The sequence below is a fragment of the Paenibacillus suaedae genome, from assembly GCF_032337355.1.
In the GTDB taxonomy this organism is placed as follows: domain Bacteria; phylum Bacillota; class Bacilli; order Paenibacillales; family Paenibacillaceae; genus Paenibacillus_B; species Paenibacillus_B suaedae.
This window is the reverse complement of sequence record NZ_JAVYAA010000007.1, coordinates 1-57,671: the sequence shown is the minus strand read 5'-3', so window position 1 is coordinate 57,671 and position 57,671 is coordinate 1. Positions and strand designations below refer to the sequence as shown.

Here is a 57,671-nt window from a genome sequence, read left to right as displayed (position 1 = left end):
CAACAGAAGATTATAGAATTGCTTACCATTAAAAAGGTGCTTAAACTGCCAGAGCTGGCAACCGAATTAGCGATCTCCGTGGATACACTACGACGAGATCTGAATCTATTGACCAAGCAAGGGAAGATCGAAAAGATATATGGCGGTATTAAAATCGTGGAGTCGAAGTATGGAGAATCCTCCATGGATGAGCGAATGGTTACCTTATTTGAGGCAAAAGAAAACATCGGTAAAATATGCAGCGAGATGATCGACGATGGGGATTGCATCTATATTGACAGTGGCTCCACCACCTATCACATAGCCAAGTTTATCAAAGGCAAGAACAATCTCACGGTGGTCACCAACTCCATTCCCGTGATCAGTGAGCTCATGAATACCGATGTTGAACTGATTATTATCGGAGGAAAAATCCGCAAAGAGGAACATTCCGTAGTCGCGTACGATTATATTTTCAATTTTCATGAATTAAATATTCGAAAAGCGTTTATCTGCTGCAGCGGCATTACGATGGACCGAGGGATCTCAGATTACAATATGGAGGAAGCAATTACACGCAAGAAGATGATCGAATTGTCCAAAGAAGTGTATGTCGTGGCAGACAGCACCAAATTCGGAAAAGACGTTAAGATTGCCATTACACCACTAGATAACGTAAACGCCATTATTACCGATGCGAATATCGATCCCAATTACCCGCCGCAATTTAAGTCGATACGAACGAAGCTTATCATTGCAGAGTAAAGTGAACCAACTGGCTTATTTACCATCAGGAGAAGGATGGGTCATGGAAACTGCATGCTTATGTATGGAATCAGGTAATCATGAAAAAGAGGGGCCATCGCCCCTCCTACGGTTTATAAAACTCCCTACAGATAATCCAAACTATAAAAAATCATAATCGCCCCCACGATACACATGACCCACGAAACAGCCGATCCCGAATGCTTCGAAAGCTTGATTTGAAGCCTTTCTAATGGTCTTTTCATCACTCGCCCTAATAATAAATGCAATGTAAATAGGATTAATGGCGGGAGAACCATTATAAAATTATAACCTACCATAATTGGGAGCCACTGAAAAACAGTTAAATTTGAGGTATTCATAAGACCAATCGCAGCAAAATACGGAAATGCTGCACCTACCTCAATCAATGATGTCGTGAAACCGAGTGCAATCATGGATGTCTTACTTTTTGACTTCGGCCTTGGCAATTCTGACTTTTTACTCTTTGGGTAGTAAAAGCTGGCTATAAACAGAATTCCCCCAATGATCAGCATAGCCCAACTTACAATCCGATTTTGAAAAATGGAAGAGAAACTAGCCAGAAACACATCCAGACCTAACATGAAAGCAACGCCTACTGAAAAATAAATGACTGCGACCGTCAATAAATAAATCATTAAGCGTGAACCTAATCGCTCTTTTTCAGTCAACAGCAAATATACGGTTACTCCCAATGTTGCAGGGCTAAGCGTGTCTAATAAGGCTAATCCCCCTACCATAGAAAGAAGTTCAAGAGTCACGATTCTCCTCCTTGCTCTATGGAAGAGTTCTGTATGGAAGAAATATGAATGTCATAGGCTCGCTCCATAAAATCAAGAACTTCCTTATCTATAGGATATAGGCCAAGACTCTCAGATTGCTTTGGAGATTTCCTCAGCTCCCATAATTTATTCACAAATTCGTCTTCTCCTTTGAAATCTTCCAATTGTTTTTCTATCATGCGCCGTATTATGTTTTGCACTCGTGATGAAGCAGGATCATCTTTCGTATATCGTTTTATCTGACCTAGCAATGCAATCCACTCCATAGAATCAGGGTCTTCCCCACTCATTTTTGGGAGTTTTGTCCAAAGCTCTATTTCCTTATCGTTAAACATGCTTTCCTTGATGGTCGGCAATCTTTTTTTATGTTGATTCGATAACTGAATAAGTTTCTGTATCGCAAGCCGCTCATCCCCGTCTTCTACCGCAATCCCGGTTATCAATTCCCGCAGTGACGACTCTATACTCCTTAATCTTTCTTGCTCTTCAAGGATATAGGCTAACTGGTTTTTCAAACTGTTCGTCCAATTCCATTTAGAGTCGTATAACATACTTTTAATCTCTTGCAACTTGTAACCAATTCCCTTCAGAAATTGGATGTATTGAAGCTTCTTCAGTTCCTCTTCTGAATACAGACGATGGCCCCCTTCTGTTTTGGACGGTGCCGTCAATAATCCGATCTGATCATAGTACCGAAGTGTTCTGACCGTGATATTCGTTTTTTTTGCAACTTCTTTAATATGTATCAATTACAGACACCTCCGACAATTCAGATAAGATCAATTTTCTTGATCTTTATATAGACCATGTTTGATTAAATATCCTAATCCTAGACCGACTAATACGCCTGGAAATGCTTGATCAATCATAAGTCCAATTCCTGCTCCTATAATTACACATGCATAAATAATGATGTCTCCTTGTTTCATATCTACTCTCCCCTTTTATAATAAATCTCCTCTTCCCCTTAGCCGACTTAACAGACATAAGTGATGAAGAGCTTACCCATTGGCTTGATTATACAAAATGACGCAACGTCACTTTCAAGTGTTTTCATTAGAAAATTCTTTGATTGCACAAGTTAACTTGATGTTGACGCAACGTAATCTTATATAATCAGTTCACAATCATGAAGAATAGTGATGAGGTGAGTAAATGAAAAAATATTGCATTGGTTTACTTTTGATGGTGATACTTTTCCTTAGTGCATGTAGTTCTTACCAAGAAAATGCTGCACACGCTGTGTCATTAAAGGGGATAGAAAACATCCATATTGACCACGGCAGCACAACATTAATAGTAGAATCAGCAGATATAGAGTCACTTGAAGCAATTAGTAATGGATCTGAAATTGTTATAGATAAGGAAAAAGACAACATCAAAATTCGGCTTAAGAGTGATATTAGAAACATCGTAAATATCGGAAAAATGCCTCAGCTATCCGTTCGTATTCCAAACAATTATGAGAGAAAAGTAACGTTAGACGGTTCTTCCGGTAATGTAAAGATAATCAATCTGAGCACACAGAAACTCGATATCCAAGGAAGTAGTGGAAATGTATCGCTTGACTATGTAAAAATAAATAGTGACATCAATATCTCTGTCAAAAGCGGCAGCATCCTTTTAAATCTGGAAGACAAGGACTCCAACATAAACTGGCTTTTGCAATCTGGTAGTGGCAGACGAGCTATGGGTATTCCTTTGAATAATTCTCAACAAAATAACAGAAAGACACAGGGACAGACGGGGAATGGCTCATTTAATGTGAGTCTCCAAACAACTTCTGGAAATATAACGGTCAAATAAATAACAGGGATCAATAAATAGAAGCCTATTTCCAATCATTCTAATGGAGACAGGCTTCTGATATTTCTTATTGTCAGAAGAAAATAAAGTGTTTTCTTAGTGCTTTGATTAAGATAGGGTGCCTTTTTAAGCATTACATGCTACCTGTATACGCTCTTTAATTATATATTTGGAAATGGAATGTAAGGAGGAGAACATAGCCCACGCAAAGGTGTGGGATCGTCCTTTTATTAAAAGGATAGTTTAGTGAATTATATCCAACACCTATAGCTGAGTCTCGCAAACTCATTCATCCCTCGATGCACTTCATTTGCAGACAATTCCTATTTCCTGCGGATGAAGCGCCGATCGATGAAAAAAGCGATGAGCAAGGACAAGATACCGAGTAAAACCGGTACGCCAAACGATTCAAAAGAGAAGGAGCTGCCTTCCAGCTTCAGGTGGTCGGTGGTGCGATATTCGAGCCGTTTGGCGGCAAATTTCGCCGTCTGGATATCCTCTTGCTCGGCCAAATCCTCGAATGCGGGATCCATTGCAAACCGATCCGCCGCTTTGCGGTGCAGGAACAGCAGTTTCGCGCTGTGGCCGCTGTTCTTCCATTGGTTGATGTCTTCGGCGGCTGCAGATTCGGCATCGGCACCAACGACAATCATTTTCTCTAGTTTCGGCACGTTTTTTATCTGATAACGTGCGACTAGGTTTAGGCCGTGTTTCGTTACGATTGGTTTGCTCGAGCTGGAAACGGTCAACGTCGTCGTCGTACCGGAAGCGGCGTACGTATCGAATACGGCGGACAAATCCAGTTCATCGGCGCCGTTATATACCAGCACGCCCGCCTTTACTTTGTTCCATTGATAAGCGTTGTTCAGTACGTATGTTATATCGCTCAATCCGGCAACGAACGGTTTCATTTGCGGGTTTGTCACATACTCGTAAGAGGGATAGTTCATCTCTTTCGCCACTTTCTTCGCCGCCGCCTCGCCCAGTTGCTTGGAGATGACATATAGCGTAGCGTCGATCCCGGATGTCAGACCGGCAGAGGATACGATATTGCCTTGTGGGACGTAGCGCCGATCATTCACCCACTGGATTTCCGGATATTTTTTGATGAGTCTGTTCATGTCTCCCCAGTGCGTCGCGGCCGATTTGCCGTTCAACAAGCCAGTATCCGCCAGGTTTTCAGCCCCGTTGCAAATGGAGATCAATGTCGTCTTGGCACCCGAGTGCTTCCGAATCCATTCACGGACAGGCGCATATTTATTCTCATCCAAAATCGGCATAAACGGAATGACGATAATGTCCGGGCTTTTGCCGAGCATTGCATCCATTTCGTCAAACGAATAGTGTGGGACGACATCGAGTCCACCAGTTAGTGATTTAATTTCGCGATCGGGGGAAACGCCGTATACATTGTAAGATTCAGTCATCGCAAACATCTCGTACGGGACGAGAAAATCGAACACTTCCGTCACTTCGTTCGCCAGAAGTACGGCCACCGTCGGTTTGTTAGAGTCAAATATCGGCACCTGCAAATCCATTAATGCAGGGGGGGCTTTATCGTAAACCGACATTCCGGCATTCATCGTATTGACGAACCCGACCGCGCCTATCCCCCCTACGACGACGAAAAAAACGATGAGATAGATAATAATGCGTAATACAATTTTCAATTGCTTCGCTCCTTCAGATTAGATTTACCCATAAAATTTAACAAATCAAGATAAACAAGGCATCTGTCTGTGGTTCAGTCGAGAGGCCCGCCTAACGTTGGAGCTGCCACTGGGCCCTAGTCTGTATTCTTTTTTTAGCATGACTCAATAGGGCTATAATTTTAACAAAACGGTGACAACGCGCTGTTCGGTAATGGGCCGCTTCCCATTCTAGCGGAACCTTTAAAACTCAAAAAGGCACCTACCATTGAAATTTCGAGCAGATGTCTTCATTTTATCCCTTTGGCACGGGCTGAAGAACTCTCATCTAGTTTTAGTTGTTAAGCTCCCTATAAATGATTCAGTTTCCTCTCTCAAACTCATGAATTCGCAAGATTTCAACAAAAGATAAATGTAGAGAGAAGAAAGAAGACAGTGGTTCCGGAAGTAGGGGTCTGAGTTTGGTTCTTCTAAAAGAGATGCAGTGTACTGCGGTAATACTTGTCGCCAACAGGCTAGTCGTGACCATAGAAAGGGAATAGCTAGTTATGACCTTCCTCATTGGATGAGATTCCGTGTAGGTCATTACAAAGCCGCCTTTAGTTTATCTTCACCCCCTCAATAAAAAAACGCCTCAGATGTGATCTCTGAAGCGTGATTATTTGCAAAACATATTTATGTCATCTAAAGCTGAATGAGCAAGCCCTCTAACAAACTTACTCTCATCATTCCATGCATCATTAATAAATAAAATAAATCAGTTCCTTATGAAGGGTTTTGTGTATTAATGCATGGATTTCCCAATAATTAAATAATTGTGTGTAAATTTCCTTTTAACTTTTACTATCTATGCAACATAGGCACCATCGCCGATGGGTAACTGCTGTTTACGACTGCTCCGCGCCTTGACTGCCGGCATAATAAGGTTCTCCCGGATCTATATCGATAACAACCCGGTGCGGTGCGGCCAGCCCGTATTGGTGCTCGCAGCGCCAGCGCATCTCTTCGGTGAAACCAACCGTTTCCCCGTCGACGATAACGTCCCCGCGGTCGAATAAATAATAGGCGATATTAAGCAAATTTCCGGCTACTTCATCAGGCTCCAGATCGTAATAATGACACTGAACATCCGGAATGCCAAGCGCTGCGAGTCCCAATGAATCCATCAGACCTTCAGGGCGGCCGCTACCTGTGCCTTCAACATTATAAAAACGAATGTTCAGCGCACCATATAGCAGTTCTCCTGCTTCAATCGCCGCCAGATAAGCGCTAGGTTCGACGAGCTTGTCGCTTTCCCGGAAATAGATGGCGTCGCAAGGCGCCGTTTCCAGCACCGCCCGCAGCGAGCCGGTGAACAGCTGCAGCCGCGATTTGGGATCGAGTCCCGATGCCATCATGTCGATCAACAGCAGCGAGTGCTCGCAATCACTCACGACTTGAGCGGCTTCCCGCCAATGCCAGGACTGCTGTATGGCCGACTCGTAGTCCGTAACCGGGCGGCTTTCTGTATCCATTAGGCTGGTTTGTGCCGGCATTTCGCCTTCAGTATATTCAACCATATAATTCAAATGGAAAAAATGCAGTAAATTCTGATCTTCCTGACTATTCGCTTCCCACACAGCAAGTCCCGCAGCATCCGGATGATGTTCTCCGCGATCAACCTTCCCCGTGTAAAGTTCCATCTTCTCGTACAGCATGTTTCGATCCAGCTTCGGCGGCTGCTTGTATTTTAACTCCACAGCGTACACATGGGCAAAACCAAAGTCCTTGTCCTTTTCCTGTTCAAGCCTCTCATTCGCCTCAATATCATTCTTCACCGAATCAATTGCGTTTGGCTGCACTGTCTCAGATTTCTCTTGATGGTCTGTTAGGCCAACCTCGCGACGACTCCATGTCAATAACGTCGAAGTATCTTCATCTTCGGGATCAAGTTTATTCGCAATTTCGAATGCCGCTACTGCGTCCTCATATTGCGATAGGTAGTAGTAGGCATACCCTACACGAAAATGCCAAAGAAAGTCATTCTCGCCTTGCGTTTTGATCGTCGAAAGTTGCTGTAATGCTTCATCGTAACGTTTTAGATTGTTTAATGCTCTCGCCAAATAGCCAACTATATCATAGTCTCTGTCCTGTTCGGGAATTTCCGCAATCTTGTCTACTATTTTTTCAAATTCATCCTCTTCATGCCAGAGGTTTAGCTGTTCCAACAATTCATTTTCCATCACATTACCTCCTTAGTTTCTAAAAGCCACTTAGATGTTTTTCTAGTTTTATTTCGGAAAACCTCCTTACTTCGCTAATAGGAAACCAACAATCGCCGATAATTAACTTCCAAGACCGTTTTCCGAAACAATTCCCCCTCTATAGCTGAGTGAAGCGCATAGCGCAACGATAATAGGGAGATCAATTTCGGTTCTCTTCATTTCCGTGAACGCCAAAAATTAAAAAGGTACTATTTTTAAATAGCACCTTTTTAAATCAATATTTTATTTGCGTTCCCACACTAGTACTTGGAATTAAGGATTTCCAGCCTTATTGTCTTTGTAGCAAAGAGCAAAGCAACCGACTCCACATGTGTGGAGTAGACAGTAACAGAAACGGCTGAAACCCTTTTTAACAAGGGCATCAGCCGTTTCTCTTTTTGGTTATATGTCATTCAAATGAACAGCCTTTACTGGATCGCATCACAATTGTAAGACTCCATGCTGTCTTCGTAGATAGTATGTCATTAACAATCACTATTTAATAACTTCAACCTTTTTTTCCCCTGCTGTCTTCGCCGGCTGAGTACCTTGGGCATCGACTGTGCTGGCTGTAAACAACATAGTCACGACTAAAGTTGTGCTGAGGGCTGCAGAAATCATTTTTCTTTTGCGATTGACCATGACCATACCTCCAATATCTATCTTTTGATAAGCCGATCATGCTGTCTGATAATTGTATTATAACGTACTGGTAGCGGTTGTAAAAGGAGTTTTCCCTTGATGAGCACAGCAACGACTAATCGACTTACCAATTCAATCAAATCAGGAATTTTCTCATCTGTATTACTCTCCAAAACCGTTCCACTACTGCATTCTCAGCTATCTGTGCCATTCCTCACCAGCAAAGCCACTCATCTAAATACGGGTATCGGATTAACGAACATGATTTACTACAATTTTTTAATTATGAGAGGGTTGAGGACTTTAAAAAGTTAAATACCATTAGTTTAAGCCGCCGAGAAGTCGGCGGTTATACATATTCAGAAAACATAATCGGCTTTGACCGTGGCTACAGGAGAACATGTTAAAAACTGGATCGGCTTTCACCAGTCAATGTAGCCCCGCGAGCACAACGGAGCGGAGTGAACCCTCTGAGCGAAGCGAAGCCTTGACCAAGCGAAGCACAGGGCAAGAAATAAATAACCACCCCACGGGCGGGAAAGGCAACAGAAAGTAAAGCTCTATATTCCACAATGGTATAAATAAAATTTACCTTCGGACAATCTATCAGAAAATGAAATTATCTTTTCGAATTGCTTAATGATTTCAAGTCGATTATAAACTAACTTTTCATAATGACCCGATTGTACTCCACCCTCAACCATAACAAATTCTCCTGTAAGCTCTAGTACTGTCGGTGAGTTCAGAAATAAGTCTCTCCAAGAGGAAAATACACTTTTTAAGTTCCTAGCAGAAACCTCATCAAAAAGAGTCACGCCGTGATAGTTAATCCCTGCACTAGCTGGTGTCCCATGTAAAGCTGGATTTCTACTCGGAATCCATTTTAATGTATCACTAACGTACAGAACAATGTCATCATGTATCACTACACTATCTATAACTTTAGGATTGTTTTCTCTATTCATCCAAAATTGTTCTATATCTATTGTAATAGGAATGAGATGAAACTCATGTTCTAATGCCATCTAAATCCTCCCAATACTTTATAACTTCACCTTCCCCCCACCTGTTGTTTTCAGATGTAAGGTTCATAATCCTTTTCATATGACACTTTCGTTTCTTCATGCGTCGGTATATCTATCAGTTGCACTTTTTTAATATCCATGTGTAAGAAATCGTTTGCTAGTATTTTTACTATTCTATCAATACTCATCATATCCCAATCTTCTGAAAGCTTTGACCATACATAAATATAGGTAGGCTTGTGGCCTTTATCATTCATCGGTGCAAAGTGGTCAACTTGACATAAGGTATCTTCTTCATCCCTCGGATATATATAACTATAATCGATGTCCTTATTACCTTTTATGAACTCCTCAATCTCGTCATAAAATTCTTTGTCTTCTGTTTTATCAAGTTCGTTATTCAATAAATTTATGAGACAGGGCTGAGTCAATAAATCGAAATATCCTAGAAAGTTATTTTTGTCCTTGTCAGAAAACAATGTAATTTCATCATTAGAACTTTTGTCGCAGAATCCATATACTCCATACCAAAATAGCCAATGCCGAACATGTACATATATAGTGTCTGTAATATTCAATCCCCTCGATACTTAAATATTATTATCTGAAACTGACTTATGCTTATTTTAATTCCAGTATCCCACAAGACATTTCTTCAACACAACTTCTTATCAAAATTGGTTCGATCCTTTCTTCCTACATAGATCAACCACTAATAGTAGGAGGGGATGACATCATGAAAATCAAACGAACCTGTACAGGAATGGCAAGTCTCGAGGACATCTTACTATTCATTTTGGCTAGTCAAATTGACAAAATTATCGGTGCTTCTTACCATGAAGAAAGAGCAAATACTGTCCCTTCTGATTCAGATATGGAAGGGACGATAAGGTAATATGAGAATTGCTATATATGCCCGTGTGAGTACAAAATGAGATGCTCAGAAAAATAGTCTTGAGAACCAGATTTCATTTGCGACCGCTGTAGCCTCCCAAAATGGTTGGACTATTGTTCGGCAATATATGGACAACGGAATCAGTGGGGCTACTAGAGAAAAGCGAGCAGAATTACTTCAGTTGCTTCAAAACGCAAAAAAGAAGAAGTTTGATGCTGTAATTGCAAAATCGGCTTCTAGGTTGGGAAGATATACCATTAAAAATCTCCTGACTGCCATCTACGGGGCGGCAAACAGCAAAGCAACCGAACAGCAATCTAGATACATGAAAGAGTTAGCAAGCGTAACCATACGCTTGAACAAACTAAACAAAGAGTTTCAGACTTTATTACAACTTTATACGGAAAAGCATATCGACCTTGAGCGACTCAAGGCTCAGAACGAGTATATCCAAGTAATGCTGAACTTGCTTTAGAAACTAAAAAAGACACGGATGAACAACTCCATGCCTTTCGGAAACAAATCTCCCGCTTCGCTGAATTAAATATTGATGATTAGCAAGTGTTGAAGCAAGTTCTTCAACGTCTTATCAAAAAATTCGAAATCAATGAAGAGGGAGCAATCAAAGAAATTCACTACAATATTGCACGCCCCACTTTATATGGGGCGTTGGATAAAAGAGGGACTTAACCATTTGCCCCTCTTAATTTAAGTAACACTGTACACTCCACATGTGAGGAATACTTTTCACAGACACAATGCATTAGGCGACTATAACTACTTAAAGGATTGGGGCGGTAAATAAAACCGCTCTTTTTTAATGTTACCACCGTTTTAAGGAATAAGCCTCTTTATTATAGACCCCTATTGCGTGTGCGTAATAGTTGAGGGTCATTGTAATGTTGGAGTGTCCCATGATGTATTGCAATGCTTTTGGATTCATGCCTTCATTGGCTTTATCGGTGCAGAATGTATGTCTTAGGGTATGTGGTGTCACTACCTTTGGCAATGCTACTTCATTATCATTATCCTTGTTGTACTTCTTTACAAGTCCTCGGAACACACTATTGTAATTTATACCGATTTTCGGATTGCCGTTTCGAGTAACGAATATGAAGTTGCTGTAGCCATCTATGGTGACAGTCTTTGTAAATCTGCGCCTATCCATTATACGTCTAAAGGCTTGATAGACTTCCTCTGTCATCTTAATTCGTCGGAAACCACTCTTTGTTTTTGGTTCATCAATGTAGTATCCAGTTCCTGTGCAGTATAACAACTGATGGTTTACATCAATAATTCTGTTTTCTAAATCTATATCTGCATCTGTCAATCCGCACAACTCGGAAATACGAAGTCCTGTACCAAGCAGTATGATTATATCATCATAATATGGAAATATCCGGGTTTTTATACTATACTGGTGTCGTTAAGGCACGGAGGACGGGGAACGGCGTTACGGGCAGATGCAGCAAATTTATATTTTCGGAAGTAGGGAAGAAAAATGATTGAATTAAGAAAAATTACCCACGATAATTTTGAGGCAGTGTTGAAGTTAAGCATAACAGACGAGCAGAAAGGAAATGTGGATTCCAGCATATATTGTTTGGCTAAAGCCTATGTAAAGATACTCAACGACGAAAAACCTCCTATGATCTTCGCTATATGCAACAATGATGAAGTCATAGGATATGTCGATATTGGATTTTTCGAACTGGCGGAAAGTGCATTTTTATGTGAAAAATATGGAGATAAATCTACTTATGGACTTAATCGCTTTATGATTGATAAAAAGCATCAAGGCAAAGGATTTGGCAAACAAGCAATGATGAAAGTTATTGATTACATAAAGTCGTTTCCACAAGGAAAAGCCGATGCAGTTGCTACATCATATTGGATGGTAAACGAAGCCGTCCGGAAGTTGTTTGCGTCTGTCGGTTTCGTTGAAACAGGAGCGATATGGGACGGACAAACAGGGGGTAATTGGAATGCAGAAAGAAAAGATATAGAGTATGCAGAAGTAGGTGCCAGACTCGGATTATAAAGCTAACAATTTGAATAGTGCATCGTACAGTATAAGACCAACTATGCGAAGTCAATAGCAAAAATGCAAAAAGAAAGCACAACATTAGCCGTGCAAAAAAGTGCACGCTTCCGCGAACCTGTGGGAAACAGGCTTGAAAAAAGGGATAATAGTAGTAAATTGGAGTTGAAATCCTGTGAATGTGCTTGTAAATCAAGGGCTGTGGGGTTTAACTAACAAATTTGAAAAAGATAGCCGAAACAAAAGGTATCCGAATAATTACTTTAGATGGGCTTATAGATACCCAGGATGCATCAAAACAGGCTATGTTTGGACTTTATGCTTGGATGTATGAAAACGAAAGCCAACGCACAAGCGAACGTATCAAGTCTGTTTTTCGAATGAAGTATAAGTATGGGAAATTTTTAGGTGCTCATGCTCCATACGGATATACAGTGCATGATGGCAAGTTAATCATGCGAGATGATTATACTGTAAAAATAACAAAACAGCTACAAGCCATTGATAAACAAATACAAAAGCAAATGGATATAAAGAAAAATGCTTTATAGAAGTTTGTCAGTGATGCTATTACCAAGGACGACTATGACTGTTTGGTTACAGATATTGAAGACAAGTTGCTGCATTTAGAAGTCGAAAAAAGCCAACTTCAAAAAAAGATGGAGGAAAGCTACTCAGCGAGTAAACTTTTCTCCATCAAAGAACAATTTAAAAAAGCAGTTGCTTTCGATACTTTGACTACAGAGACTCTTTTACGCTTCGTTGAAAAGATTGAAGTCAAAGAAGATAAAAGCATCAAGATTTATTATAAGTTTGCCATGGTTGAGGGGTTATAATCCACTCAACCTTCTTCTAAAACTAGCAGTGAAACACACTCCACATGCGTAGTCTGCGGGAACATGTCCACCGGCTGTACCTCAACGACGCGGTAGCCTCCACCCGCCAGCACTTGCAAATCGCGAGCCAGCGTCGACGGATTGCAGGACACGTATACGATGCGCTCTGGTTGCATGGCGAGCATCGTGTCGAGCAATGCTGGATCGCAACCCTTGCGCGGCGGATCGACGACGATGACATCAGGCGTCACACCCTGCTCCTTCCAGCGAGGAATAACGTCTTCTGCTGCGCCAACGGCGAATTCTGCGTTTGTCACGCCATTCAGTTCTGCATTGCGGCGCGCATCGGCGATCGCTTCCTCAACGATCTCGACGCCGAGTACCCGCTTCGCGCGCCGTGCAAGGAACAGCGAGATCGTCCCGATGCCGCAATACGCATCAATGACCGTCTCTTCCCCTGTCAGGCCAGCATATTCTACAGCCTTTTCATACAGTACTTCCGTCTGCACCGGATTTACTTGGTAGAAGGAACGCGCGGAGATTTTGAACGCGATATCTCCGATATAATCCGTAATATATTCTGAACCCCACAATACGCGGGTCTCATCTCCCATAATAACGTTCGTGCGCTTCGTATTCATGCTCTGGCAGACGCTCTTCAACTGCGGCAAAGCCTCAGCGAGCTCCGCTACGATCTTCTCCTGATGCGGCAGCTTGTCCCCGTTCGTCACGAACGTGATCATCAGCTCGTTCGTGCGGAAGCCAACACGCATCATCACATGACGAAGTAGGCCTGTATGCTGCTCCTCATTATACGGCTCAATGCCGTATTTCCGTACAACTTGCTTCACCACACGCATCGCGTCGTCGTTCATTTCATGCTGGATCAGGCTCGTATCCGTATCGATAATCCGATGGCTCGCCTTCGCAAAGTAACCGCCGATTAACTCGCCTGTGCGCTCATTTTTGCCGATCGGCATTTGGCTCTTGTTCCGATAACGCCAAGGCTGCTCCATTCCGATCGTTGGCCATACCTTGATTGGTTGCTCCTGCACAGCATTTTCAGTTGCAGCTGCTTCGCCTTCCGCTTGCTCCACTCGGAACTTCCCGATGCGCTCAAGTACGTCAACGACATGCTGCCGCTTCCATACCAGCTGCTCACTGTACGCCATATGCTGCAACTGACAGCCGCCATATGCATTCGCTGGATGCTCCAACTCCACGCGATGGGGGCTGTCTACAAGGCGCTCTAACACCTTCGCATATCCGTACTGTTTCTTCACCTTCAGCACAAGCGCACGAACCTGCTCACCCGGCAATGCCCCTTGTACAAACAGCGTGAAGCCGTCTGCACGACCTACTCCTTCTCCATCATGCGTCAAGCCGATAATATCCAGTACAACCTCATCGTTCTTCTGAACCGGGGCATTATGCACGCGTGCATGTGCCGCGCGTCCACCTACCGCTTCTTGTGAACGCGTCGCAGATGCAGACTGTCCTCCATTTCGACGCCCCGGCCGCTTGCTTTGCTTGTTCCCTTTCACCCTGATGCCCTCCTATTTATGTGTTAACGAATCCATCTATTTTGAATGCTCTCGCATTGCTTGTCTAGCTCATGTTCATACTCACTCTTCTGCCGGAAACCCAAAGATACAGTACACGATATCTTTCTCAAAAATCGATAATAGCCCGAAAATATACAAATAACTACGCTCGACTCTGCATCCATACGTAGCCTCGAAAACGTCATCCTCATGGTATCCAGCTGTTCCGCATGTTGAGCATGGCATCATCATACCATAATCCACCCGCCAACAAGAAGACCCGGCGCCTTCACGCCTGCACAAGCTCTAATTACCTTTTTCCTAACGACAAAGAATCCCATTATCCGATCAAACAGCATTTTAGCATTATACATTTATCTTATCTGCATTTCAGTTTAGCCTTCTGCCTTCTGCCTTCTGCCTTCTGCCTTCTGCCTTCTGCCTTCTGCCTTCTGCCTTCTGCCCCTAATTATCGCTGTTCCCCTCACCACGTCAACAACAATAAAACGGCTTGACCCGTGCCCTCTACAGCAGCTAGTCAAGCCGAACGTCCACCATCCGATCGTGGAACGATATCATTCTATTCTCCATCGCCATAACAGCTCGGTACATATGCACATCTACCCAGCTTACAAAGCCTCTGGATCATCCGCGAAAATACGCAAATGAGAAGGCAGCACCCTGAACGTCGCTGGCAATAGACCGCCGAATTCTCCGTCTAGATTAAGCTGAACTGCATCCGGCGATGTAACCGTAACTCGATTCGTCTGCTTGTGAATGACGAGCGGATCATTAATATGCTCTCCCCGAAGAGCCATACTAGCTACCCGAACGAACTCCACAAGATTGCAGCGTTTCAGCATAATGACATCGAATAAGCCGTCATCAATTCGCGCCTCAGGCGCCAGCTTCTCGAAGCCGCCAACCGAGTTCGTATTCGTAATCAAGAACAGCATGAATTCCTCATGATAGACGCCGTGGCCTTCCAGCTCAATACGCAGCTCCGTCGGACGCAGGCGAGTCATCTTCTCAAGGCCCTTCATATAATAAGCGAGCTGCCCGATAATCGTCTTCAGCTTGCTTGGCACCTCATACGTCAATTCCGTCAAAGAACCGCCGCCTGCAATATTAATGAAGTACTTCTCATTCGACTGCCCAAGGTCAATAACCCGAGTTGTCTGACGCGTAATAATTGAGCAAGCATCCTCCCAATTGCGAGGAATACCCAACGCCCGTGCGAAGTCATTCGTCGTCCCAAGTGGAATAATGCCAAGCGGAGGCCGTTCCGGCTTGTCCGCCATCCCATTAATAACCTCGTTGAGTGTACCATCGCCACCAGCTGCGATAATCATATCATAGCCGTTATCAATTGCTTCTGCCGCACTAGCCGTTGCATCTCCTTCGCCTTCCGTCGCATGCGTCGTCGTCTCGATGCCAGCAGCATCCAGCATATGCAATATATCCGCCAGCCGCTTCCTGCCTTCCTCCCGGCCAGATGTCGGATTATAAATAAGCCTAGCTCTCTTTACCATGAATGTTTCACCCATTTACAATCTATTCACGTTCAACCGATTTCACAACCTTCTTCGCGAAGGCTTAGCCGCCAGCAACATTTCGCCATATCGTCCAGTTCTAGTCACTTTGCCTCGAACAGCAAAACAACCTGTGTTATGAACCATACTACCATAGTAAGCTTCTTCATATCCACATCATGCCTTGTTGGAGACATCCTAACTTCACAGCAGCCCTGCGGACAGTTATAAAAACTCCGAACCACCAACATATATTCTTATGTATCAAGATGCATCGTGGCATTCTTTCTGCATTCTCACGCAATTCCATCTGCATCGTCACATCATTCAATCTATTCTTCTCATGATAACACAATCGTTCCTCAAAATGTTCGAAACTGACGGGATAATCGCCCTAGCAACTTCCGTCGGCAGACTTTCAGACGATCCCAATCCCGGCACCAACTATTGAGATACATTCCCCTTCATCATAGCCAGTAAACGAACCGCTTCCTGCTGCAGCCATCTATTCAAGGCGGAGTGCGGCAGCAGAGCTTCGCCATCATACATGGCAGACACATCACCAAGCCGCTGCGGAATCACATGAGAAGTGAAATAACCTCGACTGAGGAACACAGGAACGACGGCAACACGACGTTCAACAATCTGTTCTCCGCACGAGCGGCCTCCACCATCATGACCATCGAAGACATCCATACCGCCGAACGAGTCTAGGGGAACAGTCAATTGTTCCGCCCTGCCGCTCCAGACGATTTCATCTTGACCGAGCGTCAATACGCTCTGTAAACGGCTCACCGCTTCCGCAATATCTTCACAGCAGAGCAAGGCATGTGAGGCTCCTGTACACGCGCCACGCAGCACAAGCTTCCGCTCCAGTCGCCGTAAGCTCTCATTCCAACGCGAAGCAAAAGGCTCATATCGACTGCCGTGCGCAACGAGCAGCACTGCATCCGAGTCTGGTCGTACCCCGAGTCCACGCAGCCGCTCCTCCACCATCTGAAGGAGAACATCCACCTGACTGTCCACATCCGCAATCGAACAGCTTCGATCAGACTGTGCCGACAATCCTAAGTAAGAGCTACTTTCACTCCCATCTCCACTTTGCTCAACATGAGCAGAGAAGGAAGATTCGACAGCTCGCCCGTTCTCTTCCATTCCTTCGCTCGACATAGCTGACGGACACACATGCAATGGAACAACATCCCCTCCATCGAGCGGTCGGCCGTAATAGACGCGGGCACGCACTCGGAATGGCTCCAAGTCCGTCTTACAGAGCGGAGCAGGCTTAGCGCCAAGCGCATATGCTATCTCATCGGCATGCGTACTACCCGCAGACACGAACAAGGGGATGACCCCAATATGGTTCACCCCTTGCGCTTCCAATGTATTAATGCCGTATTGTATATCTTGTTCTGGTAGACATTCCAAGTAAGAGGAGACGACAGCAACCCCATCAGGCCAATCCGTCTGTGCGATGGCTTCCTCTACCAGTGTAACCCAGGATTCATCTCTTGAACCGTGGCTGATGATAAGCAGTCCCGGCTTCATCTGATTATTTACCTAAACGTTCTAATGCCATTTTATAACCATCATTGCCGTAGTTCAAACAACGCTTCACGCGGGAAATCGTGGCTGTACTTGCTCCGGTCTCCGCTTCAATCTGATTGTACGTACAGCCCTTGCCCAACATGCGAGCAACCTCCAACCGCTGGGATAAGGATTGAATCTCATTTACCGTGCACAGATCATCAAAGAAAATATAACACTCTTCCACTGATTTCAGCGTCATAACCGCCTCAAACAGCTGGTCGACTGACTTATCGTTCAATTTTTTCAATTGCAACCTTATCCACCCCTACATCAATGCTTGTTACCCTCATTGTACTTCCTTTGACATACCTTTTCAAGCATTACAGTTGTCATGCGTTAGTGAATTACTGTAAAAATAGAGCGCTTCCATAAAAGATTGGGCGTCCGTCTACGGGCGATCGTCCACTCGAGTTGTTCGCCTATCACATACAGTATATTATCCCATACCAATGCAGAAAGCACTAGAGAATGTTGATTGGAGTACGTTTAGACTATGCAAACCTGCCATACTTATACAAAAAGGTCGTGATGAGATGAACAACCCTCGCCAATATGAGAGGGCTCCTTTACCGTCGCAGCTGATGACCGTCCCCAGTCTTCCCAAGCAAAAGGAAAACAAGGCGCATATCCGCAGCTTCAGCCCTGAACCTGCGCCCTTCTTGCCATCATTCACTCCCCCGCCACCGCTAGAAACTACAGCCATCGTTCCATTTACCCAAGCAGCCGAATCGCCAATTGCTACGGTTGTTGAGGAGACCACTGCCAAGAAAAGCGGCTTCTCGATCGGTGACATCAAGCAAGTCATTGATCGCATGGGCGGAATTGAAGGCATCGTCGAGACGATGGGCAAGGTGCAGAAAGTGATGAACAGCGTATCCCAGATTGCTCCCGTCGCCAAGCTGCTCATGGGCACACTCCTTCCAGGCAAAAAGAAAGACGGAGAAGACGGTGACGAAGATGATCATTGGACGAAAAATCCGCGGAGGCGCCGCCGCAAGCGTACAACAGGAAAAGGGAAATCGCCGATTCCAAGTAAGCAGCGCCGTCGCACCTCCAAGACGCGTCGCCGGTAATTACACACAGCAAAAGAGCCGACTCCTCCATAGAGAGAGCCGGCTCTGTGTGCTTCTATTTAAAAGAATAGATCGATGAACTTGAAAATAATCATCGCAAGTACCGCGCAAATCGGAATCGTAATGAACCAAGTCACTACAATACGACCTGCTACGCCCCACTTCACCGCCGAGAAACGCTTGGCGGAGCCTACCCCCAAGATCGCGGAGGTAATAGCATGCGTAGTGCTAATAGGCAAATGCGTCAGCGTTGCCGACATAATAACCGAGGCTGCAGACAAGTCTGCGGCAAAGCCGTTAATCGGTTCAATTTTGAAAATTTTCGTTCCCATCGTTTTAATGATCTTCCAGCCGCCAATCGAAGTACCGAGTGCCATCGCTGTTGCAGCAGCAATCTTAACCCACAGCTGTACCTCCATTTCGGTCTGCAGTTGTGCAGTGACGAGTGCGAATGTAATAATCCCCATTGCCTTCTGCGCGTCATTCGTACCATGTGTGAATGATTGCAGAGCAGCCGTAATAATTTGACAGGTTCGGAACCCTTTATTAACGGTATGTGGACTATGATTCCCAAATATCCATTTCAAGATTGTCATCACAACGTAACCGACAGCGAAAGCAATAATTGGCGAAATAATAAGACCGAGAACGATGTTTTTAAATCCGCCCATGTTCAAATAATCTGATCCGGCGCCGATGAATACTGCCCCTGCCAACGCGCCAATAAGCGCATGCGAGGAAGATGACGGAATCCCGAACCACCAAGTAACCAAGTTCCAGATTATGGCCGCGATCAGCGTCGCCATGACGATTTCAAGACCATTCTCCAGCTTCGCTGGATCAGCAATACTGCCTCCTATCGTCTTGGCAACCCCTGTAAAGGTCAGCGCCCCGGCAAAGTTCATCACAGCGGCCATCAAAATGGCAACACGCGGCGGAAGCGCCCTCGTTGACACCGACGTGGCGATCGCATTCGCCGTATCGTGGAAGCCGTTAATAAAGTCAAAGGCAAGCGCCAAGAAAATAACGACGCCCACGATAATCATCGTAATATCCATGTTCATTATCTATGTGATTGCACAGCACTAATTATCATCCGTCCGCGCAATCCCTACCTCCTTCGTACACTAGGGCTGGCTTATCTTATGTGTTACGACAGATATTAGGAATTTCGCATGACGATCGTTTCAAGCTGCTTCGCCACATCCTCACAGCTGTCGGTCGTCTGTTCAAGACGCTCGTATACGTCTTTGCGTTTGATCAATTCGATTGGATCCTTTACTTCTGCGAACAAGGCACGAACCCCACGGCGGTAAATGTCGTCTGCGGAATTTTCCAGCTCATTGACACGTATGTTATGCTCGCGGATAGCAAGCAGTTTTTTCTGTGACAACAGTTTGATTGCCTTCTGTATTTCATATGCACTGCGCTTGATAACATCGGCGAACAATACGACGATTTCATCACGTTCAATCATTTGGTACATGTCGAAACGCGAAGCGCTGGCCTCCATCCCATCAAGAACATCGTCGAGTGCAGTCGTAAGCGCCATAATATCCTCGCGCTCAATCGGCGTAATGAATGTTTTATTAAGCTCTGTCAAGATCGTATGTACATAGACGTCACATTTGCTTTCCAGATCCTTCATTTCCTTCGTAAACGCCAAGACATCCGTCAAATCTTCTACGCCTTGTGCGAACGTTTCTGCCGCTAGAACGAGCGTATCCGCCATGTTTTGCAGCGTTTCGAAAAACACGTCCCTTTTCTTGAACATTCCCGAGATCTCCTTTGCAACAAAAATTGCATGTGATGTAATCTTCTAAACCTTACATATCTTATCATAGGATACGGTGGTTTTGTAAAGAAATCGTAAATCAAACGTGAGCAAATGTCGAAACTTTAGCCCTATTCACCACCGGAAATTCTCCCTTATTCGACAATTTTCGCCGTTTTTCATAAAAAGTACAGCAAAATACCGTTCTCACGCTGTTTTTCGCTTGCCATCCAATGTTTCCCACGTTGAAATGTTGGATATGCCATAGACATGAGCTAGCAATCATGCTGTGCCCACCATACGGTATAGTTTCCTCCTTTTTCTGCAAAGACATACATGAGATCGGCATATGCTCGTATTCACCCCAAATCAAAAAAGACGAAGCTGCTATGCCTTCCGGCTGCCACTTCGTCTCACATTCATAATTGGATTATCTCACTCCCACACCATCATCAAGCTATATACTCCAGTTCGCCCATTCTTCCTGCCGCTTCTCCCACCGCTTTAACCATTGAAGCGTGCAGGTAAACAGCTTCTCCCGATGCGTGCCATCCGAATACGTATGATCGGCTTGGAACACAATTTCCTTATCACATTGACCGTCGCTGCGCAGCCAGAACACCTTCTGGAACAGGAAGCTGTAATCCGCCGGTATGACATCATCACTTGTGCCGTGTACGAGCAGTACATCGCCATTGAACTTGCGTGCCTCTTGCAGCGGCTGATGAACACCCAACGCATTGAAGTAAGCAGGCGTGAAGGAATATCCCAGGTAATCGGCAGATCCTCTTGTCATTGCCGTATCGTACTGCTCTCGCCCGACTATCCGCACAATATCATTGAATGGGTAGGCTACAGGCGACCAGAGGACAAGCCGCTTAATGCGCTGATCGCGCACAGCGGTCAATATTGCAATCGCTCCACCCAAGCTGTGGCCGATCAGCGTTACCCGCTGCGGGTCGACATCACCGCAGCCGAGTGCATAGTCGAGTACTGACTGCGTCTGACTTATCATGTCATCTAGACCAGTATGCCCGTAGTCGCCCGTGCTCTCGCCGCATCCGGCGAAGTCGAAGCGCACAACGATGTGCCCTTCCCCTGCCAGTCTGCGCGCTGCATTCACGAATAAGCGGTCAACACCAATTCGGCTGCCGACGAAGCCATGGCAAATAATCGTTACAGGGGCGCGCCGCTTCACACCACGTTCAAATGGAGCTCGCTCCTCTGGATAATGAATCGTCGCCGCCAACCGTTCTTCTTGCCATCGAATATCAATATGTCGCTCCATCTTACACTCCCCTGCCTTCTACATCACTCAGGTGCGTGCAGTGCACCCTGCATCGTCTATATCATATAATTCCGATTAATATACTATGTTTTAAGTTGAGTGTACTCCTCTATCCGATTGCTGTCAAGAGTTCAGACAAGAAAAAAACCGCAACACCGCGCAGCGGTATTACGGTTTTGATTAGTAATACAGTCCGTACGAACGCTGCAGCATCTGATGCGTCTCCAGCGTCCCATCCGTCATCCCCGCCTGTAAATGCGAGGCAGCCTGATCATAATCGTCTGTGTCCGCAGAGTCATCCGTCAAGGATGACTTGCTAGCTAAATGGGACTCTTCAACCGTGGACGCTTCGCTTGGCCCCCTCGAATGCTCCTGATTGAGATACAGCTGTGTTAGCCCTTGTTCTGAATCGCTCTTCCCTTTCATCCTTGTCACCCTCCTGCCGTATGTCATGATTGGCCTATACGACATTATTACGGTGTGTAAGGAGAATTTTATACGCCGTTAGAAGGACGTTCAGACAGAATGCCATGACAGAGCATCGTCGTGATCTGGTCAGACAATGTGCGTACGTTCATCCGCTCATCCAAATTGCCTGGCTGGAGGAGGAACTGCTTCATCGACACGAGATAACGCACGATCAAATGCGGGGATAGCTCTTTGCGAATCTCTCCCCTCTGCTGCCCCCGGAAGATCGCCCCTTCAAACTCCGGGATGACGTGCTCCTCTTGATAGGCCATCATTTTTGCGAACAGATTTGGATAGTACTGCGTTAAATCGGTAACGAACGTTAAAGATATCCGATCAAAGGGCTGGTATTTTAGCAAAAGGTCGAATAGTTCATACATATCCTTCGCTTCTTCCATCACACGCAGCAAAAATTGATGGCTCTCCTGCACCATCCGATCCGTAATAGCCTCAAGCAGCCCTTCCTTACTTTGAAAATATTTATATATCGTCATTTTCGCAACGGGAACCGCCTCCGCAATCTGCTCCATACTCGTCTCTTGGATGCCCCGTTCGAAAAACAACCGCTGTCCGACATCCATAATTGCGATCGCTTTACTGTTCAACTGGCATAAGCTCCCCTTTCCGTGCGGACAAGGCTCTGCCGCCTATGCCTTCAAGAGAGAGACTGCATCTTACAGATCCCGCTTCGTCAGCACAAGCCAGCCGAAGAGCAGCCCGCCTGCATATATCCCTATCGTAATGAATACACCCTCCCAAGGCAAGCTGCCTGCGTCGAATAAATCTTTGCCATTGAAGACCGTGAACAAGCTGATGTCCGACATCCAGGCTAACGACTTCTCCATACCGGAGAGCAGATGAAATAGGAACGATAAGATGACGATTCCAATACTAAGCGACATTCCGGTTCGCTCGGAAGTGACGAAGACCGTCATCACATATCCGATTCCGGCAAATGCCAGCGCCGCCAGCAGGCCCGCGATCGAGTAGGTGAGCAGCAGCCCTGCATCCGCCACGGTACTGAACAGGTGCCCGAACCATACCGTCACCCCATAACTGACCGCTGCAATCAAGAAGAAGGCAAGAAGATGCGCGCAGGCTTTTCCGAGGAACAGCTGCCCACGAGATGCTGGCAGGGTGAACATGAAATCCACTGTCCCTCGATCCCTCTCCCTCGCCACCGTGGAAGCCGCCCACATCGCAGCGAATATGCCTAACAGCATCATGTAGAACACAAGCGGCTCGCCCGCCATCCAGCCCTCGAAGCTGCCGAACATCTCCACATGCATACCGAATCCTTCCAGCAAGGCAGGAGGGAACTGCTTCAAGGCGTCCAACAGCGATGTATTGCTCGTGTACATGTCGCCGAGTCCAGCGAACATCATCTGGAACACAATAATGATGCCTGCCCATATGAAAAAGCTGCGACGATTCGTTCTCCATTCATAACGAAACACCTGCCACATTACGCTTCTCCCCTTTCGCTCTCAGAACGCTCACGTGAATGCCCAGCTTGCGTTGGCTGCTCTACTGCATCCTCCCGCGAATGTCCAGCCTGCTTTGGCTTCTCTACTACGCGCTCGTGCAAGTGCCCAGTTTGCGATGATTGCTCTCCTGTGCGTTCCCTCAATTGCCCAGCTTGCGTTGATTGCCCCGCTTGATCCTGCGAATGATTTCCCCCATTTCCGCTCGCATCGTACTCCGCCATGAACAGATCCTCCAAAGAAGGCTGCTCAATACGGATATCCCTTAGCTCGTGGGCAGCAATACGCTGCAGAGCAAGGTGCAGATCACCTTGCAGCACAAGACGATGCTCCATGCCATCGTATACTGCGTTCGGATCGATATTTCTCAATCGATAAGCCTCTATGCAATTACCCTGCTGCTTGAATTGAATATGTGCAATCCGGCGATCCTTGCCTGGAATCCCATCTACATCACTTACTCGCAGCAGACGACCTTCTCGGATGAACGCGACACGGCTGCACAACTTCTCTACCTCGCTTAGAATATGGGTGGAGAAGAAGATGGTCGCTCCCCGTTCATGCTGCTCCATTAATATCTGAAAAAAAATGTGCTGCATCAACGGATCAAGCCCTGATGTCGGTTCATCCAGTACAATTAAATCCGGCTTATGCAGCAGACACTGTACAATGCCAAGCTTCTTGCGATTGCCAAGTGAGTATGACTTCACTTTCTTACTGACATCCAGCTTTAGCTGATCTGCCAATGCCATTGCAGTTGTATGTTGCAACAACAGCCCATTCATTCGCGCAGCGAAGTCCAGTACTTCTCTGCCTGTTAGCTCCTCGTTATAATGCACTTCTGACGGTAAATAGCCGATTCTCCTGCGAACATCAGGACGTTCCTTGTTCATTACTTCTCCGAACAATTCCACTGTCCCCGAGGTAGGGCGAATGAGCTGCATAATCGTACGAAGCGTAGTAGACTTTCCCGCCCCATTCGGTCCAATGAATCCGAAAATCTCACCCTGCTGTACTTCTAAATTGACTTCGTGGATACCGCGCTGTGATCCGTACCTTTTTGTGAGATTGCTCAACTTGATAGCGTTCATGCGGCACACTCCAATCTATACTATAGTTAAATTATGAGTATATCTTATTCCGCATATATTCAAACTCACAAGTCCGTTTTATACTCAATCAAGCATGAAAGTATACCATTTCCCACTCATTAGCTCTTTCCTGCTCATCATTTCGAATCAGTGGAAAAATAGGCGATCGAGCTCAGATATCCGAGAATGCTCCCTGCAACTTCCCCTTCGATAACAAAAAAAAAGAGGAGCATCGCCCCTCTTCCTCGTCTATCTTGTCTGTACTTGTATTCGTTCTGACTTCACACCGATGTCGCTGCGGTATTGCATCCCACTGAATTGGATGCGTTGAACTGCTTCATATGCCTTCGCTTTGGCTGCTGCCACATTGTCGCCTAAGCCGACAACTCCTAGCACTCGGCCTCCTGCTGTCCGCCACGTCCCATCCTCATCACACACCGTGCCCGCATGGAATAAGAGAGCTGATTCCGCTGCCTGCTCCAACCCCGTAATGACGTCTCCTCTGCGAACATCTCCAGGGTAGCCTTCTGCTGCTACAATGACACACATTGCAGCATGATCATGCCATTCAAGCTCAATCTCCTGTAGACTGCCTTCGGCGACTGCCCACAGGACTTCGAACAGGTCTGACTTCAACCGTGGGAGTACAGACTGCGTCTCTGGATCGCCGAAGCGTGCATTGAACTCAATGACCTTCGATTCCCCATCCGGCGTGATCATTAGTCCAGCGAACAGCAAACCATGGAAGGAGCGGCCCTCGGCTACCATCGCCCTGGCAGCCGGTTCAATGATCGTCCGGCGCGCCTTCTCTAGAATGGACGGTGAGAATTGCGGCAAAGGGCTATATGTCCCCATACCACCTGTATTCGGTCCGCGATCACCATCGAAGATTGGCTTGTGATCCTGCGCTGGTTCACATACGCGCACCGTTTCTCCATCTACGAAGGCCAGAATGGACATTTCCTCACCGAGCATAAATTCTTCAATGACAACCTTGCTGCCAGATGAGCCGAACTTTCCAACTACCATCAGCTCATGCAATACTTCAATTGCCTCTTCATGCGTATGAGCAATAACCACACCCTTGCCCGCCGCCAGACCATCGGCCTTAATGACGACCGGCAGCATATGTTGATGGACGTACGCCGAAGCCTCGGTGAAATTATCGAACGCAGCGTAGGCAGCGGTTGGAATTTTATATTTGTGAAGCAGATGCTTCATGAACACCTTGCTCCCCTCAATCTCAGCTGCCTTACGATCAGGGCCAAATACGCGCAGTCCTTGTGCTTTCAGTACGTCAACAATTCCGCCAGCCAGTGGATCATCAGGTCCTACGACAACAAGGTCAACTTCCTGTTCAACTGCGTATCGGGCAATGCCTTCATAATCGTGGACGGGCAGCGGCACACATTCAGCGAGGCTCGCAATCCCTGCATTGCCTGGCGTACACAGCACCTGCCCAACTTGCGGGCTATTGCGAAGCGCCCATACCAGTGCATGCTCGCGTCCGCCACTGCCGACGACCAATACCTTCTTCCCTACGTGCTCCATATTCATGAACGCCTCCTTAGTGCTTAAAGTGACGTACGCCAGTCATCACCATGGCAATACCATGCTTATTTGCCACTTCAATGGATTCACTGTCTCGAACTGAGCCTCCTGGCTGAATCACTGCCGTAATTCCAGCTTCTGCTGCCAAAGCCAGCGTATCGCCCATCGGGAAGAACGCATCGGATGCAAGTACAGCGCCGCGCGCCTTCTCACCGGCTTGTTCGATTGCGATGCGAGCTGCACCTACCCGGTTCATCTGTCCGGCACCTACACCAACCGTCATTCCATCCTTCACAAGGACAATCGCATTCGACTTCACATGCTTCACGACATTCCATCCGAACAACAGCTGTTCCATCTCCTCAGAGGATGGTTCACGTTCTGTTGCGACCTGTACACTGTCTGCTTTCAAGGAATGCAAATCGAGATCCTGCACAAGCACGCCACCATCCACTGTCGTCAGCTGCCGTGATGATACCCGCTCGTCTGGGGATGGAATTGTTCCTGTTTTCATCAGACGGATATTCTTCTTCTGTGCAAGCACCTCAAGCGCTTCTTCTGTAAAGCTAGGAGCGATGACAATTTCTAAAAATATTTCATGCAGCAAACGAGCTGTATCGCCATCGATTTCTCGGTTAGAGGCAACGATTCCGCCGAATATCGACGTTGGATCAGACTCATATGCCTTCTCATAAGCTTCCAGAACCGTAGCACCGATCCCTACGCCGCATGGATTCATATGCTTCACTGCAGCCACCGCAGGCGTACGGAACTCACTAACGATCGCAAGTGCCGCATTGGCATCGTTAATATTGTTGTAGGACAACTCCTTGCCATGCAATTGCTCAGCTGTTGTAATACTGCCTGCGCCCGCCAATGGTCGGCGATAGAAGGCCGCATCCTGATGCGGATTCTCCCCGTAGCGAAGTGGCTGTGCCAGTTCATACGTCACACTCAATCGCTCCGGCCATTGCTCACCAACCTGCTCAGTCAAATATTCCGCAATGATGGAATCATAAGCTGCTGTATGACGGAACACCTTCGCCGCAAGACGACGGCGTGTCTCGATTGTCGTATCGCCACTGGCGCGAACTTCTGCGAGAACAGTGTCATAGTCCGCTGCATCGACGACAACCGTGACATCTGCATGATTTTTGGCAGCTGAACGCAGCATTGTCGGGCCACCGATATCTATATTCTCAATCGCATCCTCATAGGACACGCCTTGCTTTGCGATCGTCTGCTGGAATGGATAGAGATTCACAACGACAAGATCAATCGTAGACAAGCCAAGCTCATCCAGCTGCTCCATATGAGCCGGATTGCCGCGCATCGCCAGCAGCCCGCTATGAACGGCGGGATGCAGCGTCTTGACCCGACCATCTAAAATTTCCGGGAACCCCGTCACATCCGATATCCCTGTAACCGGCACTTGCTCCTGCTCCAGCAAAGCTTTCGTTCCACCCGTGGAAATAATCTGCACACCCGCTTCCGTCAAGCTGCGCGCAAATGCAACTACGCCCGTCTTATCGGATACACTGATCAATGCTCTTTGAATCGCCATGTTGTCCTCTCCCCTGCTAAACTTTGGCATTTTAATTAAATATCATTGTAATGCGTTACTGTATGGAAGTCTATATCATGGCTCCCTGTTAAAAACGAACCTTATCTACCCGTCAGAATCTTCTACGCAAATATCTCAAATACCGATCAGAGCCTATCGTCTCAGTCCCGTCTCGCCAACTACTATTTCGCAATAGCGGCAGAAACATGTCCCTGTGCAGTGGAAAAACTGATAAAATGTCTTTCAAATAGCGGACACAATGTTGCAACAGAGATACCTTTCCCCAAGCCTCAACCAACACAATATATAGATGAAACGACACTTAAACTTCTACATGTAGACACTTCTTTATCAACAGCAATATAACCCTCTGTGTCCACATTAGCGTGGACATTTTCCCCATTTGTCCTCAAAGGAGATACAATTATGTTGTGCAGGCATTTTTGTATGATCTCGGTATCATGAAAAATTAGCTGGTTGCAAGAAGCTCCGCAGAGAGGAGACGCTGCACCACTTGCGGGTACAGTTCGTGCTCAGCTTGCTGGATACGTGCTGACAAAGTGTCCTCCGTATCATTAGTCAGGATGGCAACAACCTGCTGGGCCAATATTGGCCCTGTATCCATTCCTTCATCAACAAGATGTACCGTCACTCCCGTCACCTTCACGCCGTAATCCAATGCTTGGCGTACCGCGTGCATGCCCGGAAAGGCAGGCAGAAGCGAAGGATGGATATTGACCATGCGTCCTTCATAAGCTCGCAGCAATACGGGGGTTACAAGGCGCATATACCCTGCCAGCACAACCCAGTCAATGCGTTGCTTGTGCAGCAAGCGGAGAACGTCCTGCTCATAATCCTCACGAGAAGTATATTTCTTCGGTTCAAATATGGCGGTCTGCACGCCGGCTTGCTTCGCACGCTCAATGACGCGCGCCTGAGGCTTGTCGCATACGAGAAGGGCGATGTCAGCCTTCAGACGCTGCCCGCAAGCAGCCGCATCGACAAGCGCTTGAAAGTTCGAACCCGATCCAGAAGCAAACACGGCAATGCGTGGGAGATGCTGCTCTTTAGGCTGCTCTTTAGGCTCCGATTTGGCACTTACTTCGACTCTAGCTTCTGCGCTCCCGATCGAGTTTACATTTATGCTTGTTCGTGCATCAGCACATGTACTCCCCTCGATCTTGCCCGGATCATCGGATGGCATATCCACTGTACGCATACCTTCACTCATACAATCATGCATTTTACTCATACCTTCACGTATACCTTCATGCAAATCATGCATATCTTCACGCATACTTTCTGGTACATCCTCGTTCCATTCCGATTGCCGCATTACAAGCCTACCCCCGGGATGTGAACTTGACGGCTTCCTTCCGTAACTCTTCCAATGCGATATACAGCCTCGCCGCTTTGTTCCAGACTGCGGATTGCGGTATTCGCTTCCTCTTCCCCAACAACGATCACCATGCCGATTCCCATATTGAACGTCGTGAACAATTCAGAAGCGGTAAGCTTGCCAATTTCCTTGCACCAAGTGAACACAGGATGAATCGGCCATGCCCCATACTCAATCTCAACAGATGTGCCTTCAGGAAGCACACGCGGAATATTCTCTAAGAATCCCCCACCTGTAATATGAGCCGCACCCTTCACATTCACTTGCTTCATCAGTTCAAGCATGGAGCGCACATAAATGCGTGTCGGCGTAAGTAGTACCTCTCCAAGTGTACTGCTGCCATCAGGTGCTACATCCGTCAAACTCAGTCCGCCTTGTTCAAGCAACAACTTGCGGACGAGTGAGAAGCCATTGCTGTGCAGTCCACTCGAAGCAAGACCTAGCACAACATCGCCAGGGCGAATCGATTCACCGGTAATGATTCGGCTCTTATCTACGACACCTACGCTGAAGCCAGCAATATCGTACTCATCTGCCGAATACATACCTGGCATTTCAGCCGTTTCACCACCGATTAGAGCGCAGCCCGACTGTGTGCAGCCTTCCGCAATACCGCTCACAATCGCTTCAATTTGCTCTGGAACGACCTTCCCGCAGGCCAAGTAATCAAGGAAGAATAACGGTTCTGCACCTTGGACGACAATATCATTCGCACACATCGCCACAGCATCAATGCCGATCGTGTCATGCTTATCAAGCGCGAACGCCAGCTTCAGCTTCGTTCCCACTCCGTCCGTACCTGATACAAGAACCGGTTCTTTGTAACGCTGAATATCCAGTTGGAACAAAGCTCCGAATCCACCCAAATCGGTTAGCACTCCTGGCGTAAATGTGCGGCGCACATGCTTCTTCATTCGTTCGACCGCTTCATTCCCTGCCGCAATATCGACACCCGCTTGTTTGTAGGCTTCTGACATGATCGTGCGTCTCCTCTCTCCCTGTAAGCAGGACAGGAATGCATCCTGCATTCCCGTCCGTCATCGTTAATGTGAAATGAATGAAATATTGAAATCTCGAATTAATCAAAATGTATATGTTACGAATCTCGGCCCAGCACACGACACCCCAATGCCCGAGCGATCACTTAGCAATCACTTAGCAATCACTTAGCATTCATTTAGAAGTCACTTAGAAATTACTTTGCAAATCGCTAGAAATTACTTGGCAATCATTTAGATATCACTTGGCAATCGCTAGCATTCACTTGACAGCCTCTCACACTCAACAGCCGCAGCCTGTGTGTTCATTGCCCGTCCCTGCTTCTGTATATAAATTCGTTGGATAGTCCTTATCGAAGCATGCTAAGCACAGTCCTCCGTTGGATTCATTCACAAATGCCCCACCAATTGCACCAATCATGCCGTCTTGGCTCAGAAAAGCAAGGGAGTCCGCACCCACCAGTTCACACATCTCTTCCACCGTGTGCGATGACGCGATCAAGTCCTCGCTGTTCGGCGTATCGATTCCGTAGAAGCACGGATGCTTGAACGGTGGCGAAGCGATGCGCAGATGGACCTCCAAAGCCCCCGCTTCGCGCAGCATGCGCACAATTCGGCGTGATGTCGTGCCCCGCACGACCGAATCGTCGATTAGAACGACCCGTTTGCCCTCTACGACACTGCGCACCGCACTTAGCTTCATCTTCACACCCTGCTCGCGCAATGCTTGGCTCGGCTGAATAAACGTCCGCCCCGTATACTTACTCTTAATCAAGCCCATCTCATAGGGAATTCCCGTCAGCTCTGCGTACCCAATAGCAGCCGATATACTAGAATCCGGCACACCACTTACGATATCCGCCTCTACGAACGATTCCCTCGCAAGCTGCATGCCCATCTGCTTGCGTGCAGTATGCAGATTGACATCATGCAGCTGGCTATCTGGCCTTGAGAAGTAGATGAACTCCATCGCGCATAATGCGCGGCGTTGAAGCGGTGCGAACCGTTCCGAACGATGACCGAGCGCATCTACGATGAGCAGTTCCCCCGGCTCCAAGGAACGAACTAATTTCGCACCAACCGCTTCAAGTGCACATGTCTCCGAGGCAAATATATAACTGTCGCCCAGCCTGCCAAGCACAAGCGGCCGGAGGCCATTCGGATCGGATGCGGCAAGCAGCTTGTCGTTCGTCATAATGAGGAAGGCGAAGCCTCCAACCAGTTCACGAAGCGCCTCCTTCGCCGCACGAACGACGTCGTGCTCCGAGCGAGCGATAAGATGCGCAATCACCTCGGTATCACTCGTCGTCTGAAAAATAGAACCCTTCTTCTCCAACTCGCGGCGAATTGCAGGAGCGTTGACGATATTCCCGTTCGTCGCAACTGCAAGATCCCCATCGCGTGTCTTGAAGACGAGTGGCTGCGCATTTGCCAGCCGGCTGTCGCCGGACGTTGAATAACGTACATGGCCGATCGCCCGATCGCCGCGCATATCCTGCAATCGCTCGGCATCGAACACTTCCTTCACAAGGCCCATTGCACGATGATAGTGGAAGGAATGACCGTCGGACGTACACATGCCTGCACTTTCCTCGCCACGATGTTGCAGCGTGTGCAGCCCGTAATACACCATCGAAGCCGCCTCTTCATAACCAAACACACCGAATACCCCGCACTCTTCCTTCAAGCGGTCAAATGGACCATCCTTGCCGCTGCCCTCATTGTAGTAAGCCCCTGTTACTTCATGAGACATGGAATCGCATCCTTCCATACCTGTTCTGCTTGTTGCCAAGGCATATCCAAAGCATCCGTTCCATCAACCCGAACGTGGATCTGTTCACCTCCGACCGTACCGATGCCCTCTACCGGAACTCCTGCTTCCGAGCAGCGAGCCTTCACTTCTTCCAACTGTTCCGCACGTACCGACAGCAGGATACGGGATTGGCTCTCGCTGAACAGTGCGATATCCGTACGCAGTCCTTCTGCACTTAGATCAAGCGTCGCACCGATATGACCGCTGATGCAGCTCTCCGCAAGCGCAGCCGCGAGACCTCCGTCCGATACATCATGTGCAGACTGCACAAGTCCTGCTTGAATCAGGCTCAACACGGTCTTCAGCAAGCTTGATTCTGCATCCAGATCGAGCTGCGGAGGACGACCTTCTACCGAGCCGTGTACAATGGCTTGGAATTCACTTCCGCCAAGCTCTGCCTTCGTGCGGCCCAGAAGCAGTACTGCATCTCCCGCCTGCTTGAAGGCTTGTGTCGTAATGTGCTGCTTATCATGAACGAGACCGACCATGCCAACGACTGGCGTTGGATAGATGGCTCCCTTTGCATTTTCGTTATACAAGCTTACGTTCCCGCCGATAACCGGCGTATTCATCACACGGCATGCTTCAGCCATGCCATCAACAGCCTGCTCCATCTGCCAGAAGTTCTCCGGCTTCTCCGGGTTGCCGAAGTTCAGGTTATCCGTAATTGCCAGCGGCTCTGCACCGGAGCATACAATATTGCGCGCTGCCTCACAGACCGCAATACGGCCTCCCATGAATGGATCAAGCATCACATAGCGGCCATTGCAATCCGTCGTCATCGCGAGCGCTTTGTTCGTTCCGCGCACAAGCACGACTGCCGCATCCGAGCCTGGTGCCACTGCTGTGCTCGTACGAACCATCGTGTCATACTGGCGATATACCCATTCCTTGCTTGCCACAGATGGCGAGCCAAGCACCTTCAATAGCGCTTCGTTCAGTGCTTCAACCCCGCTTACTTCTGGGTAAGCCGTTGTATCCACGGAAGCGTTAGCCTCATAATAAGCAGGTACTGCAGAGGGCTTATTATAAATCGGACATTCGTCCACAAGTCCGTTAACCGGCATATCACCGACAACCTCGCCACCATACAGCAGGCGCAGGCGCCCATCGTCTGTAACGCGGCCAACTTTGCGGCAAATAACGCCCCAACGTTCAAAGATTTCCATCGCAATTGGCTCGTTATGCTCTTCAATAACGAACAGCATGCGCTCCTGCGATTCGGACAGCATCATTTCATAAGGTGTCATGCCAAATTCACGCTGCGGCACCTCGTTCAAGTCGAGCTCAAGCCCGTTGCCTGCCTTGCTCGCCATCTCCGCGCTCGAACAAGTTAGACCAGCCGCCCCCATATCCTGAATCCCGATCACGATGCCGGAAGCGATCAGTTCCAAGCATGACTCCATAACCAGCTTCTCCATGAACGGGTCGCCTACCTGTACCGCCGGACGCTTCGCTTCCGATTGCTCTGTCAGCTCCTCCGATGCGAATGTCGCACCATGAATGCCATCGCGGCCTGTCGGTGGCCCAACATAATACACAGGATTGCCAATGCCGCTCGCCACGCCCTTCTGGATATCTTTGTGGTCGATCAGCCCAACGCACATCGCGTTAACGAGCGGATTGCCTGCATAGCTGTCATCGAAGACGACCTCGCCGCCCACCGTCGGAATGCCGATGCAGTTGCCATAGCCAGCGATGCCTGATACAACATGCTCGAATAAATACTTCACCCGCTCATCCTGCAAGCTGCCGAAGCGCAGCGAATTCAGCAAAGCAACCGGACGCGCGCCCATCGAGAAAATATCGCGAATAATACCGCCTACTCCCGTAGCCGCACCTTGAAACGGTTCGATGGCAGAGGGATGGTTATGGCTCTCGATTTTGAATACAACCGCTTGTTCGTCCCCAATGTCGACAATGCCTGCTCCTTCGCCCGGACCAACCAGTACACGATCACCTGAAGTCGGGAATCGCTTGAGCAGCGGCTTCGAGTTTTTATAAGCACAATGCTCAGACCACATGACACTGAACACACCGATTTCGGTATAATTCGGCTTCCGGCCAAGCAGCTCACATATGCGTGCATACTCATCTTCCGTTACGCCCATTGTCCGATACAGCTTCTGCTCCTCAATCTGTTCAGCAGTCGGTTCCTGCTTCATATGGCGAAGCCCTTCAGCAAGGGATAGTTCCTTCTGCTTCGCGCTGCGTGCTGCCGCCTGTTCTCGTTCCGTCGTATTAGTGAGCGTTGACTGCATGTTGTTCCCTCCAAGCTTGTAAAATGGATGTAAACAAGCGAACGCCATCCGCTGAGCCCAGCAGTTCGCTAACCGCACGCTCGGGATGAGGCATCATGCCAAGCACGTTGCCAGCCTCGTTGCAAATACCAGCTATATGTTCAAGTGAACCGTTCGGGTTCTGCTCATACGTAAATACAATTTGATTGCCTTGCTTCAGCTTCGCCAGCGTTGCCTCATCGCAATAATAGTTGCCCTCGCCATGCGCGATTGGGATGTTCAGAATGTCGCCCCCGACATAATCCCGTGTGAACGGCAAATCTGCACGAGTTACTCGAATTGGGGCAGCGTGACATCGGAACTTCAGCCCTTCGTTTCTCCGCAGTGTCCCTGGAAGCAATCCCGCTTCCGTCAAAATTTGAAATCCGTTGCATATCCCAAGCACATAAGTGCCTGTCTCAGCAGCCTTAGCGACCGCCTTCATAACAGGAGCGAATCTGGCAATCGCTCCACTGCGCAAATAATCACCATACGAGAAGCCACCTGGAATGACGATAAGGTCATATCCGGTTACATCCTGCTCCGTATGCCATACCCGATCCACTTCGACATTCAGCGTATCTTGTATGGCATGGACACAATCTAGGTCACAATTCGATCCGGGAAATACGAGCACCGCTGCCTTCATCGCCTATTCCTCCAACTCGTACCGATAGTCTTCAACGACTGGATTCGCCAGCAGCTTCTCGCACATTTGCTCCACCTGCGCCGACGCCTGCTCGCGATCTTCCGTGTTGATATTGAACTCCATATATTTGCCGATGCGCACTTGCTCCACACCGCTGTATCCCATCGTGTGCACCGCCTGCTCCACTGCAGCCCCTTGCGGATCCAATACGCCTGCCTTAGTCGTTACGAAAACCTTCACCTTCATCCCTTTTTCCTCCCCATCAGTCCATACTGTCATGAAATTTGAACAAGTCTACAAAACTGTAATGAATACGATTCATAAAACAACGACCAAACCAGTCAACGTTTGATGATCCTCCGTAAACTAGAGAATTCAACAAACGTTAAAACATTTATAAAACGAAAGATCATTCAGGCCATGCTTGCTCTGTAATGCGCTCATACAGCTCGATATAGCGGCGGCGAGTAGCTTCTACTACTTGCTCAGGCAGCACTGGCGGCGTCCCACATTTATCCCAACCACTTGCAGCCAAGTAGCGTCTTACTGGTTCCTTATCCAAGCTATCGATATCCTGATCCAGCACATACTGATCGATCGACCAGAAGCGCGATGAATCCGGGGTGAACAACTCATCAATGAGTACAAGTTCTCCGTCAATAGTTCCAAATTCAAATTTGCAATCGGCGAGCAAAATGCCCTTGGATGCGCATATTTCAGCCGCATACGTATACAGCTCGATGCTGACCTGACGCAGCTGCTTCGCAAGTTCTGCTCCCAGATCCTTGCACATAACCGCGAACGGCACATCTTCATCATGTCCCTCATCATGCTTGCGGGACGGTGTAAAAATCGGCTCCGGCAGCTTCTCATTCATGCGGAGGCCAGCAGGAAGCTCAATTCCGTTGACAGATTGGTTGGCCGTATACTGCCTCCAACCGCCGCCGGTAATATAGCCTCTTACGACGCATTCAAAGTCAATGCGCTTTGCTCGGCGAGCAATTGTCATTCGATCTTGTAGGGAACTTAATATTGCGGATAAATCCTGGGGTTCGAGATGTTCATCTCGGCGATTCAAGCTTTCTGTATTTCGCTCAGCTTGATGCAAAGCCGTGTCATGCCGTTGTATTTCTGGATGTGATTCTGGGTGTGTATTCTGGTGTTGGTCTTGGTGAGAATTCTCACTGTCCTGATGTGAATCATGACAACAATGCATATCATCAGCTGAATGTATGCTGCTGCGGTATTGCTCCAAGCGCTTCTCCTGAGTCTGCTTCAGAAGCCCTTCATCGAATGGAACCACATGGTTCGCAATGACATGCTTCGTCTGCTCGAACCAGAATTGGCTCAGCCTGTTCAATACCTCTCCTTTGCCAGGAACCTCCGGCTTCAATACGGCGTCGAATGCAGAGATTCGATCCGATACAACAATTAATAAATGGTCTGGGTCCAGTTCATACAGCTCGCGCACTTTCCCACGATGGAGAAGCGGCAGCGGAACGATGTCAGTCTCAGTCGCAAATTGAGTGTTTGTAGACATCTCCTGTGCTCCTTTCGGCATTACGCCCATTTAGTCAAAAGCGCGTGTTCAAATCAACCCGCCCACATTATCTGCGGATAGAATCGAACAACCTTTAAAAGGAACCCTCCCATATATCGCACCCGCTGCAGCAGTCTCTTCCGATCGTGGTTGGAGGGAAGGAAGAGACCGCCTGCATTCGGCCGTCAGGGCGACAGCCTACGGGAGCTGCCTACACGTCATCTTAGGGGGACGAGTAGGAACCAAGCTCATCATTCAATTGTGTACTAGATAATGTTAGTCTCGCTATGGACTCAAGTGCCGGCTGCCAGTCGTACAGGTCACGACTAGTTCAAGGCAGCTTGGAAGTTTGCTACTCACCACACTGCAATTTCGCACTAACCAGCAACCTTGCTGCTAACCACTACTATCTGCTTCTTCCTGCTGCAATCCTTAATCAAGCAAGCCTACTTGGCGGAAGATCGTATCTACATTTTTCAAATGCCATGCAGGATTGAACGCATCCGCGATCTCTTCCGCACTAAGAACAGCCGTAATCTCCGGTGTGTTCTCAATAATGTCGCGGAAGCTGCGCTGCTCTTCCCATGCCTGCATCGCACGAGGTTGTACCGTGTCATAAGCCTGTTCACGCGCCCAGCCCTTGTCAATCAGCTTCGTCATGACGCGGCCGGAGAACGGAACATCGAAAGTGCGCTGCATGTTGCGCTTCATATTCTCTGGGAACACCGTCAAGTTCTTCACGATGTTCATGAAGCGGTTCAGCATGTAGTTCAACAGCATCGTCGCATCCGGCAGGATGATACGCTCTACCGAGCTGTGCGAAATATCGCGCTCATGCCAGAGCGGCACATCCTCATAAGCGGTCAGCATATATCCGCGCATTACGCGGGACAAGCCGGAAATATTCTCGCAGCCAATCGGATTGCGCTTGTGCGGCATTGCCGATGAGCCCTTCTGGCCCTTCGCAAATGCTTCTTCCACTTCGCGGAACTCACTCTTCTGCAAGGCGCGAATCTCAGTAGCGAACTTATCAAGCGATGTCGCGATAAGTGCAAGTGATGCCATGTACTCCGCATGACGGTCACGCTGCAGCGTCTGCGTCGAAATCGGCGCTGGCTTCGTACCAAGCTTCGCGCATACGAACTTCTCTACAGATGGGTCAATATTCGCATATGTCCCAACTGCACCGGACATTTTACCGAACTCGACGCCTTCCGCTGCGCGACGGAAACGCTCTAAATTACGGAGCATTTCTGCATACCATAGTGCCATCTTCAGTCCGAATGTTGTCGGTTCTGCATGCACACCGTGCGTACGACCCATCATTGGCGTATCTTTATATTCAAGTGCTTTATTTTTCAAAATCTCGATGAAATTCAGCAAATCGCGGTCGATGATCTCATTCGCCTGCTTCATCAAATAGCCAAGCGCCGTATCCACGACGTCCGTTGACGTTAAGCCGTAGTGAACCCATTTCCGCTCTTCGCCCAGCGTCTCAGATACTGCGCGAGTGAAGGCGATCACGTCGTGGCGCGTTTCTGCCTCAATCTCATAGATCCGTTCGATATCGAAGCTTGCATGCTCGCGGAGCTTCTTCACGTCTTCATGCGGGATGACGCCAAGATCAGCCCATGCTTCACACGCACACAACTCCACCTCAAGCCAAGCTTTAAATTTATTCTCTTCCGTCCAAATCGCCCGCATCTCCGGGCGCGAATACCGTTCAATCATCGTTTGCATTCCTCCACAAGTCCGTTAAATTCATCCATTCGAGCGCAGTAGCGATGTCCGGCCCTAGTATGTTAATATGCCCCATCTTGCGCTTCGACTTCGCTTCCGACTTGCCGTACCAGTGCAGCTTCGGCGTCACGCCAAGGCGGCTGGCTGCCGGATCGTCAGCACGGAACCATTGTACCATGTCCAAAGCGTCTTCGCCGAGCAAGTTCACCATAACGACAGGGGTATGGAGCTCCGTACTGCCAAGCGGCAAGTTGCATATCGCGCGAAGATGCTGCTCGAACTGCGAAGTGCGGCAGGCATCCATCGTGTAGTGTCCCGAATTGTGCGGGCGTGGTGCAAGCTCGTTCACAAGCAGGCGGCCGTCAGCGGTCAGAAACATCTCAACAGCAATGAGGCCAACGACGTCCAGCGCCTCGGCAATACGGCGCGCAAGCCGCTCTGCTTCGTCCTGGATATGCTGTGGAATGCGTGCAGGCACAATGGAAATGTGCAGAATATGATGCCGATGAATGTTTTCCGCAACTGGGAACACAGCGATCTCGCCGCGCGGGCTGCGCGCTGCAATGACGGACAGCTCCAGCTCGAATGGAATGAATTCCTCCAGCACGAGCTCCGAGGTGAGAGCGGCAAGCGCCTCATAAGCCCCTCCCGCCTCGTCTGGGTGGCGAATGATACGCTGGCCCTTGCCATCATATCCGCCGATTGCCGTCTTCAGCACACCTGCCCCGCCGAACGCTTCCAGCCTCTGTTGAATCTCAGCAGCGGAAGCTACTGCTGCATATGGCGCCACCGGTATGTTCGCTGCGGTGAGAGCTTCCTTCTCCCGCAAGCGATGCTGCGTAATGCGCAGCAGATGGCTGCCCTGCGGCGCGTAAGCTTCCCGCTCCAATCGCTCCACCACTTCGGCCGATACATTCTCGAACTCGTATGTGATAACATCCGCACGCTGGCCTAACTCGTGTGCAGCGTCAGCATCGTCATAAGCGGCTGTAATCATCTCGGCAGCAGCACCGCATGGCGCGTCCTGTGCTGGATCGAGCGCTGTGAAGCGGTAGCCCATACGCACGCCTTCAAGCGCCAGCATGCGGCCCAATTGGCCGCCGCCCAGCACGCCAATCGTTGCACCGGGAACAAGCACCGGTGCGTCCGCCCGGCTCGGGCGCTCTTGCGGCAGCGTGCGGCCGTTCACAGGCGCGCTCATTCGAGCGCCCCCGTGTCCTGCACCTGCTGCCGAACAGCTTCCCTGCGCGCCGCGATGCGCGCGCGCAGCACTTCATCGTGCATGCCGAGCATCTGCACGGCCAGCAGCCCGGCGTTCGTCGCGCCCGCCGGTCCAATCGCGACGGTCGCCACGGGTACGCCCGCCGGCATCTGCACGATGGACAGAAGCGAGTCCATCCCGTTCAGATGCGATGACTTCACCGGCACGCCGATAACCGGCAGTACCGTCTTCGCCGCTACCATGCCCGGCAGATGCGCAGCACCGCCTGCTCCGGCAATAATGACACGGATTCCTCTTGCCTCCGCCGTCTCGGCATAGCGGAACATCTCGTCTGGCGTACGGTGTGCGGACACTACCTGTTTCTCATAAGCAACGCCCATCTCCTCCAGCACTTCGCACGCCTTCTTCATCGTATCCCAATCGGACTTGCTTCCCATAATGACGCCTACTACCGGCACAATGCCTTGTTCGTGACTCGCTGTGTTCACCATCGCAATCCCCCGCTTTCGACAATGTCCAACCTGACCACTACTACATAACAAAAAAAACGTTCAGGAGTTCCCCCTGAACGTATCATCGACTAAGTATACGGAATGAGCAAACAAGCGGATTTCTTCCGCTCTGGGCAGAATGATCAGGCTCCCATCAAGCCCCGACATCTGTCGGCGACGTGAAAAAGCGAGAACAGTCTAGCCTGTTCGTCATTCCCGTAGTCCAAAAATTTACGGTTCTTGGGTAGAAACTTCCGGCCATATTCCCGGAATTATACGAGAAACAATATTCGCTTATCCATCTTGTGCCTACAGTTTAACAAGGCTTAACATAGCGTGTCAACAACAAAATGCGAATAATAAATAATAAATTATAGTTAATGTTCGTTTATTGGCAATTTCCACATTGTTAGCATCATTAAATATTCAGAATCCTTGATTAATTCCGACCTATGATTGGATTTATGATTAATTTAATGATTAGTTCAATGATTCAATTGATACTTCAATTTATAATTCGTATATCATTCAACTAAAAAGGCCAACAGCAGGACACACTCCTACTGTTGGCTTCTCTCTCGTATACTTATTATACTTTGCTTTCATAATGCTATCATTCACTGATGCTTACACTATATGCTTTCACCTATGTTTTCATATGCTAACAATGATACTCACTCACATTTATACGTTCACATTCAACTTCACTTTTCGCCTTACTTTTCCTATTTCGAGATCAACATGATCATATACCTCTTGCTTGCCTACTTGCCTCTACAAGATCATGTACGACCGACAGGCCAATGCATCATTTAATGACCAATACCGGGACCTTTGCATGCTGCACAACATGATGGCTGACACTGCCAAGCACGAATTCCTTCAACCCGCTCAAGCCGCGGCTTCCGATAATAACAAGATCCGCATTGAACTCATCTGCCTCATCAATAATTGCTTGACCAGGAGGGCCTTGCTGAAGGACAACCGTCGCTCGTTCGCCAAGCGCTGCAACCTTGCCCTCTGCTTCCTGCTGTAAACGCTCTGCGTATTCGTACAGCTCCTCGTTTGTCTCCGCTGAAGCAGTAGCATAAGCCGTACCAACAAAATATTGCGGGAACTGAAATACATGCACGACGCGTACTTGAGACTGCTCGCTTGCTTCCGCGAGTCCTACCGCGTGCTGTAAAGCCTTGCGGGACGGTTCCGATCCATCATATGCGACAAGAATGCGTTGAAATTTCATAACTCCCACCACACTTCCCCATAATTTACTAGTGCTGTGCTTATTATTTAACCAAACCGCAGCAAAATAAAACCAAACACAAAAATATTCACCAGCAATATAAACGGCACGCCTGCTGTAAAGGTAACATGCTGTGTCTTATGGCGCTTGTTATACATCGCTGTCAACACGCCCAGCGCACCGCCAAGCCAAGCTGACAAGAACAGCTTCCGCTCCGGAATACGGCGGCGATGCCTCTGTGCCCGCTGCTTATCCACAACCATCATTTGATATCCAACTACATTTATGATGAGTAAATAAATGAATACGATCCAAGTCCAATCTTTCATCCTATGTAACAGCCCCTTTCTCTCCCTATTATACAATGAGGCTATTCCAAAAGTATCGTGATTGGTCGCATTCACCGGCTCAGATTCCATACTCAGACGTTCTTTTTACCCGGGTACAGGCAACATTCGCGGATCCTAATGTGCTTCTGCTTCGTTCACGCAACATAACTGTTCACGATACCGTTAATGAGTACGAAGGAGTTGAGGCTGCCATATGCAAAAGCTACTTGCCATTTTCACTATCTCATGCATGATGCTTATACTGACTGCTTGCTGCACGAGTGAACAAACGGAAACGAGCGCAAGCTGGCCCTACAACAATATGATCATCTTCCACGGGAATCGATATGTTGGCAGTGATGATCAGGTTCAACAGATCGACAAACTGCTGGGAGAAATCCAATCATCCTCAAATCGTGAGGAAGACTCAAGTGGAGATAGCTTCTCTAACACTTACCCCGTAGGAACAAAGCTGTATAAAATAAAAGGAATTAATGAAGAAACAGCTATCGCTGTTGAGGTGAAGAATAACCTCTATATTAAGGCTGCTAGGAAAGAGAACTAAATACCTTTCAAGTCCTCTTTGCTAACGAGCACCTTGCTTTTCTGATTCTGGTACATCTCCATATTTCCATCCTGGAGCGTCTGGTTCGTTACCTTCATGAAAATCGAGGTATCCTCATTCACGACGCGATAGGTACCGTCCTCATTTTGCTTCAAGAACAGAATGGATTGATCACCTTGCTTTAGTGGAGTCGTATCGTCAGAAACTACAATGGCCTTCCGGTCGCGTCCGCCCAGCTGTAGTACATTGATCGTACTATTTCTGAGAGATGCGTTTCCTTTGATTACCTCTGATATCTGGAACTCGGATTCCGTCCGGTACGTTTCAGGCGCCCCACTCCCTGACTTGCGAACTCCGTTCTCCTGCACTACCTGTCCTTCTACGATTGCATCAACAGCGTTGGCGAGTGCTGTATAGTCTCTGTACCCATAAGCCCAACTAGCGTCAATATGCACAACGGGAGTCGATGGATTCGCTTGCGATAAAGCGATCGTCCCGTATTTCTTCTTAACCGTGTCCTTATCAGCAGATGTTGGGGATGTATTGGTTCTAGCAAGCGAACCATCAGACCAGAAGGTAAAAGATTTCATGACCGAAGGTTCGCTGTCATTATGTGCAAGGCCCAATGCATGCCCTAATTCATGTGTGGCAACTCCCTCCGTAATAGAAGGGGAATATCGACTTTGGGTTGTGTAGTATTCGTTTACCCAAGCACGCGTTTTGGAGGCAATCCCATTCGAATATGTAGTGTAGCAAATTCCATCCCAATCATTATCTTTCGTTGGCGATACTTTCTGATTTCCTGCCCGAAAATCATATTTCGTGCCTGTCCCCATTGTAACACTGCCTGTCCCGCTCCACCGGCTTGCTCCTGTATTCCAAATGCCTTTATAGAAGCTATTGGAACCATCATTGTAGAACTGGATAGAGCTTGAGCTGAACTTCCATGGATTCTCAGGAGTCGCTGCCTGAGCAGTTCCCATAAGTGCAAAGACAAGAAACATAGACATAGCCGTACTTAGTAATTTCTTTTTCAACCCTTATTCCTCCCTGTTCAATTTTATACATCATCTTATTTTCCTGTAAAAGATTTCATAGGCGCCGATTCATATATATGTCTCATTCCTGAGAAAATTGCTTTTGCACGAAAATTAATCACGTCATTCAGCGCTTTATCCATGAGTACAGTCAAAAAAAGGCACACCTGCCGCAGCTCATCCGAGCTTGATCAAGTGTGCCTTTTCTTTATTTTCCTTTATTGTGGATAACGACACCAATCGGGATCTTCAGCGCTGCTTGGCGCTCTGCCTCTGTCATCCAGCCTAAATCCTTCATACGCTTCAATACAACATGCTGGCGCTGGAGAGCCAGCTTCATATTCTTCGCTGGGGAATAGCGTTCAGGTGCCTTAAGCAATCCAACGAGAATCGCTGATTCTGCCTTGTTAACCGTAGGAAGATCGCCATTGACTCGTGTCGTCTTGCCGAAATAATAGCGTGCTGCATTCTCGATGCCATATTGTCCATGTCCGAAATATACTTTATTCAGGTACATTTCCAAAATCTCTTGCTTGCTAAAATTCCACTCCAGATTGGCCGCTATCGCCATCTCCTTCATTTTGCGGGAAAATGTCTTATCTTGCGTTAAGAACAAGTTGCGCGCCAGCTGCATCGTAATCGTACTGCCGCCCTGTGCCTTCTGCTGCTTCGTCACATTTATCCAGACTGACCGCGCCAGCCCGATCGGATCAATGCCGGGATGAAGCTTGAAGCGATGATCCTCAATGGCCATCAGTTCCTGCGGTATAAAGGAAGCCATATGCTCCAGTTGAACCATATGCTGTCCCTTGGCTGTATTCGCTTCTTGTGCAATCTGCTCACGGAACGTTATGAGCTTGCCTTGATCAATCCAGGCCGTCCCTGTTGCCGCCATCCCTACCCACCCAATAATCGGGGTAAGAATTGCAATGATCAAGCTATATATGACCCAACGCTTCCACTTCATTCGGTGTGGCATATGGGCAGGTTGTGCTATCGTTTCCGTTTGTTCATGTATAATAGTTGATTCTTTCTTCGTAGGACGATGAGGCTCATCTTGGGCCGCATTCGGTACCTTGCGATGTGCTATTGTTTCTTGAGCAGGCAGAGGCATAAATACCGATGCTTGAACCAGATGACCTTTTCTTTGTTTTTTCATTCGTAACCGCCTCCCCTTCTTATATGTAAGAGCTATTATTCATTTTGAAACATAACCCTTACGTACAGTGTATACGTTGACCTCATGCCATGACATCGAATTGACTTGCAGCCAGCTTACAATGATGAAAGAAAAGGTGAAAGTAAAGCAGAAAACGCCTTTTCTATGAAATAGAAGACGAGTGAGTCACAAAAAATGTTGTTGGTATATTTTCCTTGTTGCAAATCATGTCGGAAGTATGCTAAATTAAGATTCTGTTGAGCAATCAATATGGCGGTCGTGGCGAAGTGGTTAACGCATCGGATTGTGGCTCCGACACTCGAGGGTTCGATTCCCTTCGATCGCCCCATATTCATTTTGCCGATGTGGTGGAATTGGCAGACACGCCGCACTCAAAATGCGGTGCCGAGAGGCTTGCCGGTTCGAGTCCGGCCATCGGTATACGACAAAAAAGAGTTATCAAATTGCTTCATGCAATTCGATAACTCTTTTTTTATGCCATTTGGATTTTTCTCTTCCTCGGAAGAGAGTTATTGATCGATCCACTTCATTTTTCCATTAGCATTCTATCTCCAGCAAACATATAAACTACGTTTTTATCAGCATCCAATGCAACTGACATTTTTGTCTCTTTATTTTGAATAAAACAGAAATCACGCGCTGATTTATCCCATTTCACTTCAAGTCCCTGAATGTCCATATTGAACAATTTTTTGGCAATCGGCGCGACTATTTCTTTCACTTCTTTTTCTGTTACTGCCTTGTCTGCTTGTTTTCGCGCAACGTCATATACATACTCGGTCTTTCCTGTTTTTGCTTCAACAGCCAGAGTAATATGATCACCTTTAAGCTTCCACGTGTCACCTTTGCTGCCGGCATAATAACCAAGCTCGGCTTTCTTTACCTCAAATTCCTGATCGTGAGCTGTTTTCACTGCATCCGCTGCCGTTTTGAGTAATTTCGGTTCTAGCTCGTTCTTGTCTACTTGAATAACGGCTGCTCCAATATAATTTTTATTCTTTGATTGCCCAGGTGGATATTTCATCCAAGAAATCATGAAGTCTTTTCCCTCTAATATATAAAAGGTTTGTGAAACCTTTCCTTTGTCATAGCTCTGAGTGATTTGAACCTCTTTATGAAATGCATAGGCTTTCTTGGCGTACATCCCTTTCAGCTTGTTCAGCAGTTCCTTTTGCTCATCCTTGCTCACTTTATCAAGCGTTTGAATCCCATTAATATTGATCAGTTCTCCTGTACTTGGCTTAAAATCTACTTTGTATAATTCGTCTGCCGAAGGAACCGTTGCCAGATCAAATGGATGTTTAAAGGCCTTCTCGAACTTCAACTTTATCTCTTTCCCTGCAAATTGATTCACGGCCTTTTGCAGATTGGCAGCAACCTTTTTATCAACTTGGATACTGCTGCCCGATGTTTGTTCCTGCTGCTTCGGCTCCTACAAAGGTCGGGCCCGCAAGTGTAACGAACATACTGGATACGATCATCGTTGCTAAAATTGCTTTTTTTAGATTCATATTATCTTCTCCTTTTTATTAAGGTTTAATCTCTTTCTAAATCCTCCAGAAGCATTCTTACCCCGGAAAACATATAAACTACGTTTTTATCGGCATCCAGCGCCACGGTCATTTTCGTATCTTTCTTTTGATTGAAGATGAAGTCTCTGGAAGCACCGTCCCATTTTACTTCAAGCCCCTGGATGTCCAAATTGAATAACTTCTTTGCAATCGGCGCGACTATCTCTTTCACTTCTTTTTCCGTAATCTCTTTGTTCGTCGTCAATTGTTTTCGCGAAATATCATAAATATATTCGGTCTTCCCTGTTCCATCCAAGGACAGCGTAATATTGCCACCTTTAAGTTTCCATGTACTTTTTTTATTAGTACCTCCAACCCAAGCCTTCGTCACCTCAAAATTGTGGCCTAAAGCTGTTTTTACTGCCCCGGCTGCCTTTTCCATGAGCTTTGGATCAAGCTCGTTCTTGGCAACTTCGACTTGGGCTGAAACATGAATCTTTGTCGGCCACCCCGGATAATTTTTCATAAGTAAGGCAGAAAATCCTTTCCCGTTTAACGAATACATGCTAAAGGGCGTCTTTGATTCTACATCGTGCAGATCGACATGAACTTCTTTATCAAATGTATAGTCTTTCTTCGCATATAACCCTTTTAATACTTTCAGTACTTCGTTCAGATCCTCCTTACAGACTTTATCGATGGTTTGATAGCCTCTAATCGTAGTAATTTCTCCTGTTTTTTCCCTAAAGTTTACACTATATTGCCCATCTGCCGACTTAACCTGCACCTGATCGCTTATGGATTGGGAAGTGCCCTGCATATTCAGCTTAATTTCTTTCCCTGCGAATTGTTTTACTGCCTTCTCCAGCTTGGCGGCCAGCTTCTGATCGATTTGAATCTTCTTACTATTCGATTGCTGCTGTTCCTGCTGTTGCGCTGCCCCAGCACCCGCAGGAATCGGCCCTTCCAAGGTAACCAACATACTGGATACGAGTAAAGATGCTAGAGCTGTTCTCTTCCAATTCATACTAAACCCTCCTATGTTCCACCCTACTTTTAAAGTTTTGAACGTTTTTTATTCGTAAAGTGGTGATCGCCTACAATGTATAACAATTTCACTCCTCTCATTTGTGACATCATCTCTACTATTCTGAATGAAGATGGTTTCAAATAAAAAAATCCACCGACGCATAGAAGCCAGTGGATTATTCGATACGGAGTCAAAATATAATGAAATGGTTCGTTTGTAGGCGTTTAATGGGGTTTCGCTTCCAAATCGGCTGCATACTTAATGATCCCAGGAGCAGCAGCTCTTCCGACTCGAATGTACACGACCTTTTTATTTGCATCCAATGCCGCTCTTACATTCATGCCATTTTTCTTGGTGAAAGCAAAATCCTTTTCTGTTCCATCCCATTTCACGCTATATCCATTCATATCGATATTAAATACTTTCTTCACTATTGGGGCGACCGCTTCTCTCGCCTCTTTTTCGGAAATACCTTTATTTTCGCGTACTTGTTTTCCAAGCTCATTGTAAATACTATTGATTTTCCCTGTATTGGGATCTGCATAAATCGTAACTTTGCCATCATGGAACACCCATGTTATATTGGGTTTATTCTTTGAGATAATTGGCGATAAATCGACGCGAAGCTGAGCAGTCGTCATTTCAAATTTATTTGTAGAAACAGTTTGAGCAGCATCAACAACTGTTTTCAGCAGTTTCGGATCAAGCTCTTTCTTATCAAAGTCAATCGTGATATGACCGATATGTTCTGGTATGCCATCTAATTTGTGTAAGGAAGCGGAGAAATCCTTTCCTTTCAATTCGTACGTCTTCTCCTCTCTAACCTCTGCTTTTGACGTTTTTGAGAGTTTCTCATCCGTAAACTGGTGAATCACCTCAACTTCATTATCAAATGCATACTTCTTCTTTGGATATATCGCTTTCAACCACTTTAATACGTCTTCCTGTTCCTGCTTGCTGATTTGGTCAATCGTAGCGGTTTTGCCGCTTACAGTCCAGATAACCCCTGTATCATAATCAAATTGTAATGAATATTTACCATCTACAGATCGCACTTCTGTTATTTTTGATGCATTCTTATTATTGAAATCGAGCTTACCTACCTTTTGCAATTGCACGTCTTCTCCGGCAAATAATTTTACCGCTTGATTCAGCTTTTCCGTCCACTTCGGATCTATTTGAATTGTCCAGCGATCCAATTGCTGCTCTTGCGCAGCCCCTGCTCCTGCAGGAATAGGATCTGCTACGGCAACCAACATACTGGATACAAGCATTGATGCTAGAATTGCTTTTTTGATATTCATTTTATTTCCCCCTATGTATGATTGTATGGATATTTTTCTCTCAAATTACGTTATGCAATTCAATAACTCTTTCATATTCAAACCTTCCCTATTCAGAACCCACTTAACGCTCTGATACCTGATGTTAAGAACACTATGTTCTTATTGGTGTCCAGCGCTACTCTCAATACGGGTTGTTTGTCTTTAATGAAGTAGTAATTTTTATAGGTGCTGTCCCACTTCACTTCCAATTCCGCAATGTCCATATTGAATAATTCCTTGGCAAGCGGTGCAGCCGCTTCTTTGGCATCCTTTTCCGTAATCCCCTTGTTGGTCGTTACCGCTTTACGTGTTTTATGAAATACGTTAGTGACCTTTCCCTCCTCCATTTCAAGCGATATGTCCTTATCTTCAAGTGTCCATGTAAAGCGTCTTAGGTTAGCGGATGTAACTTCCAAATCATGATTGAATACCGTTTTTATTGCTCCTATTGCCGTTTCCAACAACTTTGGGTCGAGCTCTTCCTTGGTGAATTTTATTGTAAACGCACTAACTGCATCTTTCGGCATTTTTGCAGTATTCTCTTTGAAGAAATATACCTCAAAGTCCTTCCCTGTCAGCTTATACGACAAACTTACACCTAGCTTTTCTTTATCACCATCATACCCTCGCTGCATAATCACTTCTTTATCAAAGACATATGTTTTATTGACATATGCCTCTTTCAACACTTTCAGGACTTTCGCCTGATCCTCTTTACTAATTTTATCAATTGTGACCTTTTCTTCAATCTGCCATATCCGACCACTTCCAACATTAAAGCAGATACCGTATTTTCCGTCTACGGATTCAACCTTTGCACCATCAGGAGAGAATTCTATCTTCTCGCCGACACTCTTCAGCTTAATCTCTTTCCCTGCATATTGTTTGATTGCCTTTTGCAGCTTGGCGGCCAGCTTCTGATCGATTTGAACCTTCTTATTATCCGTTTGCTTCTGCCCTTGCGCTGCCTCAACTCCAGCAGGAATCGGGCCTGCCACGGCAACTAACATACTGGATACGATCATAGTCGCTAGAATTGCTTTTTTTATATTCATTTCATTTCCTCCTATGTATGAATTGATGAGTTCTACTTTTATGCTAACATTGAATAAATAAGATTCAACTTAACATTCAATGAATAAGATTTAAGAATAAAATCAGAAATAAAATGCGGCCAGATGGAGGCTTCTTACCCATTCAGTATAGCGAAGAGCCATTTTAATTCGCTTATTGCACCTACTTGGTTTCTCGCAATCGATCTAACATTTCTTGTCCCTTGAGCTGAAGCTCGGCAACTGCATCGTCCAGCGTTTTCTCTTGATCAATTAAGGATTTCAGCGCATCCGACAATAACGAATCGAATTCAGCTTGGAAACCTGGTGGAATACTTTTTTTATCTGACACACTGCTAGCTTCCATTGGCTTCAGGAGGTAAAAAGCCTCCGTGTCCCGCCCCCTAAAATCTTTGAAATAGTCTGATCGCGTAGGCAGCGTATCGTTCATTGCCTTCCCAGCAACTTGCGCCATTTCCGGCCCGTTCACGAATTTGACGAACTCCCAAGCTGCCCGCTTGTTCGGAGAATCCGCAGATATGGCATAGATCTCCGACAATTTCACATAAGCCGATTCATCGGGCTTAGCAGGATTAACAGGTGCGGCCGCGATGCCCCAGTCGATCTCTGGTGTCTTCGAGTAGTATGGAATATCCCGTAAAAAGGAAGCAAACCACGGCGGTTGAATCGTCATTGCCGCTTGGCCCATGTAAAACATCTCGTTTGATCGACTATACTGCTTCAAATAGTCTCCGGTATATTCGTATCCATCAAGCTGTTCGCCTTCCTCCACTGGGGGAGGAGCATAGGCTGCATGATTACGGACGGCATCCGCCGTCATCTTCATTGCTTCCTTCCAACCATCTGACTCTATCAACAGCTTACCTGATTTCGCATCAACGAGCTTAAGTGCCGATGCAGCGGCGATATCATACATCAAACTTGCCGGCCCTCTCGTTTGATACAATCCAAACACTTGCTTCTTTCCTGATTCGACGCTCGAAAATCTCGCTGCCAGATCAATAAGCTCCTTCCACGTCATTTTCCCGTTTGGTGGCTCGATTTGATGCTTCTTGAACAAGTTGCGATTATAATAGATGACATTCGTTTCGAAGGAAGGAGTGAGCCCGTACAGCTTCCCATTCCCTTTTGCTCGCAGCCTGTCGATAAGACCAGGCATGAATCCGTCCAAATTGTATTGATCCTGGCTGATGGCCGGCTCTATATCATACAACCTTCCTTCTTGAGCGAAGGCCTCAAACATGCTTTCATTCAAAAACAGCACATCCGGCTTAACTTTATCGAGCAGCTTTTTCTTTTCCTCAGTCAAATTGAATGCCTCGTTTTTTTCGGCTTCGTCAAACAATTCTGCTTCACTGATAACCTCAATATCGATGTCGGGGTTCATCATCTTAAAGAAGTTCCCATAGTCACTATAAAACCGATCTTCATCTTGATAGACAACCCTGATCTTCCCTTTACCGTCTTTTAATGGCGCTAGCTCTGACCGTTCTCGGAAGCAGCCGCTTAAGAGAGACATGATCGTCAGCAGCATAATTACGGTCTTCCCACTCTTTAACACGTTTCTACACTCCCTATTTCCCTTTATCCTTGTTTGCAGATTCTCGCACTTTTAAGAGCAGTTCCTGCGCTTTTACCTCCAACGCGGCAGCTGCTTCATCAGCTGACTTCTCGTTCGCAACTACGGCCAACAGCTCCTCACGAAGCGGTTTATAAAATAATCTGAGGAACTCGAATGGAAGACTTTCATAAAGGCTGCTCTCCTGCCTGATCTTCGGCATATAAAATGCATCCGTACTTCTACCCTTGATATCCTTCATATAACCGTTGCGTGAAAGAAGCTTACCTTCCAATGTCCTCGAACGGGCCTGCGCCATCTCTGGACCATTCACAAATTTGACGAATTCCCAAGCCGCCCGCTTGTTGGCTGAGTCGGCCGCAATTGCGTAGATGGGAGAAAAGGTAATGGATGAAGAATCCATTGCAGGATCTACCGGGGCCGTAACTACATTCCAATCTTGCTTGGTCAATACAAGCTCCCTAGTTTTGTAAGCGCTGCCTATCTCCATAGCAACTTGATCTCTAAGTTCTTGTGTGTAAATTTGGCCTTCAGGATGCAAAAATACAGATTTGCTGCGTACAGCATCCGTTACCTGCTTGATGGCTTTTTTCCAGCCATCTGAGTTCAGAAGCACCTTCTCTCCCTTCGGGTCGAGCAGCTTCAATCCGGAGGAATCGGCAATTTTGTACAAAGTGAATCCTATATCCCCATGCCATTCATAGAACCCGTACACCTTATTGTCTCCGCTTCCGATATTGGCAAATCTCGCTGACAAATCAAACATTTCCTGCCAGGTCATATTGTTCTTCGGCGGTTCGATTTGATGCTCCTTGAACAACGCTGCGTTATAGTACAAAACTTCCCTATCCACATAAGGAGCAAGCCCATATAGCTTGCCGTTGCCTAAGCTTTTAATTTTGTCGATCAGCCCTGGCAAAAAGCCCTTCATATCATAGTCGTCCTGCCGGATCATTTCTTCCAATTCGTATAACCTGCCAGCTTCAGCAAATGATTTAAACGTTTTCGCATCACCCAGCTTTATTACATCTGCACCGGAGTTCTCCAACAGCTTTTTTATTTCCGTATCCAAATCCTCTGCACGAATCGTTTTCCCTAGATTTTGAAGCACCTGAGTCTCGGAGATAACCTCGACCTCAATCTGCGGATATTTCATATGAAAATACTTCCCGTAGTCGTGGTAAAAGGCTTCCTCATCCTGATAGATCACCTTGATTTTGCTCGGCTGCAACGGCTCTAGCACTTCCTTCTTACCGAAGCATCCGCTCATTAAGGAAACGATCATAAGCAACGAGATCACAATTTTCCATCTATTATGCATACTTCTAGCTCCTTTTTTTATTCAAGCGCAGTTTGCAATGAAACCCTGACGTCTAATGCCCCCCCAATAATGCTGTGCCACCCGATATGAGGTACACCACGTTCTTATCGGCATCCAATGCTGCCCTCAATACCGTTTCTTTGCCTTTAACGAAGCAATAATCTTTAAATAGGTTGTCCCACTTCACTTCTAATCCCGAAATGTCGATATTGAACAATTCCTTGGCAAGCGGAGCGACCACTGCCTTTGCATCTTTTGTCGTAATCTCTTGGTCGGTCATTACCTTTTTTCTTGTATGATGAAATACATTCAAGACCTTTCCCTTTTTTGCTTCCATCTCAAGTGATACATCATTATCCTTAAGTGACAACATATGATAGTTGTCTCCGTTAGAACTAAGAGACCCCTCTGTTACATTCAAATCATGATCGAAAGCCGCATTTATCGCTTTTGCTGCCGTTTCCAGCGACTTTGAATCGAGCTCTTCCTTGGCTAACTTTATCGAAAGACTGACATACTCTACTGGTGTCTCTCCCCACTTATCCTTGGACAGAAGTGCTTCAAAATCTTTCCCTGTCAATTCATACGATAAATAATGATCTTGCAGTTTTCCTTTTTTATCGTCATAGCGCCGCTTCATGACTGCTTCTTTATCTAAGACATATGTTTTCTTTGCGTATGCTCCTTTCAGCATTTTCAGAGCCTTTTCCTGATCCTGTTTGCTGATTTTATCAATTGGAATCGTTCCATTGATCTCCCATACTTCACCTTTCTTATAATCGAAGTAGACTGCGTACTTTCCATCTGTCGATGTAACCTTTGCATTTGTAGCAAATGTAGTCTCGGCAGCCTCCTGCAACTTTATCTCTTTCCCCGCAAATTGCTTTACTGCTTTTTGCAACTTGGCGGCCAGCTTCTGGTCGATCTGAACCTTCTTATTATCCGTTTGCTTCTGCTGCTCTTGCGCAGCCTCGGCTCCAACAGGAATTGGCGCCGCCACGGCAACTAACATACTCGATACGATCATAGACGCTAGAATTGCTTTTTTCATGTTCATTTTATTTCCTCCTATAATGGAACAACTGATAGCTATAATGCTAATGAATGGAATAGAACTTAACCACGAAACTTTATATGAATTAAAGTTAAGAAAACATTAATGTTTGGACAGAAGTAACGGAGCATACTAAAAAAAGCATCCTTTCGGATGCTTCAAATGGATGATTTTCACTTACCTTTTTGCATTATTCTTCTTCTAGTCTGCTTGCAACAGGGTCTTCCCCTCCAAAAAGTGCATTTGCCCCGGATTTAAGGTACACTACCTTTTTATTGGCATCTAATGCCACTCTTACTCTGGTTTCTTGATCTTTAACGAAGCAGTAGTCTTGATATAAGCTATCCCACTTTACTTCGTATCCCGTAATATCGATACTGAATAATTCCTTGGCGAGCGGAGCGGCCACCTCTTTTGCCTCTTTTGCCGTAATCGTCTGGCTCGTCGTCACCTTTTTGCGCATATTATGGAATAAGTTAGTTGCCTTCCCGCTCTGTTCATCTACGTAAAGAGTAGAGCTGCCGTCCTTTAATTCCCATGCGTTTTTTTTAGTATTACTAACAAGATAAGCCTCTGTTATGTTAAATTGATGATCTAACGCCGTTTTCACCGCTTCCTCCGCCGTTGTCAACAGCTTCGCTTCAAGCTCTTCCTTAGCAAATTCGATCCGGGCTTGATTAATATAATCTTTTAGATCCGGATCATTTTTAACGAGTGATGCATTAAAATCTTTCCCCTTCAAGTAGTAAGTAGAATTTTGGCTGAACTGTTCCTTTTTATCTTCATAGTAACGTTCCAGGAGCACTTCTTTATCAAAAGCATATGTTTTCCCCGAATACATTTTTTTCAACAGTTTCAGAACATCGTCCTGATCCTTTTTGCTGATTTTGTCAATAGTTGTTTTTCCGGTCAACGTCCATACTTTTCCTGTTTTATGATCAAAAAATATTTGATAGACCCCGTCTACGGATTGAACCTTCGCCATCGTGTCATTGGCACGAACTAGTTCGCCAACATTTTGCAACTCGACATCTTTACCAGAAAATTTACGTACAGCCTTTTGCAGCTTGGCAGCAACCTTTTTATCAATTTGAACACTGCTGCTTGATGCTGCTTGCTCTTGCTTCTTTCCTCCTGCTGCTTCGGCTCCTACAAAAGTCTGGCCCGCCAGCGTAACCAACATACTGGATACGATCATGGATGCTGCAACTGCTTTTTTCAAATTCATACTAAACCCTCCTATGTTTCATATTCTCATGGTGTACCACTGGTGTATCACCTACCATATATAACAATATCAATTCGCTCATTTGTGACATCATCTCTACTATTCTGTCCATAGAAGTGTGTTTTCTGATAAATATATCCTTTCTGGGCAGGGAATGCTTTCGAAACACTTATATTATTGTTCCCTATGCGAATATCCAAATGTAAAAGAGTTATCAAATTGCGGCAAGCAATTCAATAACCCTTTTATTTTCAAACCCGCCTTATTTAGAATCCGTATAATGCTCCGACACCTGCTGTTATGGACACTACGTTCTTATCGGCGTCCAGCGCTGCCCTCAGAACCGGTTTTTTATCTTTAATGAAGTAGTAATTTTCATATTCGCTGACCCACTTCACTTCCAATTCCGCAATGTCCATATTGAATAATTCCTTGGCAAGCGGTGCAACCACGTCTTTAGCCTCTTTTTCCGTAATCTCCTTGTTAGTCGTTACCGCTTTACGCGTTTTATGAAATACGTTAGTTACCTTTCCCATCTCCATTTCAACCGATACGTCCTCATCCTCGAGTATCCATTTCAATCCATTTAATAGTTTAGCGTTTGTGACTTCCAAATCATGATTGAATGCCGTTTTTGTCGCTTTTACTACCGTTTCCAGGAGCTTTGGATCAAGCTCTCCCTTGGTAAACTGTATCACAAAACCACCAACAGTACCTTTTATCTCTTTAGCGGAATTTTCCTTTGCAAAGGAAACCTCAAAATCTTTCCCTGTCATCGTATACGACAAATTCACACCTAGTTTTTCCTTTTCGCCATCATAGCTTCGCTGCATGATCACTTCTTTATTAAAGGCATATGTTTTATTTGCATATGCTTTTTTTAACACTGTCAAGATTTTCTCCTGATCCTCTTTACTAATTTTATCGATTGTGACCTTTTCATCAATCCCCCATATTTTACCGTTATCAATGAAAAAGCGGATAGCATATTTTCCGTCTACGGAATCAACCTTGGCACTCGGAGAGAATTCTATCTTCTCGCCGACATTCTTCAGCTTGATCTCTTTCCCCGCATATATTTTGATTGCTTTTTGCAGCTTGGCCGCCAGCTTCTGATCGATTTGAACCTTCTTATTGTCCGTTTGCTTCTGCTCTTGCGCAGCCGCGGCCCCTGCAGGAATTGGACCTGCCACCGCAACCATCATACTGGATACGATCATAGACGCTAGAATTGCTTTTTTTATATTCATAGTAATCCTCCTATGTATTCCTTTTTTACTGTGCATTTAACGAAAATGAGAATTTGTACACTTCAATTGATCCTGTTCCTAGCCCTATAATGTCTAATGACCCATCACTAATGCTGAGCCACCCGATATGAGGTATACCACGTTCTTATCGGCATCCAATGCTGCTCTCAATACCGTTTCTTTGCCTTTAACAAAGCAATAATCTTTAAATAGGTTGTCCCACTTCACTTCATATCCCGAAATATCGATATTAAATAATTCCTTGGCAAGCGGAGCGACCACTGCCTTTGCATCTTTTGTCGTAATCTCTTGGTCGGTCGTTACCTTTTTTCTTGTATGATGAAATACATTCAGGACCTTTCCCTTTTTTGCTTCCATCTCAAGTGATACCTCATTATCCTTAAGGGATAACATATGATAATTTTCCCCGTTAGAATCGAGATATCCCTCTGTTACATTCAAATCATGATTGAAAGCCATTTTCATCGCTTTCGCTGCCGTCTCCAGCGACTTTGATTCGAGCTCTTCCTTGGCAAACTTTATCCTAACACCACTGACATACTCTACTGGCGTATCTCCCAGCTTCTCCTTGACCAGAATTACTTCAAAGTCTTTCCCTGTCAATGAATACGACAAATAATGATCTTGTAGTTTTTCTTTTTTATCGTCATAGCGCCGCTTCATGACCGCTTCGTTATCTAAGACGTATGTTTTCTTTGCGTATGCTCCTTTCAGCATTTTCAGGACTTCTTCCTGATCCTGTTTGCTGATTTTATCAATTGGGATCGTCCCGTTGATCTCCCATACTTCACCTTTTTGATAATCGAAGTGGACAACGTACTTTCCATCTATCGATGTAACCTTTGCATTTGTAGCAAATGTAGTCTCTGCAGCATCCTGCAACTTTATCTCTTTCCCTGCAAATTGCTTTACCGCTTTTTGCAGCTTGGCGGCCAGCTTCTGAGCGATTTGAACCTTCTTATTATCCGTTTGCTTCTGCGCTTGTGCAGCCGCAGCGCCTGCAGGAATTGGTCCTGCCACCACAACTAACATACTGGATACGATCATAGACGCTAGAATTGCTTTTTTAATGCTCATTTGTTTTTATTTCCTCCTATGTTTCATTTTTGAACCCTCTTTTTATGCTAACATTGAACATGTAATACTCAACTTAACATTCAATGAATAAGATTTAAGAATAAAATCAGAAATGAAATGCGAACAAACAATTCCGTAGAGCCAGATTGCAAATGAAAACTGATACTGGTTGCTACATCTCCATTCTCTACCTGTAACACAAAAAAGAGCTATCAAATTGCACCAAGCAATTCACTAACTCTTTTTATTTCACCCATAACTATGAGTGGTTACTTATTTTCCTACCTACGCTCTGATTTCAATCTCTCTCTTGCAATCCCTTCCGCATAGAAGTGAGTACTTCCTCAACTGACTTCTTATCCTGCACGATTTCCTTCACCGCATTAGTCATTGCCTCTTCTTTACTGCAACCGCTCTTAACAAATAGTGCTGTACGTATAATAACTGCGATAGACTTCATAGATAGATAATTCCTCGCAGACAGACTTCTATTAGAAAGATAACGAATTAACAGTGTTGCATGTGCCAATTTTAATATGTTTAGGGGAATACGCTTACAAGTAACTTCATTGAACTTGGAGTGTATACGATGTTGATTGTTATTAACTTACCTATAGTGTAAGTGGCACTAATCTGGCCCTCACTGAATAAAAATATTACGATTCAATTATCTTTGAAACTTATCAACGTGTGGATAAGTGAATCATTGCTAGAATGTGCATAACTTCGTAATTTTGCGAAATATCGAATTATTATCGTGTAGTTATCCAATGTTATGAACACGTTTTCAACAGGAATTGTGGATGGGATGGCTTACTTATACGAGATTGTACACTTTAAAAAGTTATCCCTCTGTGCATATCTCTTCAACAACATACCTATTCATCGTTGTGGATAAGCTGTGGACAACAAATAACCCACCAACTAAAATAGTTAGTGGGTTATTTCATTTGCTTGGCGACGTCCTACTCTCCCGGGACCCTGCGGTCCAAGTACCATCGGCGCTGGAGGGCTTAACGGTCGTGTTCGGGATGGGTACGCGTGGAACCCCTCCGCCATCGCCACCAAACAGCA

The 57,671-nt window shown here is 46.3% G+C and carries 56 protein-coding genes, 2 tRNA genes, 1 rRNA gene, 1 pseudogene and 1 riboswitch (1 of these 61 running past the window's edge); of the genes and pseudogenes, 11 read left to right on the top strand and 49 right to left on the bottom strand.

Annotation, left to right across the window (positions count from 1 at the left end; genetic code table 11):
* On the top strand, nucleotides 1-744 hold the 3' portion of the coding sequence (locus tag RQP50_RS23425) for a DeoR/GlpR family DNA-binding transcription regulator (RefSeq protein ID WP_315746912.1). The gene continues 18 nt to the left of window position 1, outside the view; only the last 744 of its 762 coding nucleotides appear in the window; the start codon falls outside the window, past its left edge; its stop codon occupies nucleotides 742-744.
* Between the two features lie 125 nt (nucleotides 745-869).
* On the opposite strand, the gene RQP50_RS23420 is transcribed toward RQP50_RS23425, so the two are convergent.
* From RQP50_RS23420 to RQP50_RS23410, 3 genes are read right to left on the bottom strand one after another with little or no spacing between them, the layout of a single operon-like run.
* Nucleotides 870-1,505 carry a GAP family protein gene (locus RQP50_RS23420; protein ID WP_394358431.1) on the bottom strand — a complete coding sequence of 212 codons (636 nt, stop codon included), beginning with the start codon at nucleotides 1,503-1,505 and terminating at the stop codon, nucleotides 870-872.
* Between the two features lie 17 nt (nucleotides 1,506-1,522).
* On the bottom strand, nucleotides 1,523-2,296 hold the full coding sequence (locus tag RQP50_RS23415; RefSeq protein WP_174807375.1) for a MerR family transcriptional regulator: 774 nt from the start codon (nucleotides 2,294-2,296) through the stop codon (nucleotides 1,523-1,525).
* A gap of 30 nt (nucleotides 2,297-2,326) precedes the next feature.
* Nucleotides 2,327-2,476, bottom strand: coding sequence for a hypothetical protein (locus tag RQP50_RS23410; protein WP_021254963.1), 150 nt, complete (start codon nucleotides 2,474-2,476; stop codon nucleotides 2,327-2,329).
* Nucleotides 2,477-2,702: 226 nt separating this feature from the next.
* Between RQP50_RS23410 and RQP50_RS23405 the strand changes: the two genes are divergently transcribed.
* Nucleotides 2,703-3,353 carry a DUF4097 family beta strand repeat-containing protein gene (locus tag RQP50_RS23405; RefSeq protein ID WP_315746910.1) on the top strand — a complete coding sequence of 217 codons (651 nt, stop codon included), beginning with the start codon at nucleotides 2,703-2,705 and terminating at the stop codon, nucleotides 3,351-3,353.
* 323 nt (nucleotides 3,354-3,676) lie between these two features.
* Here the strand turns inward: RQP50_RS23405 and RQP50_RS23400 are convergent, their stop codons facing one another.
* From RQP50_RS23400 to RQP50_RS23380, 5 genes are all read right to left on the bottom strand, one after another.
* Nucleotides 3,677-5,023 (bottom strand): DJ-1/PfpI family protein, encoded by a 1,347-nt coding sequence (locus RQP50_RS23400; protein WP_315746909.1) that lies wholly within the window; start codon nucleotides 5,021-5,023, stop codon nucleotides 3,677-3,679.
* An 866-nt stretch (nucleotides 5,024-5,889) separates the two neighbouring features.
* Nucleotides 5,890-7,224: a DUF4261 domain-containing protein gene (locus tag RQP50_RS23395; protein ID WP_315746908.1), complete on the bottom strand. Its 1,335-nt coding sequence runs from the start codon at nucleotides 7,222-7,224 to the stop codon at nucleotides 5,890-5,892.
* A gap of 516 nt (nucleotides 7,225-7,740) precedes the next feature.
* The gene (locus tag RQP50_RS23390; RefSeq protein WP_315746907.1) at nucleotides 7,741-7,887 is read right to left on the bottom strand and encodes a hypothetical protein; all 147 of its coding nucleotides are present in this window, start codon (nucleotides 7,885-7,887) and stop codon (nucleotides 7,741-7,743) included.
* Between the two features lie 560 nt (nucleotides 7,888-8,447).
* The gene (locus RQP50_RS23385) at nucleotides 8,448-8,912 is read right to left on the bottom strand and encodes a hypothetical protein (RefSeq protein WP_021258313.1); all 465 of its coding nucleotides are present in this window, start codon (nucleotides 8,910-8,912) and stop codon (nucleotides 8,448-8,450) included.
* Nucleotides 8,913-8,962: 50 nt separating this feature from the next.
* The gene (locus RQP50_RS23380; protein WP_021258314.1) at nucleotides 8,963-9,490 is read right to left on the bottom strand and encodes a hypothetical protein; all 528 of its coding nucleotides are present in this window, start codon (nucleotides 9,488-9,490) and stop codon (nucleotides 8,963-8,965) included.
* Nucleotides 9,491-9,648: 158 nt separating this feature from the next.
* Here RQP50_RS23380 and RQP50_RS23375 point away from each other — a divergent pair, with 158 nt between their 5' ends.
* On the top strand, nucleotides 9,649-9,807 hold the full coding sequence (locus RQP50_RS23375) for a hypothetical protein (RefSeq protein WP_161627344.1): 159 nt from the start codon (nucleotides 9,649-9,651) through the stop codon (nucleotides 9,805-9,807).
* A gap of 70 nt (nucleotides 9,808-9,877) precedes the next feature.
* Nucleotides 9,878-10,282, top strand: coding sequence for a recombinase family protein (locus RQP50_RS23370; protein WP_083545372.1), 405 nt, complete (start codon nucleotides 9,878-9,880; stop codon nucleotides 10,280-10,282).
* Nucleotides 10,283-10,675: 393 nt separating this feature from the next.
* On the opposite strand, the pseudogene RQP50_RS23365 reads toward RQP50_RS23370, so the two are convergent.
* A pseudogene (locus RQP50_RS23365) lies at nucleotides 10,676-11,194 on the bottom strand (site-specific integrase); the annotation flags it as partial.
* Between the two features lie 114 nt (nucleotides 11,195-11,308).
* Between RQP50_RS23365 and RQP50_RS23360 the strand changes: the two are divergent.
* From RQP50_RS23360 to RQP50_RS23350, 3 genes are all read left to right on the top strand, one after another.
* Nucleotides 11,309-11,848 (top strand): GNAT family N-acetyltransferase, encoded by a 540-nt coding sequence (locus tag RQP50_RS23360; RefSeq protein ID WP_021254967.1) that lies wholly within the window; start codon nucleotides 11,309-11,311, stop codon nucleotides 11,846-11,848.
* Nucleotides 11,849-12,069: 221 nt separating this feature from the next.
* Nucleotides 12,070-12,399, top strand: a complete 330-nt coding sequence (locus RQP50_RS23355) for a recombinase family protein (RefSeq protein WP_315746906.1) — start codon at nucleotides 12,070-12,072, stop codon at nucleotides 12,397-12,399.
* Between the two features lie 42 nt (nucleotides 12,400-12,441).
* A complete protein-coding gene (locus tag RQP50_RS23350; RefSeq protein WP_254659940.1) occupies nucleotides 12,442-12,684 on the top strand; it encodes a DUF4368 domain-containing protein in 243 nt (80 codons plus the stop codon).
* Nucleotides 12,685-12,689: 5 nt separating this feature from the next.
* On the opposite strand, the gene rlmD is transcribed toward RQP50_RS23350, so the two are convergent.
* The 4 genes from rlmD to RQP50_RS23330 all read right to left on the bottom strand — a co-directional run bounded on the left by rlmD (nucleotide 12,690) and on the right by RQP50_RS23330 (nucleotide 17,603).
* Nucleotides 12,690-14,228 carry a 23S rRNA (uracil(1939)-C(5))-methyltransferase RlmD gene (gene rlmD / locus RQP50_RS23345; RefSeq protein WP_315746905.1) on the bottom strand — a complete coding sequence of 513 codons (1,539 nt, stop codon included), beginning with the start codon at nucleotides 14,226-14,228 and terminating at the stop codon, nucleotides 12,690-12,692.
* Nucleotides 14,229-14,857: 629 nt separating this feature from the next.
* Entirely contained in the window at nucleotides 14,858-15,760 is a 903-nt protein-coding gene (locus tag RQP50_RS23340) for a diacylglycerol kinase (RefSeq protein WP_021254970.1), read from the bottom strand.
* Between the two features lie 444 nt (nucleotides 15,761-16,204).
* Entirely contained in the window at nucleotides 16,205-17,308 is a 1,104-nt protein-coding gene (locus tag RQP50_RS23335; protein WP_315746904.1) for a sirohydrochlorin chelatase, read from the bottom strand.
* 4 nt (nucleotides 17,309-17,312) lie between these two features.
* On the bottom strand, nucleotides 17,313-17,603 hold the full coding sequence (locus tag RQP50_RS23330) for a YerC/YecD family TrpR-related protein (RefSeq protein ID WP_021254972.1): 291 nt from the start codon (nucleotides 17,601-17,603) through the stop codon (nucleotides 17,313-17,315).
* 280 nt (nucleotides 17,604-17,883) lie between these two features.
* Between RQP50_RS23330 and RQP50_RS23325 the strand changes: the two genes are divergently transcribed.
* A complete protein-coding gene (locus RQP50_RS23325) occupies nucleotides 17,884-18,423 on the top strand; it encodes a tyrosine protein kinase (protein ID WP_174808357.1) in 540 nt (179 codons plus the stop codon).
* A 59-nt stretch (nucleotides 18,424-18,482) separates the two neighbouring features.
* Here the strand turns inward: RQP50_RS23325 and RQP50_RS23320 are convergent, their stop codons facing one another.
* The 21 genes from RQP50_RS23320 to RQP50_RS23220 all read right to left on the bottom strand — a co-directional run bounded on the left by RQP50_RS23320 (nucleotide 18,483) and on the right by RQP50_RS23220 (nucleotide 41,346).
* Nucleotides 18,483-19,481 (bottom strand): inorganic phosphate transporter, encoded by a 999-nt coding sequence (locus RQP50_RS23320; protein ID WP_072732014.1) that lies wholly within the window; start codon nucleotides 19,479-19,481, stop codon nucleotides 18,483-18,485.
* A 104-nt stretch (nucleotides 19,482-19,585) separates the two neighbouring features.
* The gene (locus tag RQP50_RS23315; protein WP_021254975.1) at nucleotides 19,586-20,197 is read right to left on the bottom strand and encodes a DUF47 domain-containing protein; all 612 of its coding nucleotides are present in this window, start codon (nucleotides 20,195-20,197) and stop codon (nucleotides 19,586-19,588) included.
* A 457-nt stretch (nucleotides 20,198-20,654) separates the two neighbouring features.
* Nucleotides 20,655-21,485, bottom strand: coding sequence for an alpha/beta hydrolase family protein (locus RQP50_RS23310; protein ID WP_072731989.1), 831 nt, complete (start codon nucleotides 21,483-21,485; stop codon nucleotides 20,655-20,657).
* A 180-nt stretch (nucleotides 21,486-21,665) separates the two neighbouring features.
* Nucleotides 21,666-21,911 (bottom strand): hypothetical protein, encoded by a 246-nt coding sequence (locus RQP50_RS23305; protein ID WP_072731988.1) that lies wholly within the window; start codon nucleotides 21,909-21,911, stop codon nucleotides 21,666-21,668.
* A gap of 68 nt (nucleotides 21,912-21,979) precedes the next feature.
* On the bottom strand, nucleotides 21,980-22,558 hold the full coding sequence (locus tag RQP50_RS23300; protein WP_072731987.1) for a TetR/AcrR family transcriptional regulator: 579 nt from the start codon (nucleotides 22,556-22,558) through the stop codon (nucleotides 21,980-21,982).
* Between the two features lie 69 nt (nucleotides 22,559-22,627).
* Nucleotides 22,628-23,419: an ABC transporter permease subunit gene (locus RQP50_RS23295; RefSeq protein WP_065294056.1), complete on the bottom strand. Its 792-nt coding sequence runs from the start codon at nucleotides 23,417-23,419 to the stop codon at nucleotides 22,628-22,630.
* Nucleotides 23,419-24,528 (bottom strand): ABC transporter ATP-binding protein, encoded by a 1,110-nt coding sequence (locus RQP50_RS23290; RefSeq protein ID WP_315746903.1) that lies wholly within the window; start codon nucleotides 24,526-24,528, stop codon nucleotides 23,419-23,421. The genes RQP50_RS23295 and RQP50_RS23290 overlap by 1 nt, the downstream gene beginning before the upstream one ends.
* Before the next feature lie 249 nt (nucleotides 24,529-24,777).
* Nucleotides 24,778-26,085 carry a phosphoribosylamine--glycine ligase gene (gene purD / locus RQP50_RS23285; protein ID WP_315746902.1) on the bottom strand — a complete coding sequence of 436 codons (1,308 nt, stop codon included), beginning with the start codon at nucleotides 26,083-26,085 and terminating at the stop codon, nucleotides 24,778-24,780.
* Nucleotides 26,086-26,095: 10 nt separating this feature from the next.
* Nucleotides 26,096-27,643 (bottom strand): bifunctional phosphoribosylaminoimidazolecarboxamide formyltransferase/IMP cyclohydrolase, encoded by a 1,548-nt coding sequence (gene purH, locus RQP50_RS23280; protein ID WP_072731985.1) that lies wholly within the window; start codon nucleotides 27,641-27,643, stop codon nucleotides 26,096-26,098.
* 469 nt (nucleotides 27,644-28,112) lie between these two features.
* A complete protein-coding gene (gene purN, locus RQP50_RS23275; RefSeq protein ID WP_315747067.1) occupies nucleotides 28,113-28,691 on the bottom strand; it encodes a phosphoribosylglycinamide formyltransferase in 579 nt (192 codons plus the stop codon).
* 287 nt (nucleotides 28,692-28,978) lie between these two features.
* Entirely contained in the window at nucleotides 28,979-30,019 is a 1,041-nt protein-coding gene (gene purM, locus RQP50_RS23270) for a phosphoribosylformylglycinamidine cyclo-ligase (protein ID WP_315746901.1), read from the bottom strand.
* Between the two features lie 304 nt (nucleotides 30,020-30,323).
* Nucleotides 30,324-31,793: an amidophosphoribosyltransferase gene (gene purF, locus RQP50_RS23265; protein ID WP_315746900.1), complete on the bottom strand. Its 1,470-nt coding sequence runs from the start codon at nucleotides 31,791-31,793 to the stop codon at nucleotides 30,324-30,326.
* Nucleotides 31,778-34,018: a phosphoribosylformylglycinamidine synthase subunit PurL gene (gene purL, locus RQP50_RS23260; RefSeq protein WP_315747066.1), complete on the bottom strand. Its 2,241-nt coding sequence runs from the start codon at nucleotides 34,016-34,018 to the stop codon at nucleotides 31,778-31,780. The genes purF and purL overlap by 16 nt, the downstream gene beginning before the upstream one ends.
* A 76-nt stretch (nucleotides 34,019-34,094) precedes the next feature.
* A complete protein-coding gene (gene purQ / locus RQP50_RS23255; RefSeq protein WP_315746899.1) occupies nucleotides 34,095-34,781 on the bottom strand; it encodes a phosphoribosylformylglycinamidine synthase subunit PurQ in 687 nt (228 codons plus the stop codon).
* A 3-nt stretch (nucleotides 34,782-34,784) separates the two neighbouring features.
* Complete coding sequence (purS, locus tag RQP50_RS23250; RefSeq protein WP_021254988.1) at nucleotides 34,785-35,027, bottom strand: phosphoribosylformylglycinamidine synthase subunit PurS; 243 nt, start codon at nucleotides 35,025-35,027, stop codon at nucleotides 34,785-34,787.
* 163 nt (nucleotides 35,028-35,190) lie between these two features.
* A complete protein-coding gene (locus RQP50_RS23245) occupies nucleotides 35,191-36,321 on the bottom strand; it encodes a phosphoribosylaminoimidazolesuccinocarboxamide synthase (RefSeq protein ID WP_315746898.1) in 1,131 nt (376 codons plus the stop codon).
* A gap of 432 nt (nucleotides 36,322-36,753) precedes the next feature.
* Nucleotides 36,754-38,052, bottom strand: coding sequence for an adenylosuccinate lyase (purB, locus tag RQP50_RS23240; protein ID WP_021254990.1), 1,299 nt, complete (start codon nucleotides 38,050-38,052; stop codon nucleotides 36,754-36,756).
* Nucleotides 38,045-39,262 carry a 5-(carboxyamino)imidazole ribonucleotide synthase gene (gene purK, locus RQP50_RS23235; RefSeq protein ID WP_315746897.1) on the bottom strand — a complete coding sequence of 406 codons (1,218 nt, stop codon included), beginning with the start codon at nucleotides 39,260-39,262 and terminating at the stop codon, nucleotides 38,045-38,047. Before purK ends, purB begins: the two co-directional genes overlap by 8 nt.
* Entirely contained in the window at nucleotides 39,259-39,774 is a 516-nt protein-coding gene (gene purE / locus RQP50_RS23230; RefSeq protein WP_232055443.1) for a 5-(carboxyamino)imidazole ribonucleotide mutase, read from the bottom strand. The genes purK and purE overlap by 4 nt, the downstream gene beginning before the upstream one ends.
* Nucleotides 39,775-39,973: 199 nt before the next feature.
* Nucleotides 39,974-40,074, bottom strand: a riboswitch (purine riboswitch).
* Between the two features lie 508 nt (nucleotides 40,075-40,582).
* The gene (locus RQP50_RS23225) at nucleotides 40,583-41,017 is read right to left on the bottom strand and encodes a universal stress protein (protein ID WP_021254993.1); all 435 of its coding nucleotides are present in this window, start codon (nucleotides 41,015-41,017) and stop codon (nucleotides 40,583-40,585) included.
* 47 nt (nucleotides 41,018-41,064) lie between these two features.
* Nucleotides 41,065-41,346 carry a DUF1294 domain-containing protein gene (locus RQP50_RS23220; protein ID WP_021254994.1) on the bottom strand — a complete coding sequence of 94 codons (282 nt, stop codon included), beginning with the start codon at nucleotides 41,344-41,346 and terminating at the stop codon, nucleotides 41,065-41,067.
* 214 nt (nucleotides 41,347-41,560) lie between these two features.
* On the opposite strand from RQP50_RS23220, the gene RQP50_RS23215 reads away from it, so the two are divergent.
* A complete protein-coding gene (locus RQP50_RS23215; protein WP_083545368.1) occupies nucleotides 41,561-41,911 on the top strand; it encodes a hypothetical protein in 351 nt (116 codons plus the stop codon).
* Here the strand turns inward: RQP50_RS23215 and RQP50_RS23210 are convergent.
* Entirely contained in the window at nucleotides 41,908-42,948 is a 1,041-nt protein-coding gene (locus tag RQP50_RS23210) for a matrixin family metalloprotease (RefSeq protein ID WP_315746896.1), read from the bottom strand. The two genes, RQP50_RS23215 and RQP50_RS23210, sit on opposite strands and share 4 nt — an antisense overlap.
* Before the next feature lie 208 nt (nucleotides 42,949-43,156).
* A complete protein-coding gene (locus tag RQP50_RS23205; RefSeq protein WP_315746895.1) occupies nucleotides 43,157-44,107 on the bottom strand; it encodes a transglycosylase domain-containing protein in 951 nt (316 codons plus the stop codon).
* A 273-nt stretch (nucleotides 44,108-44,380) separates the two neighbouring features.
* Between RQP50_RS23205 and RQP50_RS23200 the strand changes: the two genes are divergently transcribed.
* Nucleotides 44,381-44,456: transfer RNA gene (locus RQP50_RS23200), tRNA-His, on the top strand.
* Nucleotides 44,457-44,466: 10 nt separating this feature from the next.
* Nucleotides 44,467-44,548 (top strand) — tRNA-Leu (locus RQP50_RS23195).
* A gap of 106 nt (nucleotides 44,549-44,654) precedes the next feature.
* On the opposite strand, the gene RQP50_RS23190 is transcribed toward RQP50_RS23195, so the two are convergent.
* From RQP50_RS23190 to rrf, 13 genes are all read right to left on the bottom strand, one after another.
* Complete coding sequence (locus tag RQP50_RS23190; protein WP_315746894.1) at nucleotides 44,655-45,452, bottom strand: hypothetical protein; 798 nt, start codon at nucleotides 45,450-45,452, stop codon at nucleotides 44,655-44,657.
* Nucleotides 45,453-45,513: 61 nt separating this feature from the next.
* Nucleotides 45,514-45,639 (bottom strand): hypothetical protein, encoded by a 126-nt coding sequence (locus RQP50_RS23185; RefSeq protein ID WP_315746893.1) that lies wholly within the window; start codon nucleotides 45,637-45,639, stop codon nucleotides 45,514-45,516.
* Nucleotides 45,640-45,664: 25 nt separating this feature from the next.
* Complete coding sequence (locus tag RQP50_RS23180; RefSeq protein WP_315746892.1) at nucleotides 45,665-46,666, bottom strand: hypothetical protein; 1,002 nt, start codon at nucleotides 46,664-46,666, stop codon at nucleotides 45,665-45,667.
* Between the two features lie 227 nt (nucleotides 46,667-46,893).
* On the bottom strand, nucleotides 46,894-47,973 hold the full coding sequence (locus RQP50_RS23175; RefSeq protein ID WP_072731975.1) for a hypothetical protein: 1,080 nt from the start codon (nucleotides 47,971-47,973) through the stop codon (nucleotides 46,894-46,896).
* A 92-nt stretch (nucleotides 47,974-48,065) separates the two neighbouring features.
* On the bottom strand, nucleotides 48,066-49,049 hold the full coding sequence (locus RQP50_RS23170) for a hypothetical protein (RefSeq protein WP_315746891.1): 984 nt from the start codon (nucleotides 49,047-49,049) through the stop codon (nucleotides 48,066-48,068).
* 181 nt (nucleotides 49,050-49,230) lie between these two features.
* Nucleotides 49,231-50,628: an ABC transporter substrate-binding protein gene (locus RQP50_RS23165; protein ID WP_315746890.1), complete on the bottom strand. Its 1,398-nt coding sequence runs from the start codon at nucleotides 50,626-50,628 to the stop codon at nucleotides 49,231-49,233.
* 13 nt (nucleotides 50,629-50,641) lie between these two features.
* Nucleotides 50,642-51,967 carry an ABC transporter substrate-binding protein gene (locus RQP50_RS23160; protein ID WP_072731972.1) on the bottom strand — a complete coding sequence of 442 codons (1,326 nt, stop codon included), beginning with the start codon at nucleotides 51,965-51,967 and terminating at the stop codon, nucleotides 50,642-50,644.
* Between the two features lie 52 nt (nucleotides 51,968-52,019).
* Nucleotides 52,020-53,024 carry a hypothetical protein gene (locus tag RQP50_RS23155; protein ID WP_072731971.1) on the bottom strand — a complete coding sequence of 335 codons (1,005 nt, stop codon included), beginning with the start codon at nucleotides 53,022-53,024 and terminating at the stop codon, nucleotides 52,020-52,022.
* Nucleotides 53,025-53,211: 187 nt separating this feature from the next.
* Entirely contained in the window at nucleotides 53,212-54,249 is a 1,038-nt protein-coding gene (locus tag RQP50_RS23150) for a hypothetical protein (RefSeq protein ID WP_315746889.1), read from the bottom strand.
* 266 nt (nucleotides 54,250-54,515) lie between these two features.
* The gene (locus RQP50_RS23145) at nucleotides 54,516-55,499 is read right to left on the bottom strand and encodes a hypothetical protein (RefSeq protein WP_315746888.1); all 984 of its coding nucleotides are present in this window, start codon (nucleotides 55,497-55,499) and stop codon (nucleotides 54,516-54,518) included.
* Nucleotides 55,500-55,592: 93 nt separating this feature from the next.
* A complete protein-coding gene (locus tag RQP50_RS23140) occupies nucleotides 55,593-56,597 on the bottom strand; it encodes a hypothetical protein (protein WP_315746887.1) in 1,005 nt (334 codons plus the stop codon).
* 298 nt (nucleotides 56,598-56,895) lie between these two features.
* Nucleotides 56,896-57,057 carry a hypothetical protein gene (locus RQP50_RS23135; protein ID WP_175560822.1) on the bottom strand — a complete coding sequence of 54 codons (162 nt, stop codon included), beginning with the start codon at nucleotides 57,055-57,057 and terminating at the stop codon, nucleotides 56,896-56,898.
* Between the two features lie 492 nt (nucleotides 57,058-57,549).
* A 5S ribosomal RNA gene (rrf, locus tag RQP50_RS23130) occupies nucleotides 57,550-57,666 on the bottom strand.
* Between the last annotated feature and the right edge of the window lie 5 nt (nucleotides 57,667-57,671).

What these genes read in the sequence shown, in the direction of transcription:
- RQP50_RS23420 (WP_394358431.1), bottom strand. Translation starts at nt 1,505, where the DNA reads ATGGTAGGGGGATTAGCCTTATTAGACACGCTTAGCCCTGCAACATTG.
- RQP50_RS23410 (WP_021254963.1), bottom strand. Translation starts at nt 2,476, where the DNA reads ATGAAACAAGGAGACATCATTATTTATGCATGTGTAATTATAGGAGCA.
- RQP50_RS23405 (WP_315746910.1), top strand. Translation starts at nt 2,703, where the DNA reads ATGAAAAAATATTGCATTGGTTTACTTTTGATGGTGATACTTTTCCTT.
- RQP50_RS23395 (WP_315746908.1), bottom strand. Translation starts at nt 7,224, where the DNA reads ATGGAAAATGAATTGTTGGAACAGCTAAACCTCTGGCATGAAGAGGAT.
- RQP50_RS23390 (WP_315746907.1), bottom strand. Translation starts at nt 7,887, where the DNA reads ATGGTCAATCGCAAAAGAAAAATGATTTCTGCAGCCCTCAGCACAACT.
- RQP50_RS23385 (WP_021258313.1), bottom strand. Translation starts at nt 8,912, where the DNA reads ATGGCATTAGAACATGAGTTTCATCTCATTCCTATTACAATAGATATA.
- RQP50_RS23375 (WP_161627344.1), top strand. Translation starts at nt 9,649, where the DNA reads ATGAAAATCAAACGAACCTGTACAGGAATGGCAAGTCTCGAGGACATC.
- RQP50_RS23360 (WP_021254967.1), top strand. Translation starts at nt 11,309, where the DNA reads ATGATTGAATTAAGAAAAATTACCCACGATAATTTTGAGGCAGTGTTG.
- RQP50_RS23340 (WP_021254970.1), bottom strand. Translation starts at nt 15,760, where the DNA reads ATGGTAAAGAGAGCTAGGCTTATTTATAATCCGACATCTGGCCGGGAG.
- RQP50_RS23335 (WP_315746904.1), bottom strand. Translation starts at nt 17,308, where the DNA reads ATGAAGCCGGGACTGCTTATCATCAGCCACGGTTCAAGAGATGAATCC.
- RQP50_RS23325 (WP_174808357.1), top strand. Translation starts at nt 17,884, where the DNA reads ATGAACAACCCTCGCCAATATGAGAGGGCTCCTTTACCGTCGCAGCTG.
- RQP50_RS23320 (WP_072732014.1), bottom strand. Translation starts at nt 19,481, where the DNA reads ATGGATATTACGATGATTATCGTGGGCGTCGTTATTTTCTTGGCGCTT.
- RQP50_RS23315 (WP_021254975.1), bottom strand. Translation starts at nt 20,197, where the DNA reads ATGTTCAAGAAAAGGGACGTGTTTTTCGAAACGCTGCAAAACATGGCG.
- RQP50_RS23310 (WP_072731989.1), bottom strand. Translation starts at nt 21,485, where the DNA reads ATGGAGCGACATATTGATATTCGATGGCAAGAAGAACGGTTGGCGGCG.
- RQP50_RS23305 (WP_072731988.1), bottom strand. Translation starts at nt 21,911, where the DNA reads ATGAAAGGGAAGAGCGATTCAGAACAAGGGCTAACACAGCTGTATCTC.
- RQP50_RS23295 (WP_065294056.1), bottom strand. Translation starts at nt 23,419, where the DNA reads ATGTGGCAGGTGTTTCGTTATGAATGGAGAACGAATCGTCGCAGCTTT.
- RQP50_RS23290 (WP_315746903.1), bottom strand. Translation starts at nt 24,528, where the DNA reads ATGAACGCTATCAAGTTGAGCAATCTCACAAAAAGGTACGGATCACAG.
- purD (WP_315746902.1), bottom strand. Translation starts at nt 26,085, where the DNA reads ATGAATATGGAGCACGTAGGGAAGAAGGTATTGGTCGTCGGCAGTGGC.
- purH (WP_072731985.1), bottom strand. Translation starts at nt 27,643, where the DNA reads ATGGCGATTCAAAGAGCATTGATCAGTGTATCCGATAAGACGGGCGTA.
- purM (WP_315746901.1), bottom strand. Translation starts at nt 30,019, where the DNA reads ATGTCAGAAGCCTACAAACAAGCGGGTGTCGATATTGCGGCAGGGAAT.
- purF (WP_315746900.1), bottom strand. Translation starts at nt 31,793, where the DNA reads ATGTCTCATGAAGTAACAGGGGCTTACTACAATGAGGGCAGCGGCAAG.
- purL (WP_315747066.1), bottom strand. Translation starts at nt 34,018, where the DNA reads ATGAAGCAGGAACCGACTGCTGAACAGATTGAGGAGCAGAAGCTGTAT.
- purQ (WP_315746899.1), bottom strand. Translation starts at nt 34,781, where the DNA reads ATGAAGGCAGCGGTGCTCGTATTTCCCGGATCGAATTGTGACCTAGAT.
- purS (WP_021254988.1), bottom strand. Translation starts at nt 35,027, where the DNA reads ATGAAGGTGAAGGTTTTCGTAACGACTAAGGCAGGCGTATTGGATCCG.
- RQP50_RS23245 (WP_315746898.1), bottom strand. Translation starts at nt 36,321, where the DNA reads ATGTCTACAAACACTCAATTTGCGACTGAGACTGACATCGTTCCGCTG.
- purB (WP_021254990.1), bottom strand. Translation starts at nt 38,052, where the DNA reads ATGATTGAACGGTATTCGCGCCCGGAGATGCGGGCGATTTGGACGGAA.
- purK (WP_315746897.1), bottom strand. Translation starts at nt 39,262, where the DNA reads ATGAGCGCGCCTGTGAACGGCCGCACGCTGCCGCAAGAGCGCCCGAGC.
- purE (WP_232055443.1), bottom strand. Translation starts at nt 39,774, where the DNA reads ATGGTGAACACAGCGAGTCACGAACAAGGCATTGTGCCGGTAGTAGGC.
- RQP50_RS23225 (WP_021254993.1), bottom strand. Translation starts at nt 41,017, where the DNA reads ATGAAATTTCAACGCATTCTTGTCGCATATGATGGATCGGAACCGTCC.
- RQP50_RS23220 (WP_021254994.1), bottom strand. Translation starts at nt 41,346, where the DNA reads ATGAAAGATTGGACTTGGATCGTATTCATTTATTTACTCATCATAAAT.
- RQP50_RS23215 (WP_083545368.1), top strand. Translation starts at nt 41,561, where the DNA reads ATGCAAAAGCTACTTGCCATTTTCACTATCTCATGCATGATGCTTATA.
- RQP50_RS23205 (WP_315746895.1), bottom strand. Translation starts at nt 44,107, where the DNA reads ATGAAAAAACAAAGAAAAGGTCATCTGGTTCAAGCATCGGTATTTATG.
- RQP50_RS23185 (WP_315746893.1), bottom strand. Translation starts at nt 45,639, where the DNA reads ATGAATCTAAAAAAAGCAATTTTAGCAACGATGATCGTATCCAGTATG.
- RQP50_RS23180 (WP_315746892.1), bottom strand. Translation starts at nt 46,666, where the DNA reads ATGAATTGGAAGAGAACAGCTCTAGCATCTTTACTCGTATCCAGTATG.
- RQP50_RS23175 (WP_072731975.1), bottom strand. Translation starts at nt 47,973, where the DNA reads ATGAATATCAAAAAAGCAATTCTAGCATCAATGCTTGTATCCAGTATG.
- RQP50_RS23170 (WP_315746891.1), bottom strand. Translation starts at nt 49,049, where the DNA reads ATGAATATAAAAAAAGCAATTCTAGCGACTATGATCGTATCCAGTATG.
- RQP50_RS23160 (WP_072731972.1), bottom strand. Translation starts at nt 51,967, where the DNA reads ATGCATAATAGATGGAAAATTGTGATCTCGTTGCTTATGATCGTTTCC.
- RQP50_RS23155 (WP_072731971.1), bottom strand. Translation starts at nt 53,024, where the DNA reads ATGAACATGAAAAAAGCAATTCTAGCGTCTATGATCGTATCGAGTATG.
- RQP50_RS23150 (WP_315746889.1), bottom strand. Translation starts at nt 54,249, where the DNA reads ATGAATTTGAAAAAAGCAGTTGCAGCATCCATGATCGTATCCAGTATG.
- RQP50_RS23145 (WP_315746888.1), bottom strand. Translation starts at nt 55,499, where the DNA reads ATGAATATAAAAAAAGCAATTCTAGCGTCTATGATCGTATCCAGTATG.
- RQP50_RS23140 (WP_315746887.1), bottom strand. Translation starts at nt 56,597, where the DNA reads ATGAGCATTAAAAAAGCAATTCTAGCGTCTATGATCGTATCCAGTATG.
- RQP50_RS23135 (WP_175560822.1), bottom strand. Translation starts at nt 57,057, where the DNA reads ATGAAGTCTATCGCAGTTATTATACGTACAGCACTATTTGTTAAGAGC.